Here is a 57671-nt window from a genome sequence, read left to right on the forward strand (position 1 = left end):
TATTTTTCATTTCTTTTTATAATTTTCACTTTTAGAATGGTATAAATTTTATTAATCAATCCATTCCATTGTAAGTTTAGTTCTTTTGAATGGTATAAAATCCCTTATTAAAATCTATTCTTTTTTTATTAATGTTAAATTGAATGGTATAAAATTTATTACTCAACCAATTCCATTGTAAGTTTAGTTCTTTTGAATGGCATAAAAACTCTTATTAAAATCCATTCTTTTTTTATTAGTGTTAAATTGAATGGTATAAATCTTATTTTCTTATCAATTCCTTTTTCTATTATTTAGTTTGGAATGGTACTTTTATATATTTTTAATCCATTTTTTTTACTATTAAATTGAATGGTATATCTAAAATTACAATGTAAAAAGACTATTACAAAATAACATTCTTAATTATTTGCAACAGCCCCTATTTTTTTTCTATAATCACACAGATTTTACTCTTGCATAACAGATTGGAACACCCATTCCTCGCCATTTTCTTTCGTATTCTGTAATAATATTATCTGACTTATCCTCTAATTTTAGATCAAATGAGTGTTCTAAAATTTCAAAACCAAATTCCTTAAAATATTCTAAACTATCTTCAAAAAATGGCCTATCATCTGTCTTAAACTCGATTTCTCCACCATTCTTAAGAATTTCTTTATAAATTTTCAGATGCCTTGGATGAGTAAGTCTTCTCTTATGTTGTTTTTTCTTTGGCCATGGATTTGAAAAATTAATGTAAATTTTTGAAATTTCATCTTCATTAAAATGATCTCCCAAATATTCTGCAAAACCTCTAATTGCTCTAATATTTCTAACTCCTTTTTCTAAAAATAATCTTCCTGCATAGACTAAAATATTTGCATCCATTTCTATTGCAACATAGTTAATGTCTGGATTTTGTTCTGCTAATGTTGCTGCAAATCCACCTCTTCCAGCACCAATTTCCAAATGAATAGGATTGTTATTTCCAAAAATTTCATTCCATCTTCCATTATTATTTTTAGGATCAAAATATACTAAATCATTTTCTTGCAATTCCGGTATTGCAAATTTCTTAAATCTTATTCTCATAATCCCTCTTTTGATGTTTTCTACTTATATCATTATATCAAAAATAGTAGATTTTATAAATTTGATAAATGATAATTTTAATAAAAATCGTTTCAATTTATATTATCGCAAATAAATCTAATAATAAATATAATATTATCATATAGATATAATTTTAAGGAGAAAACATGAATAGAGGAAATACACCTTCAGATTATTTAGTATTTTTAGACTCTGAAGAAGGTAGTGAATTACTTGCTAATCTAAAGTCAGCAATTGAAAAAGTAAAACCATTCAAAATTAGAGCTTACTTATCAATGGCAATTGGTATAGCCTTGACAATATTAATTTGGTTTATTTTTAAGACTTTATGGGGTGGGTTATTTATTTTACCTGGAGTATACTTCTTTTACATATTATCAAGAGAAAAACAAATAATTACTGAAGCACAAATGCTATTTAATGCAGGTCTAAATAGATTTATATTCGGAAATGACTATTTAGAGGTAAAATGTAACATTGACTTTATTCCTTCAGCATTTATTAGGGGATTACCTAATGTTACAGGTTTATGGAAAGAAAATATACAAAATTTAGGTAAATTTGGACAATCAAATAAAATTAGAATTACGAGAACATTTACTAGAATGGAAGATAGTAAAAAAAAGAGTATGATGAAACTACTTATGAACAAGGCAACCTATATGTTTTACCAAATAATTCATTAATAAAAAATATCAAGATAAGATAAAAAAAGATCAACAATAATCTGAGATATGCAATTTATAAACTTAGGTATATTCTGAAAAAATAAATTTTACAAATACAAAAAGGGCTTGTTGCAAAAAATTAGTTATTTGCAACAGCCTTTTTTCTTATTTTTTCAAAACCACTGCCTGATAAGGTCTTAAATTTTCAATATCAAAACTATCATAATTATTTATTAAAATTTCACCATCTATGTATTTTTCTATTATCTCTTTTAAGATATATAGATTTTCTGAAAAATATTTAAAATTCAATATTACTAAAATTTCTTCATTTTCTGATATTCTCTCAAAAACATAGCTTTGATAAATAGAATTAACTTTCTTGTATCTTCCTTCAGAAATTGCCCTAAAATTTTTTCTTAATTTAATTAATTTTTGATAATACTTAAATATTGATTTTTCAGCCTTTTTATCTTTATCATAAAAATTACTTACATTTCCAAAACTAATCCATGGTTTAACATTTGAAAATCCATAATTAACAGAATTTTCTTCCCATGCTATTGGAGTTCTACCATTATCCCTAGATCTTTCTGAAATAACATGAAGAGCTTCTTTTTCTGACATTCCTCCTTCCATAAGAATATTAAAATAGTTTTTGCTTTCAACATCCAGATATTCATCAATTGTTGAATATCTTGGATTTGTTGTCCCTATTTCTTCTCCTTGATAAATGTAAGGCGTTCCTCTCATCATATGAGTAAGTGTACCCAACAACGTTGCAGATTCATAATGATAATTTTCATCATCACAAAATCTTGAAATAGCTCTTGGTTGATCATGATTATTGAAAAACCATGCTGACCACCCACCTTTTTCTTGCATCTCTATTTGCCATCTATCAAATAATCCAAATAAGTCATTCCATCTAATTTTATCAAGAATCCACTTTTCTTTACCATTTTTATAGTCAACCTTTAAATGGTGGAAATTAAATACCATAGAAAGCTCTTTTTCATCAGGATTTGAATACAAAATACAATTTTTAAGACTTGTTGAACTCATCTCTCCGACTGTAATTAGATCAGCAAATCCACCTTTTTCAGATAATTCTTTTAAATATTTATGAATGTTTGGACCATCAGTATAAAATCTTCTACCATCTCCTTCAAAATCATCTTCAAATTTTTCAGGTTTAGAAATTAAATTAACTACATCAAGTCTAAAACCGGCTACGCCCTTATCTTTCCAAAATTTAATTACATCAAAAATCTCTTCTCTAACTTCAGGATTTTTCCAATTTAAGTCAGCTTGTTCAACATGAAATAAATGTAAATACCATTTATCTAATTTTTCAACATATTTCCATGCACTACCTCCAAATTTTGAAATCCAATTTGTAGGTTCTTTTCCATATTTAGAATCTTTGAATATATAGTAATCTTTATATTTTTCATCCCCAGAAAGAGCTTTTTGAAACCATTCATGCTGTGTAGAAGTATGATTGAATACCATATCAAGCATAATTTCAATATTTAATGACTTTGCTGTTTTCATCATATTATCAAAATCTTCAAAATTACCAAACATGGGATCTATCGATTTATAATCTGAAACATCATATCCATTATCATATTGTGGTGAATTAAAAAAAGGTGTAATCCAAACAATATCAATTCCCAATTCTGATAATTGAGGAAGTCTTTGAGTTATACCATTCAAATCTCCAATTCCATCTCCATTAGAATCTTGAAATGATTTTATATATATTTGATAAACTACTTTATCCTTAAAATTCATTATATCTCCTTTATCAAATAAAGGGAGTTAAACACTCCCTTAAATTTACTTATTCTTTACTCTTTTTGAAAATATTACAGTTAAAACAACTGGAATTATTGTTGCTATAAGCATTGCAATAAAGAATGTTGGCCATTTTGTTACTGGGAATGATAATATTCCTGGTATGCCACCAACCCCTATTGCCAACGCTCCCGTATTAGTTAATACTGAGAATAATCCCGCAATTGATGATCCGATCATAGCTGCTAAGAATGAGTATCTTAACTTAATATTTACCCCAAACATAGCTGGTTCTGTAACTCCTAACCATGCAGAAATCCAAGCTGGAATAGCAACTTCCTTAAATTTTTCATTTTTTCTGTTTAAGAATACTGTTGCTGCTACAGCTGCACCTTGTGCAATATTTGATAAAGCAATCATTGGCCACAATAATGTTGTGCCAGCTTGTGTAGCTGTTGCAGTTTCACTTATTAGTGTCAAATCTATTGCATTTGTCATATGATGTAAACCTGTAATTACAAGTGGTGAATAGAAAAATCCAAATACTGCTGCAAATAACCAGTTTAATGATGATGTCAATCCTGCATAAACAACTGATGATATTGCTTTACCAATTTGCCAACCGATTGGTCCTAATACCAAGTGAGCTAGAACTATTGAAATAAGTAGTGAAAAGAATGGTACAAATATCATTTGGACAACATCTGGTATTATCTTCTTAAAGAATCTTTCTAAATAAGCTAATGCAAAACCTGCTAACATAGCTGGTATTACTTGTGCTTGATATCCAATCATATTTACTTGAGCAAATCCAAAATCCCAAAATGGTACTTTACCTTCAGCAAGAGCTCCTGCTGCGCCATATGCATTTAATAATTGAGGTGATACTAATGTAATCCCTAAAACTATACCTAAAATTTGTGTAGTTCCCATTTTTCTTGTAACAGACCATGTAATTCCTACTGGTAAGAAATGAAAAATAGCTTCCCCTGGTAACCATAAGAAATGATTTACACCATTCCAAAATACAGACATGTTTGTTATTGTCTTAGTACCATTTACCAAATCAAAGGCTCCTGTATCTGTAAACGTTTTTACGCCTTCAAGTATATTTCTAAAACCTAAAATCAAACCCCCAACAACAATCGCTGGAATAATTGGCGCAAAAATTTCTGCTAAATTAGTCATTAATCTTTGTAAAAATGATTGATTTGACTTAGCATCAGATTTAACTTGATCTTTAGATACTCCTTCAACTCCTGAAACTGCAGTAAAATCATTGTAAAATAAATCTACTTCATTACCGATTATTACCTGAAATTGTCCTGCTTGCGTAAAACTTCCTTTTACAGATTTTAATTCTTCAATTTTACTTACATCTGCTTTAGATTCGTCTTTCAAAACAAATCTCATTCTTGTTACACAATGGCTAACAGATTTAATATTATCTTTTCCACCTATATATTCTAATAATTTTTTAGAATCTTCACTATACTTTCCCATATTCTCCTCCTTAAACGTGTACGTACTAGTGTGTTAACTGAATGGTATCACAATAAGGAGATTTTATCAACATGAAATCCTTTGTATTTTATCTTTCTGCATAAGCTTCAAATCTAAATTTATCATATTTATGTTTAGATATAGTTGTTTGAAATATATCATTTCCCTTTGTAAATGTTGCAGATATCACATTTACAAGCAGATAATCCTCATCTATCCCTAACAATTTCATATCTTCACTTGTAGGTTTTTGTACAGTCACGATTTTTTTTGAGTAACCGATTTCAACACCTAAATTTGTTTCAATAAATTTATAAATACTATCTTCACAAATTTTTTTATTTAATCCCTTAATTAAATTATCATCAAAATAATCAATATCAATAACTACATCTTCTCCATCTATATTTCTAACTCTTTTAACTTCTACATTCTTACTAAAATATTTTGTAAATTCTTCCTTATCTTTTACGTCATAACTTATTGATATTAATTTTGTTTTAACTTTCAAATTATTTTTTTTACTCAATTCTTTTAGTGTTTCAATTTTTGATGTTGGGAATGTATATATATTTCTTTCTTTAACTCTTGCCTGTTTTCCTCTAGTTTTTTCAATATAATTATTATTTTCCAATAATGATGTAGCTTTTCTAACAGTATCTCTTGAACATTTATATTTAATTCTAAGCTGAGATTCTGACATTATCAAATCTCCTGTATTTAATATCCCATCATCTATTTGTTTCTTTATATTTTTATATATCGTCTTATAAAGTGGTGTCATATTTTCTCCTATACAAATAAAAAATTGAGCAACACTAAGCTGCTCAAAATTTCAATATTTATTTAATTATATTAGAATTTTTCAGCAATTTTTTCTAAAACTTTATCAACTGTAAATCCAAAATATTCAAAAGCTTCTTCAGCCGGAGCTGATTTACCAAATGTTGACATGCCAACAAATAATCCATCCATTCCAATATATTTGTACCATCCCATTTCTGATGATGCTTCGATAGCTACTCTCTTTGTGATGTGTTTTGGTAATACTGATTCTTTGTATTCTTCACTTTGTTCTTCAAATAATTCAAATGATGGCATTGAAACAACTCTTACAGATTTTCCATTTTCAAATAATTTTTCTGCAGTTTCATAAGCTAATTGAACTTCTGAACCAGTTGCCATTAAAATCATTTCTGGATTTTCTCCAAAATCTTTTAATACATACGCACCATTAAACACTCTATTTCCTGTACCTTCTATATTTGGTAAAGCTTGTCTAGATAATATTAATGAAATTGGTTTTGTATTATTCTTTATTGAATATGCCCATGCTGCGGCTGTTTCTCTTGCATCAGCAGGTCTAATATTTATCATGTTAGGTATAGCTCTTAACATTGGCAATTGATCTACTGCTTGATGTGTAGGTCCATCTTCTCCAAGTCCGATACTATCATGAGTAAATATATAAATTACTTTTTGTTTCATTAATGCTGAAAGTCTAATTGCTGGTTTCATGTAATCTGCAAATGACAAAAATGTACCCGTATATGATTGCAAACCACCATGTAATTGAATACCATTTGCAATAGCAGCCATTGCATGCTCTCTTATACCGAAATGTAAATTTGCCCCTTCAGGAGTTTCTTTTGAAAAATCTCCATATTCTTCCATTCTTGTATTATTTGAACCAGCTAAATCTGCCGAGCCACCAAATAAATTATTCACATGTTTTGCAATTCTATTTAATGCAACTCCTGATGAAGCTCTTGTAGCTAAAGCTTTATCAAATCCATAATATTCTTCACTTTCTAAGAATGAAAAATCATAATCATTATTGATTGCTTTCATTAAATCTTCATATTTTTCCGGATATTTAGTCTTATATTCTGATACCAATAAATTCCAATCTTCTTCATATTTTGAAAATTCTTCTTTTTTGTCATTCAAATATTCTCTTACATCATCATCAACAAAAAATTCCTCTTCACAATCGTATCCTAAAGTTTTCTTCATTTCTTGAATATCATCTTTATTCAATGGATTTCCGTGAACTGCTGGTGTTCCTTGTTTGCTTGATCCATAACCGATTGTAGTATGAATTTCAATTAACGTTGGTCTTTCTTCATCTTTTTTAGCTTCTTCTAAAGCTGATCTAATAGCTTCTAAATCTGTTCCATCTTCAACATCAATTACCTGCCATCCCAATGCTTCATATCTCTTTGCAACATTTTCTCTAAATGCTAAATCAGTTGTCCCTTCAATTGTAATTTTATTTGAATCATATAAAACAATCAATTTACCTAATCCAAGTGTACCGGCTAATGAACAAGCTTCATTTGAAATCCCCTCCATTAAACAACCATCTCCAGCAATTGTATATGTATAATGATTGATAACTTTTATATCTTCAACATTATATTTTGCTGCTAAATGTTTTTCTGCCATAGCAAATCCAACAGCCATTGAAATTCCTTGCCCCAATGGTCCAGTAGTAACTTCTACTCCATCAGTGTCCCCGAATTCCGGATGACCCGGCGTATTTGAATTTAATTGTCTAAATTCTTTTAAATCATCCATTGATAATTTATATCCATATAAATGTAATAAAGAATATTGCAATGCTGATCCGTGTCCAGCAGATAAGATAAATCTATCTCTATCAAACCAACCGGAATTTTCCGGATTATGTTTCATTACATCATTAAATAATGTAACAGCCATTGGAGCCGCCCCTATTGGCATCCCTTGGTGTCCTGAATTTGCTTTTAATACCATCTCAGCTGATAACGCTCTAACTGTATTTACAATTTTATTTTTCATTAAAATTCCTTTCAAAAATTACTTTCAAAAATTACTTTTCATCTTCATTATATAACAAAAAACATGGGTTGCAACATAAAAAAATTATTATTCTATAAATGAGTACTCTCTCTTACCATTTTCAATTCCTTTTAAATTAAATCCTTTTTCCATTAATTTTTCTTCAACATATATAAAACTTTCTTCAGTATATATCTTTTCAAAATAGTTAAGATCATATTCTGATACGTCTATCTCATCCCTGTTTTCTAACATTTTTTCTATGAATTTTATATCTATATTACTAGTGAAATCTTTTAATAATATCCCTGTAAATAACTCGCATACAGCCCCTGAACCATAGCTAAAAAATCCTATTTCTGAATTTTCTTTAAGATTTCCATAAATTAATTGAGATAAAAATGATAAATACAATGATCCTGTGTACAAATTTCCAATTTGTCTACATAATTTTGTACTTTGATCATACTTTGATAACCACTTTTGAGATAATAATGGTAAATCTTCTTCTAAAGATATTAGTCCTTTTTTACCCATCTTGGAAAAAGGAAGATGAAATAACATTGTTTCTATATTTTCTAACGTATTTTTATATCTATTTCTAAATTCATTTACAGACTCTTTAAACATATCAATATATAATTGAGTTGAAAATTTTCCATCAACAAAAGGATATTCACTATAACTTGGTCTCCAAAAATCATATTCATTTCTTGTTAATGAAACTGACTTCTCGGTAATTTTCAAAATTTTAGGATTTGAACTGATTAAAATTGCAATTGCTCCAGCTCCTTGAGTTACCTCTCCTCTAGTTTTTGGACCATATTTAGAAATATCAGAAGATAATATAAGTACTTTTTCATTAGGTCTTACTCTTACATAGTCACAAGCTATTTGTATTGCAGCAGTCGCTCCATAACAAGCTTGTTTAATTTCATAGCTTCTAGCAAATCTATTTATATTAAGTAAATCAAATAAATAAGTTGAAGCAGATTTTGAATAATCAAATCCTGATTCCGTAGCAAATATAACCTGACCAATATTTTTTTTATCTTCATCATTTAATATATTAATAGCTGCATTTGCCGCCATACTAACTATATCTTGATTTTTAGGAATAATAGACATCTTTTCTTGTCCAATTCCCTTCGTCCATTTTTCAGAATCAACATTTCTTTTTTTTGCTAATTTTTCAATATCAACATAATATTTTGGGATATATAATGAAATTTTTTCTATACCTACATATTTATTTTCCATATATTTCTCCTATTTATTTCTCAAATTATTAAGTGTTAATATAGCTTCATCTATATTTATTTTTCCCTTATATTTAAGTTGTTTAACCACTTCGTCTATTTCACTTTCACTAGCTCCGGCTTGTTTAGCTAAAGTCTTTGCATGAAGTGACATATGTCCTTTTTGAATCCCTTCTGTTACTATTGCTTTAACTGCACTAAAATTTTGTGCCAATCCCACAGCAGCTATTATGCCTGCTAATTTTTTAGAACTTGGATTTTTCATTAAATTTAATGACCAATTTGCAATCTCATGAATAGAAATTGTCCCTCCCAAAGTAGCAACAGGAACTGGTATCTCTATACTTCCTATTAATTCTTCTTTTTCTTCATCATAAAGCCAAGATGTTAAAGATTTATAATGTCCTGTAATTGAGGCATATGTATGTGCTGCAGCTTCAACTGCTCTCCAGTCATTACCTGTAGCTAATACAACAGCATCAATACCATTCATAATTCCTTTGTTATGAGTTGATGCTCTATATGGATCTAAATTTGCATAATTTGTAGCTAACTCAATTTTTTTTGCTATATTTTTAGCTCTTTCTACATCTTTATTTAATCTTAAAATAGGAATATTCGCTGTAGCTCTTACTATAGATTCTGTTGCGTTATTTGAAATTATTCTTAATATATAATCAGCATTGACAATTTCACAAACTCTTTCAGAAATATATTCTAATATTGTATTAATTGTATTAGCACCCATCGCATCACAAGTATCTACAGAAAGATATAAAGTGATAAATTTTTCATTTTCAAACCCCTTAAACCATATTTTTTTCGGTCCGCCACCTCTTTTAATCATATTTTGAGATTTTTCTTTTGCCATTTCTATAAATTCTTCTTCATGTTCTTTTAACTTAACTAAAGCAGAATTTACATCTTTTACATCATACAAAACTATTTGTCCGATAACAGCTTTTTCAACCATCTCAGTTTTTATATTTCCTAAAAACTTAGCTCCATTACTTGCAGCAGCAACTACAGAAGGCTCTTCTATAGCCATAGGAATTAATATTTTTTCATCATTAATTTCAAAATTCATAGCGATTCCTAAAGGAATTTGATAATTTTGTAAGTAATTTTCAATCATTAGGTTTGCTGTTTCTTCATTTAATTTTTTTATTTCTTCAAATAAATTTAATGATTTTAAAACATCTCTTCTTTCACTAATTGTCTTGTTATAAAATTTATAAAATAAATTATCCATTAAATCTCCTATTTATTATTTTTATTAAAATATCCATTTTCTAACAATATTGCTATTCCTTGTCCTCCACCTATACAAGCTGATACAATCGCATATCTTTTTAATGGGTTATTTTTGAACTCATGCAATACTGTATTAATTAACCTAGATCCTGACATTCCTAATGGATGCCCCAAAGCTAAAGCCCCACCATTAACGTTAAATCTATTTTTATAAAACTCTGAGGAAAGTGAAATTCCCAATTCTTTCAAACATCCTATAACCTGTGCTGAAAAAGCTTCATTTATTTCTAAATAATCAATATCTTTTTCTAAATCTAAATCATTATATTTACACAACTGTTTTATAGCTTCCACAGGACCCAATCCCATCATATCCGGTAAAACTCCTACAATCGAGTAATCAACAAAATATGCCATAATATCTAAATTATTTTCTATTGCGTATTTTTCAGTTGTCATTATCTCAAATGCTGCTCCATCATTAAAACTTGATGAATTACCAGCCGTAACTGTTCCATTTTCTAAAAATGCAGGTTTTAATTTTTGTAATTTTTCTATGGATATATCTTCTCTGATTTGCAAATCTTCTTCGATAATCTCTTTTTTCCCATTTTCACTCACTTCAATAGAAAACATCTCTTCTTTAAATCTTCCTACTGATGTTGCTTTTATCGCCTTTAAATGACTATTTAATGCATATTCATCTTGCAGAGTTCTTGATATATTATATTTTTTAGCAATATTTTCAGCTGTAATTCCCATATTACTTATTTCTGAATTTGTACCTGAAGCAGATTTTAACGATTCAATATTAGCGTCTAACATTTGTATATTGCCTAATTTTTTTGAATTAAATCTGCTATCCTCTTCTAATTGAAAAGGAGCTCTAGACATAGTCTCAATTCCCCCAACAGCTATAACTTTTTTCTTATCAAAAAATAACTCCTGATATCCGCTTATTGCAGATTGTAGTCCAGATCCACATATCCTATTCACAGTCATAGCAGTAAAATCTTCTTTCAATTCTAAATCTAATCCTATTACCGAAGCTAAATTACAAGCTGTAGGTGTAGAAATAACATTTCCTACTATGATTTCATCTATTTCATTTTTGTCTATTTTAGCTCTTTTTATAGCTTCTTTTAATGTGATTTTTCCCAATTTTTGAGGAGTAAAACTCCTAAGCTTTCCTAAAAATTTACCTATAGGTGTCCTAACACCAGATAAGAAAACTATTCTATTTTTTTTATTCATACTTTTTCCTTACAATTATCTAACAGTTATCGTAATACAATAAAATTATATTGTATATCAATATTAATTTTATTATCACATAATATCTAAATTTTATCAATATGTTTATATTTTCTTAATTTTAGGGTAATATAAAAATTATATTATAATATATTAACATTTACTATTTTACAATGTTTATTTAACATGGGTATTAACATTTAATGACATTTATTATCCAATATCGTAACATCAACCGTAACATTTTTTTTTGGAGTATATGCTATAAATAATAAAAGCCACAGACATTATCCGCGACTTTTACTATATAATAAATTAAATAAAAATAAGAGGGTTTAATATCAAATAGGATAATTAAATTATATATCTTTTCTATAAAAAATACAATATGTTGTATTACATATTGACATTAAATACAATATAGAGTATAATTACTATTACATTAATGATATTCTTAACATTAACCTTGTGAAGAGAGGTAACAACTTGCAAGGACAACAACTCATAAGGGGCGAATCTGTAAGGATACTTTCAGATATGCGACCACCTTTTTATGAATAGTAATATTTATAATGAAGAATACAAGTGTATTCAATAAGAGTGTTGGTGCGATATACAATATTAATATAAAGTAACACATGAAGCTATGACTGTGCAATATAAGGGAAGCTAACAACTTTTCTAATCTTTATGATTGATGGCTTGCTACCGTTAGAATCAAAAAGAAATGCTAAATAAACAGTAGATGTGGTTGTAATAAATAGATGATGTGTGTGCGAGTAGCAAAAATCCACGTGCGGTATTGACCTTTACCGTAACTTAAGGTCTCGAAATTGGATTAAAACGGACTCAACAATTTTTTCTGAATGTTTTGTGAAAGTTACAAGAAAAGTCTTGTTAGTGCTTAGGAGTTTACTCAAGATAAGAAGTGTATAGACGACGGTCTGTACATTCAGACTTATCTTCACTATGACTGAATAATAAGGTGTTGTATAAAGTAACTGGAAACAGTAATGTTAAGAATCTCATTAATGAATATTTTGTAAAAAAGAGCTAGACATCAATCTGAACTGACCCCAAAAAGTTGGAACTAAAATCCAACTTTAAGGAGGTCAGTTCAATTTCTCCACTCTCTAAATTACTTCTTAAGTTCAACAACTTCCTTTTCAATTTTATTTTTCAAAAATGTATTTATATCTCCAACAGCTTGCTTTAACAACATTTCTCCACCGTCACCTAAAGTTTTCATGATTTCATTTTTAGCCATTTTAAAAGCTTCGTTGTGTGCTTGCTTATTGAAGTTACCTTGCTTTTTGATTGTTTCTACATATTTTTGATTTGTTGAGTATACTGCATCTTTTGTAATCATACCTGCTAAGTCAATGATGTCGTTTAGTTTTTCGTTTTTACTTTTTGTTTTTAAATATTTTACTAATTCGGTTACCCCCCAAATTAAAAGAGGTACTAATACCCCGTTTAATATTAATGTTATTGTTTCTGTGTTCATAATTATTTGTTCTCCTTTATCACTTTTCTTAATTCTTGTATTAATTTCATTTCACTTTCTGTTAATTCGTCTTTTTTTTCTTCAAATACTTTATTATCTTGATTATATCCGTTTAATCCTGCCGATTTTATAATTGTTGGATAGTCTGTGTAAATATAATTCATATCTGTTGTATCTATACCACTTCCCATTTTTGGTCCACTTTCAGAATATTGATGAATACCTGCTTTATTTAACCAATATTCAGACGGTTCATCTCTCCAATCAGCAAGCCAAATATCAAAGTCCTTTAATTCATCATAATTAAATTTATTTTCTAAATAGTCTACATTGGCATAGTTCCCAGCATACCACCCACGCTTTTCTAAATTTTTAATGAATGTTTTTACAAGCTTAGTTCTTGTAGCAATGTCAAAGTATATATCGTTTTTATTTGCTTCTTCATCGCTAAAATATTCAAAATCTGCAAATAAAGGCAAATCAATCTTCCCTTTATATTGTTCCATAAAATCAGCAAAGGTCTCTGATTCAATAAATGATTGATGCTCATTAAATGGATACATTGCCCAGTATGCACCAATATGCAATCCGTTTTTTAACGCACCTTCAATATTTTGTTTTGCATAAGAATCAATTCTCGTTGAGCTTCCCGCTCTAACAATTACCGCCTTAACTCCATTTGCTTTTACTTTATCCCAGTCAATATTTTCATTCCAAACCGAAATATCTATCGCTAACATTTTTTCCATAAATTCTTCCTTTCTAAATATAAATAGGAACTAGAATGTTATTTCCAGTTCCTTTTATTAATTTTAAGCCATATATTTATATGCCTAACACTAAAAACTCCTCTTAAAACTCAAATAAACAATCATTGTGTATATTGCTTGATTTATTTAATATTTACATCTAGTTCTTTATTGTTGTTTATTTTGTTAAAAACTTCTTTGTTTTTTTTCTGATTGTGTGTAGTTATCATTACGTCAACATTAGGTATTTCAATATTTTGTTCTCTCAATTGTGAAAAAAACTTGCTTACCCATAAAGGCAGTGGGACATTTAGTTCATTTAAGTTTTCAATTAAACTAAATCCATATTGTGCAATATAGAAGATTCCAATTGATTTACTTATAAAAGTTAAGTTCGCCCCACCAACTGCCCTTACATATATAGCTATTAAGCCTTGCAATAACATAACAACTGTATGCTTTATTAAACCGTTTATTCCTATTGTAGAGTTTATTTTTTTATTTTTTATAGCTTTAGCTACACCAGTTAATATGTCTAGTGCTATTAAGGCTATAAGTCCTTGAAAAACAGGACTTGATGTAACTTCATTTCCGTATTTTATTATTAATTCTTTTGTCATTTCTTTTCTCCATTTTTATTTTTCAATTCTTCAATTTCTTTTTTTAAAGCTTTATTTTCAATTGCCAACAAAAGCTTTTCGCCTGCCAACTTTTGATATTCTTCAATTAAATCTATTAAACTATATTCCATTAAATTACCCCCTCATCTTCCCAAGTCTTTGGACTTGCGAATGGACTTTGCCCTTCTTGAACTATAAGGCTAGAGTATATCCTCCCGTTATATCTGCACTTTTCGTTTATCTTGTATTTTTTCTCGTGATTGTATATATCTGGTAGTTCCTTTTTTGACAATGCTAATCTCCAAGTAGATTTGTCATTTATAGGGATATTCTCGTATGATGATTTATGTTTTTTTTTAGCAATATATAGCTTGTCATTATAGACCCTTTCATCATTAACTTGTATATCTTCTCCCTCTTGCCACCTTTTAAGGAGTTCAACCATTTTAATTCTTTCATTTAGAGTTGTTTTTTGCTTGATAACCTTTAGTGCTTCTTTCTGCAGATTCTCTAATTCTTCAATTTTCTTTTCTTCCTCACTTTTAATATTTTCAGCAAATTTAACTATCTGCTCTATTGCGTCAGTTATTTCCTTAGTTTCCTCTGTGTGAACTTCCTTAAAATCTACATCCTTAACCACGGATAATAACCATCCCTCGCTTTGTTTTCGTAAATTTATTGACACGATTCCTGCCATTTTTCAAGCTCCTTTATTCTTTCGTTTTGTTCTTGAACAACTTTAATCAAATACGGTGTTAAATACTCATAGCTAGCACCGTATAATCCTGTTTTTTTGTCTTGATGTAAAAAACTTTCAGCAAATTCTTTTGGTAATATCTTCATTAGGTAATTAGCGTTTACCCCTGCTTTTTGCTTCTTTTCTTTATCTTCAATGTAATTGTATTTAATTAAAGGTAAATTATATATAAGTTCGTTATACTCGTACCCTAAATCTTCTATGTTCTCCTTAAGCCTTATATCAGAGTTAGATATATCCCAACCACCCATCTTAAGCGTCGCAGTAACGTATGCTTTGACGTGAGGATTCCACAAGCCTTTTATCATACCCGAATTGATAGATAGTTCACTGCAAGACAGTCCGTTATAAGCATATAGCCTACTTAAAGTTAAGCTGTCGTCCCTATTTTCAATTTTATGTCCTGCTATAGTGCTACTTGAGTTTAAATATCCATATCCATAAGTATCCCCCGAATAACTTCCACTCCTAAACGTGCCACTGTGATAAGTGCCACCACTTAAACTATTAGCATTAACAGTAGTACCACCTATTCGACCAGAGCGAGCCGTTAAATCTCCTGCATGAGTAACAAGAAAGTTGTATCTACCACTGCCATATCCTGCCCAAAACGCCGCACTGTCGGAGCTATAAGAAGCAGTTCCAATGCCTACTCTTTCATTGCTTGACATTAAGTATTTATCGGTTATCTTCCAATTGCCAATCCAACCACTAGAAGCTTCGATATATCCTTTTATTGTAGCGTTGTTAGCTGTTAAGTTACCCGAGTGAGTAACAAGGAAGTTGTATTTACCCCCACTGTATCCAGCCCAAAACGCTGCACTGTCAGAACTATAAGACCCTATACCAATGCCTACTCTGTCATTTTTTAGCCTTAAATATTTATCCGTTATTTCCCAGTCGCCAATACTGCCACCTCTAGCGTTAATATATCCCGTTAAAGTCAAGTCGCCATTTTTTCCATTGAATTTCAGTTTATCAATGCCGTTATATGTGAACTTTACTTCATCATTATTAAATACATAGTTAGCACTCTTAATATATTCACTGTCAGCAGGTGTCCATTTAGTCGCTTTATTGCCATCTTCTAACTTCCACGTGCTACCTTTGATAAATACTCTTGCTTGCTCTTTTCCACTTGCATAGTTATCATTGTAAACTTGTAAAAAGATAGAGTTGGATACTTTTCCGTTATCGCCAACTTTAAAAGTCATGTTAAACGGCTTGTAAGACCCTCTATCAACATTTACAGTATATGTCCTCCAGTCATTCTCAAGCCTAAAACTCAATTTTGTGTTGCTTGAAAAATCAGAATATATCTGCCCTGATATAGTAAGAGTTTGACCGTTCAATGTTATATTTTCGCCTAAGGGGTAAAATATCCCCTCGTCTTTACCATATTTATTGTCTTTATTCCATATTCTCAAATCGCCGTTTACTTCATCTATACCATATGTTACTCCTTTAGGTATAAATGATTCAGGTAAAGGTTTAAAGGATTCAGTGCCTACAATATAGTTCTTCTTTTTTTCATTAGAAAAACTTATCTTGATATCTTCTAAAGTTTGATTTATTGAACTTATCTTATTATCAACTTGTGAGCCTACTCGTTGAGTTATGCCCTTATCGTCTAGCTTAAGTTCTACTATCCTTTTTTCAAAATCATTTTTTACTTTAGCCACTATTTCGCTTTGAACCTTGTCAACATAAAGTACTGTATCCTTTATTTGCTCTTCAATGCCTTTAGCTTTGCTATAATCAGATTCGTTTTTTTCTAAAACTTTACTCTTAAAAATTGACCTCGTCATTGTGATTTCATGCTCTAACACTAAAACATCATTTCCATCAAACTGTACTATATCGCCAATTTCAATTAAAGGATTAGATTGCAACCTTAATTCAGCACCTATATATTCCCAAGTTTTAGCAATGTCAAGTAGAGGTTTTATAAAGTATTCTCGGTTTAAATCTAAAATCGGATTGTTTGCAAGCTTTAATTCAACCCTATTATTAGGTTGTGTGCCTTGTAACTCATACATTACGTTATCCTCTTGAGGTGTCCTTGCAATAACTACAGTAGTTATAGGCTCTTGCTTTCCAAATTTCTTAAAATTAAAGGCATTTTCTTTATTTATTTCATAGTCGACTTTAATCGGTCTTTTAAATACCAAATTTCCGTCATAATCAATTACTGCAAATGTTAAGTTTGCACCCGCAATTGCTTTTATTACATTTGATAAGCTTTTATTTTTACCAAAATAAATTTCTTTTTGAATTGAAAAGTCAGGAAATAAAAGGCTTTTATCATCTATTTCAACTTTTCCTATCTGTTGAACTTTGTTCAACAACTCTTTAATCGTTATAGGATAGTTGATGTTTCCTACATCCGCACTTTGGAACTCTTTTAGTTTGTCATAAGCTATAACGTTTATTATCCCCTTGTCTTCCTTAACTTCAATGCCTTCTTCATCAATGTAATATTTACCTAAACTAAACAAGCTATAGTCTTCTGATGAATCGGTTTTTCTAACTCCGACTATAGCTTCTACTTCTTGCCCTGATATTATTAAATTGTCATATGTTCTGTTTTCGTTTATCACACTAAATTTTAACTCTTTAGGGATTGCAGTCCCTGTCCATTGCCCTTTGTCATCATCAGCCTTTACAGATACTTTAAACTCTTTTAATTTATCCCTTGAGGTTATGACTACATTTCCGATTTTAATTTGAGCGATAACCTCTCTATTCGTTTGTGAAAACAACTCTTTTAACTTTTCATTTGTTATCATTAAATACCCCCATAACCTGTTAAAGTTATCTTAAAGCTATCATATTCAGGATATCCTTTACGAGTACTTTTAATCTTCGGTTGCTCTATTTTTGCGTAAACCATTGTAGTTTGAATAATTCCATTTTCAGGATTAAAAAAATTAACATTAAATCCTGCAGGAGTAAACAAGTTAATTATCCTTGTTATTTCATTTTGTTTAAGATATCCTAAAAACTCAACTGTTATCTTCGGCACTCTTGCTACTCTATCTCTCGTTAAATATCCTGCCATACTTCTTTCAGCTGACGCATCTAAATCTTCAATTCTGCAATCATATCCATTAGCTTTAATAAATGGAGTGATATCAACTCCATTTACTTCTAATAACTTCATATCAATCACTCCTTTCTATGCATAACCTAGACGTCTGTTTAACTGTCTAGCTTTTTTATCATTGTTATCGTGTAACTTATCTCCATCAAGGTATATATCTGTATCTTTATCAAGTAGTAAGCTTAATAGTCTGTTTTGTTCACGTAACAGGCTTAACTCCTCTTCGTTTGATACATTGCCTGCAAGTGCAGGATTGTATTTTTTCGGCACAACTGCCTCGCCCTCGTGAATGTAAGCTAACCCATCTCTTGCTACATAGTTTGTACCAACATCAAGATGTGGTATTTGTGGTACTGGTATAACATCACCACTCAAAAATGAGAAAGGATGATAACCTAATATATTAATATCTCCTATCTTATTTAGTATGCCGTTAATAAATCTAAACGGAGCACCTATGACCCAGTTAATACCGTCTATTAATCCATTTACTATTGCTACAAATACATTTCCTATGCCCTCGGCAATTCCACTAAATATTTTACCGCCTTTTGAGAATAGACCTAATATGCCGTGCCATACATCACTTATAAAATTGCCAATAAAGCTGAATCCACTTGTAAAGGCTTCGACTATCGGAGTTATTACTCGTGTATCAAACCAATTGGCGACACCTGAAAAGATATTAACTATAGAATCCCATAAACCTTTTACAATGGCTTTTAAAGTGTCAAATACACCTCCGAATATATCTTTTATCCCATTCCAAGCTTTACTCCAGTTAAGTGTGAATACTCCACTCACAAAATCTATAACACCTTTTAAAACTGTGCTGATTCCTTTTATAACTGACTTGATTCCATCTATTATAGGCTTGATTCCCGATAAAAGAACGTTCCACCAATACAACAAATTATCCAAAAAGAGTTTAATTAGTGGTGCGAACACCTTTAATATCCATGTTAAAAAAGGTGCTAATACATCATTCCATAACTTTAGTATAATTGTCGTTATCTCGCCTATTAAGGTTAAAGATAATTCTAACATAGGTTTTAAGATATTATCCCATAATGTTTGTAGTGCAACAGTAATTGTATCTATAATAGGTTTTAATACACTATTCCATAATGCTTCAACAAATCCAACCCAACTTTGCCAAGCTTGTTTTAAACTCTCCATTATAGGTTGACCGTAATTAGTCCAAAAGTCTTGAAAAACTTTCTTTATATCGTTAAAGATATTGGTAAATAGTGAACTGATTTTATTCCATGTATCTTGCAAAGCTTTGTTCTTTTTAGCAAACTCTGCAACTTTAGTAAGTACATTTACAATTGTATCAACATATTTATCTGCCCAAGATGTATCAAGTTCAGGACCTTTATTCATGCCTGCATATAAGTCAGGAACTTCAAAATTGCCCAAACCATTGGAGCTTGACACACTGCCACCCCCTACATTTGTCGGCTCTGCTATCTGTGAGCTTAAAACATTTAACTCATCAAATGAGGCTAATGCTCCTTTTGCTTCCTTGCCTGCTTTCTTTGCTGACTTTCCTAGGTTATCAAGTCCTTTGGCACCATCTATACCTATCCCTTGAGCCTCTGCGTTTATTTGTTCTAGATTCTTTTTAGGCTCTGCCGTTTGACTTCCTAATCCGAATATTTTTTTAAAGGCACTAGCAACCTTTTTTGTAATTAATATAAGTCCTGCGAGTATTGTATTAATCAATCTTAACACTGGTATTAATACCTGAATTAAACCTTGCCCTATAATTGATAAAAGTTGCTTGAATTGCTCCTTTAATAGTCGTACCTGATTAGACCATGAATTGCTTGTCCTTGCAAAATCGCCTTGTGCGTTTGACAGTGATTCCATTACATACTTATATCTAAGTAGCGTCTGTTCTTGTTGGCTCATATCTTGAATGTTCTTTTGAATACCTTGCCTATAAGCGAATTGTTGTAAGTTTACTTGTGTCATTACAACACCAAACCTTTTAAGCGTTTCAGTCTCGCCAGTCCATATAGATTTTAGGGCTGTATCTGCAACTGATTGCTCGATATCATAGAATGAAGCTAAATCCCCTGACATCTTCGCCACATTAATTGACATTTGTGCCGCTGCCTTTCCAGTTAAGCCCATACCTTTTGACATTGACATATATATTGAGGCTGTTCTCTTTGCGACTAACTCACTCATGCCAAACTGTTTTATTGAGTTTTCGGCGAACTCATCTACATAGTGCCTTAAATTTCCAAATGATACATCAACAACGTTTTCGACCTCTTGCAGTGAAGCGGCTGCATTTATTGCTTCTTTACCAACTTTTACAAGCATAGCAACTATAGCTAATTTTTTAAGTTTATTGCCCATTCCTGTGAAAGACTTCGATATATTACTTGTTTGTCTTTGGACATCTGTCGCGAGATTCTTAGTACTTCTTTTGACAGATTCCAACTCTTTTTTTAAACCTGCAGTCTGTGCCTCTATAATCACCTGCAATTCAGCGAGTGTTTCATTCATCCTTTACACCCCCTTTCTTTTTGCGTTTTGAATTATGTCTTTGAGCAAAAGCCAACATCTGTGCTTGATGTAGCCTTAGCTCGTTGTTTATTCTTTCTTTTTCTACTTCTTCATCTAAATTATTAAACAATTCAGGATAATACTCCATTACACCTCTGTATTGAATTTTCTTTCCTGAAAAGCTTATTGAAATTCTGTCATTTATTAAAATTGACAACAAATCAAGCTCTTGTAATCTCTCTATTTTATCTAATTTTCTTTTTTCCAAGAATAAATCAAGCTCATCTAAAGACATATACCAAAACTCCACAGGGTCAATGCCTAATAATACAGCTTGTTTGTATAGGTCATATATCGTCTGTGGAGTTTCAATTTTGTTATTTAATTTTTTATCTTTCTTCTTTTTGTTTTGGAAAAAATCCTGATACTTGGAATATGTCTGTAATTATCTTCATAGCTTCGGTTATGGAGTTACCCTCTTCAATCCAATCTCCGAACAATTTAGAAGCTTCATCTCTTGACATTCCATGATTAAACTTTTGCAATGCTCCGTGTAGTACATCAATGATATATACCGTTGATGGTAAAGAGCCGTTTTGTGTTTGCATTAATGGATTCAACAACGACCCATTGCTGTATAATCTTTCTAGTCTTTCAATCTCTCCAATTGTTAATTTAAGTTTGTATTCTGTACCTTTAACTTGAATTGTCGTAAATGCTTTCATTTCTGTCATTTAGTCCCCCTCCTCTTAATTAAACACCACTTGCTGGCGTAACTTCTAAATCACTATTAATAGCTATTGTTAACTTTAGTTCCAATGGGTCATTGATTGAGCCACCACTTATTGTATATGATGGAGTGCCAGAATATTTCACTTTCATGCCGTCTGGATAAGTTTGTTCCCAAAATACAGACTTTCCAGCGTCGCAAATCTCTATTAACTGTCTTGTATCTGACCCGCTTTTGTTTTCGTCCATAGCAAAAGCATACTCTAAAGAACCCGGATCGCCTGCCCCCATCTCATACCTTAAACTCTTAGCGTTTATTGGTGTATTTTCAACAGGATTTGGTGATACTCCTAAATCAGGCACTGTCTTTAATGTTGGTAATAATGTATATGATTGTCCTTTTGCAGTCTTGTTAAATCCTAATGTAATTCCATTTGCTAACATATTTTTTCTCCTTTATTTGTTTTTAAATATTTTTTTTGTAGTCAAATCAATAACTCCCTCGAATCTCATAATGCTATGCCTCCAATTTTCGTCATTATTGTCGATACTTTGAAGCCTTGTAAACCCTCTTTCTGTCAACTTGTCATTAATAGCTAATTTAAGGCTACTAGTTGATGATTTAGAATAAATGTCTATCCTATATCTTAAAAGTGTCAATACTTCACCTTTAGTTGCTAAAGTATAAGGCTCGTTCGCTTCCTCTTCATAAATGATAATTGGCGTCCTTGTCCATTCATCAGTCCATGATTCAGCTACATTGTTATTTACTTGTTTTAGTAATGTTACTAGTTCGGGCTTAAAATTAATCATTTAATCACCCCTTTTATTTCTTTCTTTAACTCCCTTGAAATGAATTTCTTTATCTTCTTTTCATTATCCTTTAATGCTGGATACATGAATGGTTGGGCTTTTTGCCCTTTCGTGTATATCCATTTTTCTTGCTTCTCATCAAAATACTTCCACCCTTTAGGCGAATATCTAGGCTTAACCTCTGGACTTATTCCCTGATGATTTGCTTGTCCTACTGGACCCGTCCCGAACTCAACATAAGAGGAGTATTCGTTGTTTGTGTAAACAATCCCCCTATAATTAGATTTGTTCTTTTTTTCAGACCTATACCGTATCGATTGTGCCAATGCTCCAGTATCTACAGGTGCATTCTTTCTTGCTTCATCTCTAACTCTAGCAGTGGCATCCTCAATAACCCTTTTTATTCCTAAATCTTTCAATTTATCAAGTTTTTTGTTGAGCTTATTTAAGCCTTTAATATTGACTTTTGTCATAACTTCTTAATCTCCAATAGGTAATGTGCTGGACTTGTTCGGTTGTACTCTTTTCTAGATATTACCTCATAATTAGCAGTTTTACTGTCAATAGCAATCCCAAATCTTTCAAGGATATCACCTTCATTAGTTAAGCAATTTAATATATCTTTTACTTCAACCCCATACATTTGAGATTGAGTCCCCGTATCAGCAGGATAGATATATAAATCAACATACCCTAAATCTTCATATTCAGTCCTTGTATTTGCTTCTTCATCTGATACAGTTGTCATTTGAAATACCTTATAAGGCTTTACTCCTTTAACTTTCATTATGCTTTACCACATGTAGAAGCCTAAATCTATTTAGTGATAATTCAATAAATTTAGGTATTCCACTTCCTTGATTATCAAGATTAATATAAGTTTCGGACATTGGCCCCTCACTTCTTGACGCTATGCCTTGTCTGTCCTTGGATAAAAGATGATAAGTTGCTAACTCTAAAACTAGCATTCTCATTTCTGGTATTAATTCCTTTCTGTTTGTGTAAGCTAGTACTTGTGTTTCAGCTTTTAACAATAAAAATTCAGCCTTTTGCCTTTCTATTTCTCCTAATTCGTTTAAAGATAAAAACAAATCCACTAACTCCTTATCTTTGTATTTCATTTATCCCCCTTTAGAAGCTAGCTTCTATTGCTTTTTTGTAGGCTTTTTAGTAGGCTTTTTAGCAGTTTTAACCTCTTTAACCTCTGTTTCTTCGATTTCTAATTCTTCAAAATAGCCAGAGTTTCTAAAGTCATCTGCTCTTTTGCCTTGTCTTTCTATAATTTCATCTTTCTTAATGATGATATTTTCTTTTTTGTCTTCAACAATTCTTAAAGCTTTAAATTTTGCCATATTTTAATCCTTTCTTAATTAAGAAAGGGACTAAATAATATTAGTCCCTTAAACTGTAGCCGTTAGTTTAGCTTTGTAAACTGCTTTTTTATTCTTTTCAGGTATATATTTACCGAATTTAGCTACAGATTGAATTGATACACCGTTAAAGTCTTCAGAGTCAATTATTCTGTATGTGTCTAATCCCACACCTGCTTGACCTGCATTGTCTACAGCAAAAAAGATGTTTTCTGAATTTTGGAAATATTCATCAGGTGTTTCAACAAGTACAAATCCTTTGAATTTCTTAACTTCGCCATTGTCAATATCTGCAGATGATTTTTTAGCTGATGTAGTTAAGCCTGATTCTAAAATTACGTTATACACCTCAGGAGTTACATATGCTCTCCATGTTAATCTCTTTGTTACTTTGTTATTCACAAAATGTTTTTTAGCTTCTGCAAAAGCCTTTTTTACTCCTGCCTCATCTAGTTTTCCTGATATTACAGTTGCGTTAGCATTGTCAGATAATGCTTTTGCTAATAAACTGTTTAATTTTTCAGTCCAAGCTTCAGCATGAATTCCTGTTCTTTCTTCAATAACTTGTTCAGCATTGTCATTAACTGTTACAGAGTCAACCCCTTCATGAATTGTTAATGGTGCTTCATATGCCACAGTTTCATCAATCGCTTTAATTTCTTTTCTATTTCCAAACCTTGTTGTCTTTCCTGTGCCAGTTCCAAATCCCACATTGTCATCTGTGGAGTATTCTTGTATTACTGCTTCGGAGTCAGTTACTTTAAGTGTTAAAAAGTTTTTGTCTGCCACTCCGTCTTTAACTTGTAATTTTCCACCAAATGTTTCTAAAAATAATGCGTTTTTTTCGTAAACATTTTCTAATAAACCTGCGTACTCTTTTGTAAATACTTTAATTGCCATAATTTTTTATCTTCCTTTCTGATATTTTTCATTTAGTTTAGCGAAGCCTTTTAAAACTCCACCATTATTTGTTGCATTCTTTGGAATGCTTGTTCCTTTCAGCCTTTCTTGAACTTTATTCTCAACAGCTTTTTGAATTGCTTTTTCAACTGCTTCTATACTGTTATTTACAGTTTCAGCCTTTTCATAATTTAATATTTCGTGAAGGTCTAAAGGTAGTCCTTTATCACTTAAAATATCCTTAGCTGTTGCTTTAAGCTCTTTTACTTCGACTGCTCTTTCTCTTTCAGCAAGTGCTTTTTCTACTTGCTTTCTTTCATACTCTGCCTTTTGGTCTGCATTCATCTTCGCCAACTTCTCGGCTTCTTCTTGCTTTTCTTGTGCTTCCTTTCTTGCTTTTGCTAAAGCTCTATCCACGTTAGACTTGATTATTTTATCCAATTCATCTTGTGTATATGCTTTAGCTTCCTTTGTAGTTTCCTTTTGTTCAACTTCTTGATTGTCGACATTATCCTCAATTTGAACTTCTTGATTTACTACTTGTGTGTTTTCTTCCATTTTTTTCTCCTTTTCTTGTTTAAAGTCGTGTCCGACTATATATTTGTCTTGTAGCTTTTAATGTCTTCAACATGTTTTGGACAATAAAAAAGCAAGGTAGCACGTCTGCCATCTTGCTTAATTTACTTATTCTTGAATCTAAAGAAAGATTCAAAGAAAAAAGTATAGGATTTATTCTTGGTGTTATGTCTTCTATTGCTGTATTTATAATAACAATATATTTAATACCACTGTGGTTAAAATAAAGCCTAGTATAAAATATATGTAGAAATTGTCATTAGATTTATTTTTCATTTATGCCCCCTTTTTATTTTTGTAAACTATATAAATTAAATATGCACAAATAAATAATATATATGCTATATTCATTACTGTTTTTAACTTAAAATACAGTTCCATATCCCCCTCATTTTATTGTATTAAAAAAGCACCTCTAACATTTTAGTTAGTGTGCTTTTAGTTTAATATTTCTATTTTTTCTATTTCATCAATAGTTACCATTGACTTGCCTATTTCTAGCATAGCTGGTTCATCTTCCCCTTCGTCTTGATGATAACAATTTATAAATATATCATTTTTTACCTCTCCATTTTTTAAATATAAATTTATTCTTTTTCCATGTGATTGATACATAAGTTCTCTTATTTTTTCTTTATTCATAATTCTCCTCTTTTCTTCTTGGCACAATATGAGACCCTTTCTTTTTACTATATGAAATTGAAAATCTTTTCGTTAATTGTTTTTCTCCTGTTGTTTTATCAACAACATATCCTATATATTCATTTGCGGTTATAAATTCTTTGTTAGTCCACTTTCCATAAACATTTACTCTTCTAAATTCGCCAGTTAAAGCATATTTATTAATAAGTTCTTGTGGGTCAATTTCTTCTAACAAATAACTTTTCCCTTCATAATTATTATGACCTAAAATATGTTTACCTTGTCTGCCTTCATGAATATTTAAGTTGTATGTTTCCCCTATTCTTTCCCTTAACTTCTCGTCTCTATAATCAACCTTCAACTTCTCATATTCTTCACTCTTATTATACTTTATTTTTTCAAATTCTTCAAATGAAATCTTGAATTTATCATCGCCGATTTTCTCTTTATACCTAGTATATTGTTCTATATCTGTACTTTTCTTAATCTTTGAGTCAAACTTGCCTTTCATCACATCATCGTTGTACTTTTTGGCTTGTTTTTCATTTTCAATATAACTATCATCTATCAATTCTTGTAGTTCTTCATCAGTTTCATAATCCCAACCTTCAAGTACATCAGATAAAAAAGACCTGCAGTATGGATGAAGAGGCGGAGCATTTACTCCTATCTTGATTTTATCAATAGGTATAATAATTTGATTATGCAACCTGCATAACCTTGATGTTCTACTGTCCAGATGTGCCTCAAACCTCTTGGCTTTTATGCCTCTTCTTTTACTGTCGTTTAAATCTGCTGTATTTACCATGTAGCTTGTTTCAGTTCTTATAAGCCTGTTTGCTACGTGTCTACTGTAGTCAGTATATTCAACAAGTATATCAGCCATTTGCTTTTCTGTTTTACCTGATATAAAGGCTTGCATTAATTCAGATTTAAGGCTTTTCGCCATTACTTTTTGATTGTTCCATATCCTAGACGAATAATTACCACCATTCCATTTGCTATTTAATACATTTTCTAACTCACTAATTGACACCCTGTTATTTGTGAAAAGTTGATAAGAATCTATATAAACACTTGATAAATGTTCTTTAGCATTTGTAAGTTGTGTATCGGTTAATCTTGCCCTTTCTCTGTTGATAGCTTGTATCATTGCTTCTTTTCTTTTTACCCTGTACTTTATAGACTCCATTTTTAATTGCTTTTCTATCTGCTTTTTAACATCAGGGTCTTTAACACTTTTATACAACTTTAACAGTCTGTCATATTCATCATTAGAAATAGTCTCACTTAATCGCTCTCTAACCTCTTGAGGTGTAAGCCCCTCAACCTTTCCAATAATTCTGTTGATTTCAATTTTTAAGTTGTCTATCGATTTATCAAACTCATTATTTAATATATGCATGTACTTATCAGCTTTTTTGTGTTGCTTATGCATGTTTTGAGCTTGTCTCTTTTGAAAATATTCAGGGCTTTTAATCTTCTTCATTTTCTATCCCTGTATCTTTGGAGTCATATCCACCGAATAGATTTTGATTTAATTCAATATTGTTTTCCCTTTGACCTCTAATTTTGTCTAGTTCATCTTGAACATCATTAACGAATGGTAATTGTAATAACAAGGTTTCATCCGATACAGTACCTTTTAAGTTATTTATTAATTGACTTATTTCAATTTCATTGGCTGGTAAACTTCTAGTAAATACAGGCTTTACTGCTCTAGGGTCAATATACAAGCCTTTTATATTAAGTATTGTTGAGTATAATTCTATTCTCTTTCTAATTCCCATCTTGAAATAATTTTCTTTGCCTTGTGCCAGTTGCTCTAATCCTAACAATTTATACTTCATAGCAACTCCTGATGAGTTGCCAGCAAAATGTTCATCCGTTAGATTAGGTACTTTGCTTATTTTGTGAATGTCATTTATTATTGATTTACGCAACATATCAACATCAGTCTCATTAAAAGATTTAACAATGAATTCTGCTCCAGTTCCTGTTGGCATTTCAAGCATTCCTAATTCCTTGATAGCTTTTGCAGTTTCGGACTTCTCTGTGTTATTATCCCCTGCCACTGTTCCATAAAGAACCAGTATAGCGTCTACAAATTGTTGTTTATCATTAATTCTGTCTGATTGCAACACATTATAAGCGTCAATTAAGGAGATTACATTCTCAAAATCACCTTTTTGATTCGGTTTGTTCCAATATTCGATTAAAGGAACTTTACCGAATAAAAGTTCTTTTGGCTCTTCTTTTTGACTTATCTTTCCATTTCTAAGCTCTAAAATGTATTCTAAATCTTTTGTATAAGCATGAACCTTACTGCCTACGATTTTACCCTTTTCTTTTAGGTCATAATAATATACTCCTAAAAGAGAGTTATATTCTATCGTGTCATCTACCACCAAAAAAGCTTTTTTCGGATTAACTGCAACGGACTTTGTGTTCCCTTCTTTATCTTGGTAAATGTATTCTAAAGCCAAACCATATATTGATAAATCTCTAGCCAAATCACTATCTACCATGTCTATATCTGTGAAGTCAAAAGCTTCTAATAATGATTCTTCTGTTTTGTCATTTGCCCCTTGTCCGTCAAACTGATAAGATATAGGATTGCCTATAAAGTAACTTGTTGCAAAATCTGTAATATATTCTGCATGATTTATCAAGACTTTGTTATTAGCAACATTCTTCCCCCTGTCTCTTTCAAGTATTTTATGATTTCCATTGTAATAATCTTCAAGATTTTTAAGTCTGTCAAGTCCTTGTTCGTGTTCCTTTATTAACTTTTCTACTTCTTCAAATATCAAGCCTTCTCCGTTGAAAAGACTGTCTACACTTCTTATTAATGCCATCTTAACCTCTTATATTCCTAATATACTTCTGCTTACTGCTCTTATGACCCTCTTGTTCATATCTCTTTCAAATGCATACCTAGTTGCGTCAATTGTATGATTGCCAGTGTCTTCAAGTCTCGGTTTGGTATTCCCGTCTTTATCCACCTGATAATCAATACTTTCAAACTCTCTCGCAATATTCGGTGTTCTTGATGGGTCGATTATGATTTTATCCAAATCATCAAGCCACCTTTCGCCATGCTCTACAGAGTCAGGACCTTTTTTTGCTGGACTAACTCTAAGTCCTAAACTTCTTAATTCATCAATTGACTTAGGTTCTGCACTGTCGCACATTGTTTCCGTTGACGAATAGCCTTTATCGTTTATCCTTTGAGCAAGCTCTCTATTGCTTATCTTAACCCCATATATCTCATCTATTGCGTATATTCTTCTTTTTTTCTTGTCATAATGCCATCTCACGAATGCATTAGGGTCATTAGCATAACCGAAGTCATTACCTTGTCTTATGTTATCGAGTATTGCCATTTCTTCGTCTGTTATTTTTCTAAATTCTAAATTCTCAAACGGTGCTACCCCACTTCCTATCGCTTCACCTAAATATTCCCATTTATACCTCCTTTCGTTTACCTCTTTAGTTGTCAATGCCTCATCAATAAACTGTTTAGCGATAAATGGGTTGTCTTTGTATGTTGAATGGTGGACGAATGTATTATCGGGTATTTTATGTGAGTTATACTTTTTATTCACCCAATTATGCTTTCTCCTTGGTGGATTGTACGAATAAAAAAACTTATAAAAAAGACCATCCGATAACTGCCCTCTTAAAAGGGAGTTAGTGATAGTCTTGACTTCGTCCTCTGTGTTAAATTCTGCTAATTCCTCAATCCAAGCGATAGCAAATGGAAACTTGCTATCTTTTAATGACTTAATTCTTTCAGGCTTTTGTGCCCCTCTAAACGCAATATAATTGCCTCTTGGGAGATATGTTATTTTTAACGGAGATTTATTAATCTTGAATAAATGACTGACTTTTTGTTCATTAATCGCCCATCTTAACTGTTCAAATACTGATAACTCAAGTGTATTATCAACCTTTCTAATTGCTACAGCATTCACTGGATGTCGCATGATTAATTGAATAATAATATGGGCTATATCACTACTCTTACCACTGCCACGCCCACCTTTGCATACCACGTGTAGGACATCAGGGTCAAGGGCTTTTTTCCACACTTGATGAAACTTTTCAGGTATTAACTCTGATAATTTCACAATCATTCAATATCGTCCACGAATTGAACAGACCCTTTATGTTCAACTTCTTGCCTTTCTAAAAATTGCCCTTTGATTTTGTAAAAGTGTTCAGTCGCTTTGTTCATATCATTGTAGCTTGGATATTCAATGTCCTGATATTCTTCCCCGTTCACGTCTTTTTTGATAATTGTCCTCGGCTCTCCTCTAGCAATTTTAGTTGTTATTTGCATAGCTTCCTCAATCGTTAAAATTTTAGCGTCGTTTATTTCTTTTAGCCTTTTTTCGATTTCTTCACGCAAATAAGGTTTTTTCAGGTTTTCCTCGCCTATTACTCCAGCCGTTTTTTTGCTATACCCAGCTTTTCTTGCAGCGTCTGAAGCATTGCCACTGATGATATACTCATCAATGAACTTTTGTTGTTTAAGTGTTATTTTTTTTGCCATACCATCAGCTCCTTTCATAAAAAATAGACACAAAAAAGACAACCTCACCCAGATATAATATCTGTTTGTTGTAGTAAAGTTGCCTGAAAAATTATTATAGTTAATTGCCTATATTTTTCTACACTATCATTATAGCATATTGTTTTGTCCCATTTGTCCCAAAATTCTACTTAACTCTACTAACCCCTTTTTATGAATTCTTTGAACACTGCTTTTGTTTGAAGCTATTATTGTTGCGATTTCTCTATATGTTAGAAAATCAAGATATATATAGCTTAATACTAATATCGTTTCATTATTATCTAACATATTTATAACTTCATCAATTTCCATTTTGATATTGTACCTTTCAACAATTCTATTGTTTAATTTTTTTCTTTGTTCATCCACTTTAAATATTTTTTTTTCAAAATTAGCACTTAAATTTTTTGATGTTTGCACTTTTTCAGAAATGGGGATACAAGGAACTACAGTTGCCAATTCTTCCAATTCTTCTAATCTTTTTTTATCAAGCTTAATTAATTCTTCAATTTTTTTTACTCTATTTAACCATTTTTTTACATCATCTACATTCAACCTTTAATCCCCCTCACAATTAATATTTTAGCTCCCAATCAATTTATTTAGTTTAGACGACTAATTATATGCCTGAAATATAAAAACCTCTTAAATCGCAAATAAATGCGTTTATTTTACCTCCAACAAATCTTTATTTTCATAAATGTTACCTATAACCTCTAAATCTATTGAAATATCCTTTAGGCTTTCTTTATCAAATCTTTTAACAAAATATTCTAAATAAAATTCTAATCCATCAAATTTTACTATTGCCCATTCAAAATCAAATTCTGAACTAGGCTCAATTTCTGGAATTGTTTCAACAATATCTCCCTCGTATACTTCTCTACCATTTATGTCTTTAAAAGTTGTATTTTGCATTAACTCAAATACTTTTGTTCTGATATTAGTTCCTGTATAATTTTCTAAGCATGCATATATTCCTCTTCCTGAATAAGTTAGTCCAGTGACTTTTCTCATCCCATAATTTTTACTATATGCTCTAAATTTTGGTATCATCTTTTAAACCTCCTAAAATTTGTCCTATTTTCTTCATTTTACCAACTCCTTAATATCAATTTGCAATTTCTCATCATCTTTTAACATTTTTTCTTTTGCTAAATTATAGAACTTCTTTTCCACTTCAAACCCATAACAATTTCTATTTAACTCTTTACAAGCTCTCAACGTTGTAGCACTGCCAGCTACGGGGTCAATGACAGTATCTCCCTCATCTGTGAATATTTCTATTAATCTTTTTAATAGCTTTATCGGCTTTTGTGTAGGGTGAATTTTCGGAACATCTTTACCGTCTCTTTCCCAGTTAAACCAGTTAAATACCATCTTTCCAGTTCCTTTTTCAATTTTTCCATCTTCATTTACAACCCCACCATTTCTGAATTTCGGTAATTTATCTCTATACAAAACCACAGCATGCTCAGTAGCTCCAACGATTTTCATATTTGCTTTTAAAACTTGTGAACTATAATTTTTTATAAAAAATAAAGGGTAACTATTCTTAAATCCGTATTTTTTGCCATACTCTATAATCATTGGCATTTGTTCAAAACTGCAAAATACTATCATAGCTGGAGCTTGATTTGTTTGTTTAGGCTCTTTTTTAAGTAATTTACTGCAAAAGTGCATGTATTCTGCAAGATTGAAATTTAAATCACTCTTAAAAAATGCCTTACCTGCTTTTTTGCTCTCTCCTTGTTTGTTATCTCCGTTCACATACCACTCTGTAGAGCTAGCATAAGCATTAACTCCTAAATTATAAGGGATATCAGCTATAACCAGTTGTGCCTTACCAATGCCATATCTTTTAAAGTTTTGAAAATTGTCATTATATAATTCTATTTTTGTCATATTTTTTTAGAGATAGATTATATATACTTACGGTCGCGACACCTATCTATCTCCTTTCATTTTTTTATTATTTTAATTCCTCAATTCTCACATAAGGGTCAGCGTACATAAAGCATTCTTTAACTCCGTCAATGTCAAATATCATGTAATATTTTTTATGTTCTATTAGCTTTGCAAAAAATTGCAATGTTTGGTTAGATTCTCTACTACTAACCTTGAATTCATTTGTTAATCTTGATATTTTGTATTTTTTGTTTAATTCTAATTTTTTGCGTTGATATATTAAGCTGTTCATATTCCATTATCTCCACTTCAACTCTATCGTATTTTTTATATTTCATCTATCACCTCTAAATTTACATATATACCAACCACATCATTATAAAATTTTTCGGTAATCTCACTAGCGACTTGAGCATCATCTTCCCAAAAGTTTAATTTTGTCATTTGGTCTTTGAATGCTTTAATCAAATTATCTGTATCAGGCTTTGTATATTTGTACTTTCCGACTTTCTTTTTATCAGAAGTTCCAAAACACCATTTTGTAATTAATCTTAAAGCTCCCTTTAATGGCTTTTCAGGCTTATGCTTAAGCAAATTATTCGTAAATAAAACTTTTGCATTTTTAAGTTCTGGCGGATCATAAAATATCGGGGTGTTAGTCTTATGATTCCATGTAACTTTTTTTTGTTGATTTGTAACTGTTGGAATTTTTTCAAGGGGGATAAAAAACTCAATCATTTTGCTCCCCATCAAAAAAATCTGAAAATTTTTCGATAACCCATTCCACCCCCTCGTTAAAACCATTTAATTTTAAAATTTTACAGCCTGCTATACTCGTTGTTTTAAAATCTGATTTTTCATCAGACATTTGTTCAAAATACATTTCCATGCTTTTTTTATTTTCTAAAATTTTTTTTGCAACAGCTTCATAAAATAAATCTTTATTGTTAAAATTTTCACTTATCATTTTTTTATTTCCTTTCTTTTTTCGCCTTCAGGTGTTTGGATGTTGCATGAATAAAAGGGGCGGAGCTTAAGCCCCTTTTTTCATTCACAACAACACCTGTGCATCCAACTTCACCTGTGAAGCAAAATATATATATATATATATGTTTTTTTCTTCCTAGGAAAATAACATGTTTTTTTCACACTTCACAGGTAAATTTTCTGTGAAGAAAAAAACGTAAATTTATGTTTTTTTCACACTTAATTTTGTTATTTTCGTAAAAATGCAAGTGTGAAGTGAACATGTTTTTTTCACACTTCACACTTTAGGTTAAATTTTTAATTATAGATTTTATATACAATTAAATTAATATTATTCACTTTTTAAAGTTACTATTGTTTCTTTTTGTCCATCAACTTTTTCAGTTTTAAATCCTCCATGCTCTTTTAACCGAGTCCAAACTGAACGTGAAGTAATGCCTATATAACTTGCTAAATCTTTAATGGTTACCCCTTGTCCGTCCATGTTTGAAGCTTCATAAGCTTGTTCAAGTTCTTTTTTTCTCTCTTCCCTTTTTTCCTCTGGGTCTTTTCTTGAATCCATAGCTTTTTGCCATGCAGGTTTTTCACCCTCTGGAATTGCTTTATCTAAACTACCATCATCTATTGAGTGAATAGGATAATTAAACCATGCATTTATTGGGTCAAAACTTTGAAATTCTCTAAGTGTTCCCTCTATTCTCCATGCTGTTTTTGAATTTACAGCCTTTTCTATTTGCTTGATTTCATCTTGCATTTTTTCAAGTTCAATTTTAGAAAAAATCTTATTTACATGATTTGTCATCTTAAAGCTATAATCACAATCACTAGGATTTACATTAGTTTCAAAATATTCCATGTCTTTTTCTTTAATTTTTTGAGTGAAAAATCTACCTAATATTTTTGATTCTTCTATTTGTTTCATTTTTTGGTCATAATCTAGCTGGATAATATCAAGCAACGCATCAGGATCTCTTGCGAAAACTCCAGAGCCAGAAGCTCTATCCATCGATTTTTTACTACCTTGACTACCTTTTGAGTGGTGATGAGCATAAATAACAGCACAGCCCAATTCATGAGCTATTTTATCAAATTGATTAGTAAAGTGAGCCATTTGGTCGGCAGAGTTTTCATCCCCTGTAATTACTTTATAAATAGGGTCGATAACTACAGCTATATAATTTCTTTTTTGAGCTCTTCTAATTAATTTGGGAGCCAACTTATCCATTGGTACAGCTTTACCTCTTAAATTCCAAATTTCAATATTTTTTAAGTTTTCAGGCTTATAGTTTAGTGAATTATAAACATCCTTAAATCTATGCAGGGCTGATGGCTTATCAAGCTCTAAATTTACATATAGCACTTTTCCTTTAGCACAATCAAAATTAAGCCATTTTTTCCCCTCAGCTAAAGCTATTACTAACTGAATCATTAAAAACGATTTACCCGCTTTAGATGGACCAGCTAAAAGCATTTTATGACCTTGTCTTAACACACCATTAATTAAGGGTGGAGCAAGTTCAGGTAAATTATCAAAAACATCATTTAGACTTTCTGGGTCAGGTAAATCATCATTAACCCCTTCAATCCATTCTTCCCATTCTTCCCAGGAACTTTTTCCAATATTTTTATCTATAATAAATTGTTTTTTTCCATTTCTTGTAACTCCTGGAAGTCTTGAAAGCCTTGATGGATTTCTGTTTTGTTTATCAATACTAAACCCATTTTTTTCACATACTTTATAAAGATAATCTACTCTTTTTCTGTACTCTTCATAAGAACTAGCTTCAATTTTCACGATAGCGTGGATAGACTTCCCTCCACTATAAACCAACACAGCTATAGGTAGTTCAAGTTCTCTTAAAATCGCATTTTGCTTTTCTAAATCCATAGTGTCTGATTCAACTAAAGCATATCTATAATCGGTTACATTTTCGTTTTTTATACCTTTACCATCTAAAGGATTAAATCTTATCCATGCCCCTGCCTTTTCGTTGTGAGTGCCTATTGCATCATCTAGCCTGCCTTTAGCAAGTATTTGAAGTAATTCCCCAGCTGTACGCTTAAAAATCCCTTTTGTGGGTTTTTCAACTCCGTCATACTCATAAACTTCTGTTACATACCCTACATATTCAGTAGAATCAAACAAAGTCTCTAAATAGGTTTTAAGTTCATTACAAGGGTCAAAATTTATAGGTTCAGGGATTTCCTTTCCTTCGAGATAATTATGATCTATTACAATTAGTTCATCTTGGATTTTACTGTTCCAATCAAGTGAGTAATCTTCTTTTTTATTAAATTGCAAAACACCTAATCTTTTTGCAAATTCAACAATAGTCGCACCAGTTATAGGCTTAGGCGAACCCTCGAATGATTCCCATTTTCTGTAGGTTTCTCCCTCTTTATATCTTTGAGAATCTTTTTGACTCCATTTATCCCAATCATAGGCTGTATACCCTTCATGTTTAAGAGCCATCCCTACATTTAACCATTCTGTGTAGTCAAGATAAGCGGGGTCTATTTTATTTAATATTTCTAAAAAATTTGTTTTATTATCCATTTCGCCCCCTCTCTACATTGGTTTATAATCGCTTGGGGTAACATCTCTAGGAATCATCCAATGATTAGCACTAATTCTAGCTATCATTTTTTGAGCATTTTCAAAACTCCAAGTCCCTACATGGTTAAAACCTTTTCGCTCTAAAAATCTTATTTGCTTAGGTGTAGCAAGCCCTTGCTCTTTTCTTTTAATCAACTTATTAAGTATAAGAGTAGCCTTACCAGTATTATCAATTGTAGCTGAATCTATTCCAAATTTTTCTAAAGCGCTTAATTGTTTTTTAGAAGCTGGAGCCATTTCCCAACCAAAATTAGGAACGTAACTGCTTAAATCTTCATCTTGTATAGATAATTCAAATTGAATAGGGTCTACAAATTGTCTTTTACGTTTTTTCAGTTCTTTTAATTTTTCAGCGAGAGAATTTTCTCTATCTTGTAAAACTTCTTCTGTAGCTAATTTCTCTAAATCTTCAATATCTATTATTTCATTAGGATTTTGCTCTATTTTTACATCCATCTTTTTTTGGACTTCTTCATTAGTAGTAATCAAATGACTTGGTCTACATAATGAATGTTTTTCCGTATGCCATAAAAAATCAAGGATCAATAAATACTCTTTTCCTGGGAAAAGTCTAGTTCCTCTACCCACCATTTGAGTGTATAAGCTTCTTACTTTAGTAGGTCTTAAAACCACAACACAATCCACAGATGGACAATCCCACCCCTCAGTAAGAAGCATAGAATTGCATAAAACGTTGTATTTTCCGTCTTCAAAATCTTTTAATATTTCTTCTCTATTTTCAGAATCTCCATTAACTTCAACAGCGTTAAAACCAACATTATTTAAGAAATTTACCATCTTTTTTGACGTCTCAATTAAAGGAAGAAAAACAACTATTTTTTTATCTTTCGCAACACTCCACATTTCCTTTGAAATTTGTTCTAAAAAAGGATCTAGAGTAGAGCCTATATCTGATAATTTATAATCTCCCGATTGTTGAGAGACATTGGATAAATCTATGTTAATTGGTATAGTTAAAGCTTTTAATTTTGTTAAATATCCCTCTTTAATAGCTTTAGGAAGAGTGTATTCATAAGCCAAACTTTCGAAAAACTCTCCTAAATTTTTCATATCCCCTCTATCAGGAGTAGCTGTAACACCTAATATTTTCGATTCATTAAAATAGTTAAGCACTTTTTGATAACTATCACTTAAAACATGATGAGCTTCATCAACTATAATTGTTCCAAAATGATTTTTGCTAAATTTTTTTAATCTTTTATCCCTCATCAAAGTTTGAATTGATCCAACTGTGACACGAAAAAAATTATCAAGTGAAGTTTCATTAGCTTTTTCGGTAGATGTTTTTAAACCCGTAACTTTTTCTAATTTATCGCTTGCTTGCTCTAAAAGCTCTCCTCTATGTGCCAAAATTAAAACCTTATCGCCCTTTTTAACTCTTTCTTCTACAATTTTCGAAAAAACTACAGTCTTCCCGCACCCTGTAGGAAGTACAAGAAGAGTTTTATCTCTTCCTGAATCCCATTCATTTAATACAGCTTTTTTAGCTTCTTCTTGATACGGTCTTAATTGCATTTTCATTAAAACGCTCCGTTTTCCCACTTCTTATTAGGTTTAAGGAATTTTTTTACTTCATTATAAACATTACCGTTTGTTCCTGCTCTATGCCCTAATGTTACTCTACCAGTTTTTCCGACTATAGCATCCCAATTCATTTTTAATTCTTTTCCTTCTTCTTTCATTCCTATTGATGTAAAGAATTCTGATAGCTTCCATTCTACTTTTCTGTTTAATAATAAGTACGTTCTTAATGTTGTTACACCCTCTATGCTTAAGTAGACTATTGCTTGATTACAAGGTTGCATTTTATCACTTCCTTGGAAAAAGCCTTTTTCAAATTTTGTTATAACAAAATCATAATCTCCCTCATCAAGTAACACAAAATCACTATCTTTTTTAATCTCATCATCCCAACCAATTGCTATATCTAAATTTTCTGACATTTTTTATTCTCCTTTTTATATATTATTTTCTTCTATATATTTTTTTATTTGTGCAAAAGCTGCAATTAAAACCTGTTCAACAAAATCATTAGGTAAATCATTAATATCTATATTTTCTGGGAAATACCCTTTTTTAGATATTGCCCTTTTGATTTGAAATACAGTTATATTATTAGCTTTTAATAATTGTTTTAGTTTTTCATTTTTTAAATTTTCTAATTCGTTTAAGCTTTCTTTTTCCTTTACCTCTTCAAATGGTATCCTCTCTCTTTCATCATCATTTAACATTTTAAACTCTTCTTCTGAAATTTCTTTCGCTCCTACCCCTGGTGGAAATTGTTTTTCTGTGTCTTCAATAATTTTATTTATTTCATCATCTTTTTTTACCTTAAAAGTTTCGTTATCTTCATTTCTGTAAAATACTTCTTCTTTTTTATCGTCGAAAATATGCGAGATAAAATCATAATTTAATTCATATTCATCTTTTAAGTCATTTCTATTTTTGGCATCATATGAAGCATGATGTGTAGTATACATCATTCTTTTTTGTCCTTGACCTTTTCTTTTTGTAGACATTCCATCTTTGATGGTGATTACATCTGTTTTGAAATTTAAGAATAAAAGCAAGTCCGCCCATTCTTTAGTTAAAGAAGATGTTTTCTTTTCAAGTTTTAACTCGTATCTGTCGTATGAGTTCATTTCATCTGGTAAATCTACTTTTCTTTGTGTTGCGTGCGCTAAAATTACAACATTTAATCCGGCATTTACAAGGTCACTTGCCCTGTTTAAGAAATCTTTGCCCCATATATCAGCTAAATGCTTATATCCTGCACCATATCCATAATCTTCAATATTTTTTACAAAACCATTTTTTCCATTTGGAATTGTAGACACTACATGAGGTTTACAAAGATATTCTTCTAAAAAGTCCGCAGTATCAATTACAACTGTTTTACACGGCTTTTCTTTTTTTAACCATTCTAATTGTTGTAAAAATATACTCCAGGAGCTAGGAGCTTCAATTCTTCTAACATTCATATTATTTGTTGAGCCTTCTAAATCTATGAATAAAGCATCTGGAAATTTACTAGCTAAAGATGATTTTCCGATTCCTTCAACTCCATATATTACAACTTTTTGAGCTTTTGCAATTTTACCGCTATTTATTTCAAACATTAAAACTCTCCTTCTTTCCATGCTTTTACGTCTTGTTTATCATTATTTACGATTTTTCCGTCTTCTATAATAATTTGACACTCATCCCCTTTAGAAACTCTTGTAGCAATTACTTGTAAATCTTGGTCTTCCAGCCATTCCCCAAACTCTTTCAATGTAGTTAAATCTAATTGTTCAAGCTTATCCATTAGTACAAAACCACAATCAGGATTTAAGGCTTTAACAATTGATGTAGCAACTATTAATTGTTCGCTAGCACTCATGCCATCCCATTTTTGATTTAAGTAAGTCAATTCTCCATCTTCTATAGACAATCCAGTTAGTGGTAATTTGGCTGTAGTTAGAAGTTTTATTTTTTCTTCTCTTACATTTTTTATTTGTTCAGTCAAATCATCATATTCAGCTTTATACTCTTGATACTCATCTAAAGCACGTTTTTTATTTGCGTTTTCTTCAATCTTTTTATTGATGGATTCTATGTTGTTAATTGAAGCGATTATTTCTTCGTCTGATTCATCAATTAACTGTTCAGTTGTTTTTCTTGCATTCTGTATTTGGTCAGCTCTATCTTCTAATCTATTTAATACTTCCGCTTTTTTATTTTGTAATTCTTTTATCTTTTCTTCTAAATTACTGTAAATTGATTGGTCGGCTTCTTGCTCTCTAACTAAATCTTTTAACTTATTTCTTAATCTTTGATTTTCTCCATTTTTCACAAGTATTTCTTGTTGTTCTTTAATTAAATCAGCAACGGAAATTTTTTCAGCTGGAACATCTTCGTGTTCAATAAGTTCACTTGCATATTTTTCTTTTTTATCTTTTATTCTTCCTATTTCATATCTATCGCTATATAACTTACCTTCTTTTAATTCCAGTTCGTTTAATTCTGATTCTAAACCGATGATTTTTAATAATGTTTTTCCTTTTTCGGTATTTGTTTGATTCATGAATTTTGGTAAATCTAGAGCAAATGTTGAGATAAAACTATCTAATAAATTTTGTCCTGATTTTTCTCCATTAGGGTCTGTTACCTTTAAATCTGAATTTTTGCCTTTCCTTTCAACAATCAATCCATTGGATAATTCAACTTTAAGATATGGGTCAGTCACTAAATCATCATTTTTTGGATTGCTAGGTTTATATTTATTACCGCCTACAGCCCATGAAATTGCATCTAGAACACTTGTTTTACCTTGTCTATTATCCCCGCCAATTATTGTTAATCCATTTTTTGTAGGTTCAAATTGAACCGCTTTTATTTTTTTTACACTTTCTAATTCTAAACTATTAATTTTTACAGCCATTTTTACCCCTTTTATTGTATTACAACCCTTTTTATTGCCCATTCCATGATGATTTCAGAAATATCTCCAATATTCATATTTGCTTCATTGGATAATCTAACCACTTCATCATAAGTTTCTTGTGATACTCTAACTTGTCTACCGTCTCTTACTTTATTATTTTTTAATTTTTTAATTATTAATTTATTTTCTTTTTCCATTTCATCTCCTAATTATATTTTTCATTTTTTCTACCTTTGTGTTATAATTAGGCTACGAGCTGCAATTCGTAACCTATGGACTGTTTATTCAGTCCTTTTATTTTGTATAAAAATTGTCCACATATCTACATCTATCACGCTCCCTTCTTCTTTTTTCAAGTCTTCTAAACTTCCTATTTTCAAAGTAATCAATTAAGATAATTCCATTAATCATAAGAAGTAGCATAAAAGCTGTAGATACAATAATTTTTAATAAAATCATCTATCCTCCTTGATTAACTTGTAAATTCGAATGCTTGTGTTCACCACTTGACACGCTCCCACAATTAGTAAGAATAGTGTTATCTTGTCTACTATGCTCATTTACTCCCCCTTTGAATTATTACTAAAAATAGGATTACTATTAATCCTATGATTACATCTTGAATTATCATAATGTAAGTCCATACCCGATATACATCGCAACACCAATCCCAATCATTGTAAGTGGTGCAAGCATTACAATTGCTAGACCTTCAAGTCCTGCTTTTAATTCTCTTTTTTCTTTTCTTCGTCTAATGTGACATAAGACTTTTTTGTTTGTTATTTCCATTATTCCTCCTCGTAAATTTCCCACCAGTTCAAGTTAAATGCTTTCGATAACTTTACAGCCATATCAGGCGGGATAGTATTTAACTGCCTTTCATAATTTGATATTGTTAATATTTTAACTCCTGTTTTTTCAAAAAGTTCTCTTTGTGTAATCCCATGTTGGATCCTTAATTTTTTTATTTTATTTTTCATCAGGTCATCTCCTTGCTTTATAGTTTTAAATACTATATAATGTATTTAAAGATAAGATTTCACATGTTTTATACTATATTTAGAAAGGAGGTATATCTTGAATATTAAATTCGATAATTCAGGTTTTAAGAAAGCTTTGAAAAAACTTGAACAAAAAGCAAACTCTATATCCGGATCGTATGATCTTGATGAACTTTTAGATTCTTCATTTATGACTAAATATACTAATTTAGAATCAATAGATGAATTTTTCCAACTAATTAACGTAACATCTATCGAAGAATATAAAGCGTTATCTGAAGGTCAATTAGATAATGCAGTACGTGAAATAAGTTCATTCAGTTCTTATCAAGAAATGCTTAACACAGCAGCTCAAGAATTAATTATCAAAAATTGGTAATGTTATTCGACCTTTTGATTGATTTCTTCCAATAATTCAGTTAATTGGTCGATTTTCTTTTTAAATTCTTCAACTGTATATCCGTTGATTAATACATCTGCTTTTACTTCAACATCTATCTTTATTTCCTTTTCCATTCTCTCTTCCTTTCCAACGCAATTTTTTACGTTTGTTATTTTGTTTGATTCATTGCTACTCTTCTTATAGTTTCTTCAAATTCCGAAATGCTATAAAATACAGTTTTTGGTCCTATTTGATAACGTTCAAGTTTATTTTCTTCTAAAAACTCTAAAGTGTTAGGACTGATTTTATACATTTTAAGCAATACGTTTTGTTTAACCATGTCTTGCTTGAGTGTTATATCTTGCATATTTGTTCCTTTCTGTTGTCAACCTCTTTATTTAATTGTTACAATTTTGTTCCTTTCGTGCAACTAATAGGTTAAAAAAAATTCATCACTACTTATATTATAAGTTCTGCAAATAACTCTAATCTCATCTGCGTTAAAATCTGCGTTATTTCTATTTATCTTCTTACTAAAAGTAGTTTGTGAAATACCAAGAATTTTAGCGACTTTTGAATGTTTTATACCCTGTTCCGCCAAAAAACCTTTTAACTTATAATACGACATTTTTCCATTCATTCGTTTTCTCCTTTCTTGTTCCTTTGTTACAACTATCTTAACATGTTTTTTGTTCCTTGTCAACAACTTTTTTTTATTTTTGATAAAAAGTTGCAATTATGATACAAAAGTATTATAATATCGATATAATAATAATCAAGGAGAAAAATATGGGATTAGGAGACAAATTAAAAAGATTGAGATTAGACCATGGATTAACAATGGAAGAAATGGCGAATAGACTTAATCAATACGATTTAAACGTTGGTAAGTCAATGATATCAAGGTGGGAATCAGAAAAAACAGTGCCGTTAAATACTTATTTGACAGGGTATGCTAAATATTTCAAGGTTACAATGGATTATCTTTTAGATTTAAATATTGAAAATCCTGAAAACCCTGAATTTCCAACGCAGTTCACAACTCCCGAAGAAGCTATGAATTTTTTATTAAATCAACAAGTAGTTATGGGGTTTAATGGACTTGATATTACTAAATTACCAAAAAATGATCAAGTTGAATATGCTAATGAAGTATTAAATATGATGAAGTTAGTTTCTTTAAAATATAAGGATAAAAAATGAAATGGATAGATGAAACATTAAATGGACTTATTGAAATTGTAGGGAGCAACAACGTTTATGATATTCTAAGTTATTTAAAAATATACACATTCCCAGTAGATAAAGAAAACATTTTGTTGTACGGAAATCAAGCAGTTTATAACAGAATCGGAGACTTTGAATGTATATATTACAGCAATGAAATTATCAATAAAGAATACATGTTTGCACATGAAATAGGTCACGCTATATTACATACCGAAGAGCAACAGATGTTCTACAACCCATTGTTGAATAAAGGGAGACTCGAAAAAGAAGCTGATTATTTCGCTTGCAGATTGCTTTTTTCAGATTTAACTATAGAAGATGGAATTGAAACAACAGAACAGTTAGCCAACGCTTTAGGGATCAAGGAAGATAACGTAGAGTATTTAATTAATAAGGAGTAAAAATGGGAATTTTAGACTTTTTAAATGCTAAAAAATATAAAGATAAAATTTTTGAATTGGAGAATAATTTAAATTTATTGACAGTAGAATTAGAAGATGTGAATAAAAAAACAGCTCTGGAATTAAAAGCTGATATCATAAATAAAGAAAAGATTGTATCAGAATTGAAATCTAAAGTAACAGAATGCGATAGATTAATACTTGAAAAAACACATAAATTAAATGTACTAAAAAAAGAACTAATTGTGATTGAAGAAGATATCGAAATGGAATCTTTTAGCCTATATCGCCCAAGATACGATTTTGTAAATTCAATCAAATATAAAGAAAAATTAGACATTGTTAGAGCTAATCAAAAGACAATGATAAAAGATAAAACTGCAGTTTCCTATTTTGACAATTGGACTGTTGACGGTTCTAAACAAAAAGGTAGAAAAATGACTAACGATAACATAAAACAGATTTTAAGGTCATTTAATAATGAATGTGAAGCAGCTATAAATAAGGTTAAATTTAATAATATCTCAACAATTGAAAATAGGATTTATAAATCGTATGAACAGTTAAATAAATTGAACGAAACAAATAAAGTATCTATTTCTTACTCTTATCTTGAAGAAAAAATAAAAGAATTACATTTGGCTTATGAATACGAGAAGAAGAAGCAAGAAGAAAAAGAAGAATTAAGAGAACAACGTGAACGTGAACGTGAAGAAAAGAAATTACAAGAAGAAATTAATAGAAAGAAAAAAAATATAGACAAAGATATTACTCATTTTAAGAATGTTTTAGATGAACTCTATAAAAAACTAAAAAATTTAAAAAATGTTGAAGAACGTAAAGCGATTGAAGATGAAATTTTAGATATAAACAATAAAATTCAAGAAAAGGAAGAGGAAAAACAAGAACTTGATTATAGAAGTGCAAACGCTACAGCGGGGTACGTATATATAATCAGTAATATAGGAGCTTTTGGAGAAAATATTTTTAAAATAGGAGTGACTAGACGTTTAGATCCTTACGAAAGAATTGCAGAGTTAAGTAGTGCGTCAGTACCATTCAAGTTTGATATACACGCGTTAATATTTAGTTATGAAGCATATCAATTGGAAACTGCTCTACATACAAAATTTGAAAAAAATAGAGTTAATGCTATTAACAATCGTAAAGAATTTTATAACATTACCTTAGAAGATATTAAAAAAACTCTTGAAGAGTATAAGAATCTTACATTTGATTTTAACGAAATAGCAGAAGCAGAAGAATATCGCCAAACACTAAAGTTAAAAGAAAAACAGTTAATACAATAGTGGTCGGATTTTTTTCAGACTTTTTCCGACTTTTTCCAACCACATTATCAAAAAAAAAACACCCTTACCACTCTCACCTGGTAAGGGATTGAACAAGAGTATATTGCTATACATCTCTTAACAACTATATTATAGCATATACTCCACTTGTAATACAAGAAAGGAGTATTTTTTTATGAACATAAAAAAGTATAAAGACAAAAACGGCAATACAAGATATAAATTCAATATTTATCTTGGCATTGACCATTTAACTGGAAAAGAAAAAAGAACTAATCGAAGTGGGTTTAAAACGGAAAAACAAGCAAAACTTGAATATAGTAGGCTCATGACTGGACTATCAGACACGAAAAATAACAGACATAAATTCATAGACGTATACCAAGAGTGGTTTGAGGTTTACAAATTAACAGTTAAAGAATCAACGTTATATGATGTAGAAGGTAAAATAAAAAAGCATATATTACCTGCTTTTAAAGACGTTTATCTTGATACTATATCGTTAAAAGTAACACAAAAGTGGTTAAATGAATTGAGCGATGAATTACATTCGTTTAGTCAATATTTCGGATATTTTAATGCTATATTGCAATTTGCAGTAAGTAGAGAATATATTTCTGAAAATCCTTGCTTAAAAGTATTTAAGCCTAAAAAAGAAAAGTCGAAAAAAACTAAAATATGGACTATTGATGAGTTAAAAATTTTTCTTGAAAATATGAAAGAATATGATTATAAATGGTACGCATATTTTAGACTTTTAGCCTTTAGTGGGATGAGAAAAAGTGAAGGATTGGCACTTAGTTGGAGTGATATTGATTTTAAGAACAATGAAATCACAATATCAAAATCATTAAAAACATATGATAGAAAATTAATCTGTGGAGATACAAAAACTGGAAACATAAGGACGATCCCAATGGATAATGAAACAATAGAAATTCTAAAAAAATGGAGAAAATTACAATTCCAATTTTTCGGTAGATTAGATATTATTTTTAATAACGGACAAGGTGGATATACTCAAACAACAACACCTGCATACTCTTTTAAAACGGTAAGTAAAAAGTCCAATCTCCCAATAGTTAAAATACATTCATTAAGACATCTTCACGCTTCTATGTTGATTCACTCAAACAAATCTGAAAACTCTATTCCTGCAATGGCACATAGACTGGGTCATAATATAGATACTATGCTTAAAATATACACTCACTTAATTGAAAAAGATAAAAAAACTATCCTTGATAACTTAATAGAAAGTATCTCGTAACTTGATCGTAACATTGACTTTTTGAACATGACTAAAACACTTAAATTTCTAAGGTTATTGCTTTGTTTCTTAATTTTAGGGTAATATATATTAAGATGAGTGTAAACAAAATTTAAACACTTTTATGTTATATAATATTAAAAACAAAATAAAATAGGAGAATTTAATGCCATTTAAAAATAATAACGATAAAAAAATTGATGATAAAAAACCTATATGGTATTGGTATGCTGTTGGTGCAGTTATAATTATTTTAATTCAGTTCATAGTTGCCCCAATGATTAAAAATGCTTCTGTTAAAGAAGTAAGTTATGACCAATTCCTAACTATGCTTAATAAGGGTGAAATCCAAAAGATAAAAGCCGAAAGCAATCAAATAAGTTTTAATGTAAAAAAAGGTAATCAAGATCTAAATTACAAAGTTGGTAGATGGCCAGATAAAGATCTGACAGATAGAATTTTAAAAACAAAAACTCAATTTGGAAGTGAAATTATAGAACCAGCAAATCCTTTAATTGTATTTTTATTACAATGGGTTGTTCCTTTCGCAATAATGTTTTTCATTATTAGATATCTAACTAAAGGAATGATGGGAGGTTCAAATGCTTTAAGCTTTGGTAAATCAAATGCAAAAAGATATATAAAAGCTTCTAATTCAGCTACATTTAAGGATGTGGCTGGTCAAGATGAGGCAAAAGAAAGTTTAGAGGAAATTGTTGACTTCCTTCATGATCCAAAAAAATACGCTGCAATTGGTGCTGTTGCTCCTAAGGGAATACTTTTAGTTGGACCTCCAGGAACAGGTAAAACTCTTCTTGCAAAAGCTGTAGCCGGTGAAGCAAATGTTCCATTCTTCTCAATTTCAGGTTCTGAATTTGTTGAAATGTTTGTTGGTTTAGGAGCATCTAAAGTAAGAGATTTATTTAAGCAGGCAAATGAAAAATCACCATGCATCGTATTTATTGATGAAATTGACGCAATAGGTAAACGTAGAGATACATCAGGATATAGTGGAAATGATGAAAGAGAACAAACTCTTAACCAATTATTGAATGAAATGGATGGTTTTGATGCTACAAGTGGTGTAATTATTTTAGCTGCTACAAATAGACCGGAAATTTTAGATCCTGCCTTAACAAGACCAGGAAGATTTGATAGACAAGTAAGAGTAGAATTACCGGATATTAAAGGTAGAGAAGAAATTTTAAGAGTTCATTCTAAAAAAATTAAAATGAGAGAAGATGTTAACCTTAATAACATAGCTAAAATGACAGCTGGTGCTTCTGGTGCAGATCTTGCAAACATGATAAATGAAGGTGCCTTAAGAGCTGTTAGAGAAGGTAGAGACAAAGTTACTGAAGAAGATTTAGCAGAATCTGTAGAAGTTGTAATTGCAGGTCATAAGAAGAAAAATGCTGTAATAACTTCAAAAGAAAAAGAAATCATTGCATATCATGAAGTTGGTCATGCTATTACAGCAGCAGCTCAAACTCAAACTGCTCCAGTAACAAAAATTACAATTATCCCTAGAACTTCTGGAGCATTGGGTTACACAATGCAAGTTGAAGAAGAAGAAAAATTCTTAAGATCTAGAGAAGATTTATTCCAAGAAATTGTAATATTAACTGGTGGTAGATCCGCTGAAGAAATTATATTCAACACAAAAACAACAGGTGCTTCAAATGACATTGAAAGAGCTACAAAAATTGCAAGAGCAATGGTCTCAACATTTGGTATGGAAGAAGAATTTGACTTTGTATTATTAGAACAAAATTCTTCAAGATACTTAAAGGGATCTGGTACTAATTCATTTGCAGCAGCTGAAACCGAAAATAGAGTAGATCAAAAAGTAATGGAAATAATTTCTGAAGCTCACAAAAAAGCTCATACATTATTGCGTGAAAATATAGATAAACTTCATGAAATTTCAAAATATCTTTTAGAAAAGGAAACTATAACAGGTGCAGAATTTATGGACATTTTCAATAGTGATTATATATTGACTGAAAAACCTGATTATATTAAAAATTTAGAAGAAAATTAAAAGTATTAAAATCCTAAAAATAAAAAGGACTGTTATAAAATAACCAAAAAGTTTATTTTGCAACAGTCCTATATATTTTAATAATTTTAAATAGTGAAAATAATACTATTAAAAATATAAATTTATTCAATTATTTATCTAATTTTAATCAATGATAAATGTTTATCCCAACATTTACCCCCTTTATCGAATGTTATCCTCAAATAATTTGTTCCCTCTTTTAATTCTTTTTTAGGTCTTACATTTATTTTTTCCCAATACCCTCCGGTTAACATAGGCAAATCATACATATAATCTAATTTTTCCCAATTTTGTCCATCAGATGATATTTCAAAATCTAATCCTTGTAAAGAAATATGATAATATATAACTGCATCAAAATCTTTCATATTTTCTAATTTATAAACTATATTTTCTCTCGAAAGTCCAGTTCTTCTTGCTCTTGAAAAATCGTTATCAAATGCGTTATATGGATTATATGCTTCTAACATCCAATTATCTGATTTAGAATGAATCTTATCCCAATTATCTAAATTATCATAGATTCTATAGCTTTTATTTTGTTGTTTTTCATCATTAATATTGCCTGTATATGTTATAGTGGTATATCCACTAACTGAAATTCTTGCAATATTATCATCTATATATTGTGATGGGAATTTTTCTAAATTGTAATTATCATTTGTTATATAAGGGGTAAGTTTATTTAATTTTACACCTTCAAAAGTTAAATCTATAGTTTCATTATTTTGACCATCATTAAGAGCAACTACAACAAAATCTCCCGTTTTATCATTTTTGTATGCTGATAAATGTAAATTTCCCGTTGGATTTTCTGTAATTTCTACTCTCTTATATCCAGGTTTTATAAATTTACTGAAATTACCAAATGAATACAATCTCTTTGCATCTATGTAATTATCTTTGTCAACTAATCTTATCAAACTTTCATTATTATTTTTATAAGCAGCTCCTAACCAAAAAATAAAGGCATTTATATCCGCTTTAGTTAAAAAATCATGAATGTATCTTGACCATTTTACGCCATCCTTAAAACCTGTACCTTTAAGAATAGTTTCTGAAGTTTCTGTAAGCCAAATTTTTTTATTATTTTTCTTTGCACCTTCAAATATATAAGGTCTTCCTCTATAATAATGTGATGCAATTATATCAACACTATCTATCGCACCTTTATCTTCATAAATTGATGATAGTCTTTTATCTGTCCAAGTTCCTTCTTCACCTACAATAATTTTTGCATCAACTTTTTCTTTTACAAAAGTAGGTTTTAAATATTCTTTTACAAATTTTCTAAATTCTTCTTTTGACCATAAATTAGATTGCCAAAAAGCAGCATATTCAGGCTCATTAGCAATAGAAATTGCATCTATTTTGATATTATGATGTTTTTTATATCCTTTAACATATTCTGCAAGATATTTAGCATATTCTTGATAATACTCTTCTTTTAATCTCCCACCTCTTACAATTCTATTATTTGTTTTCATCCATGCAGGTGGCGACCAAACCGTACTCATAAATGTTTGAACTCCCCTTTTTCTAGCTTCATTCATAACCCATTGTTCCGGTTCATATGGTTTAAAATCCCATGTATCCTTATCAGGATGAATAGTTGGCATATTTAATCCATTACCAACTTCACTTCTTAAAATACTTAATCCTATACCTTTTTCATTAGAAAAAAGTAAATCCATTAGTTCATCTCTTTTATTATGTTCATAAATTTGATTTCCATAAACATCCGCAGATTGAGATACCCCAAAACCATCTATTTCTTGAAAAACTTTATTTGCATTTAATTTAGCTATAGGTGTTTGTACATCTGCTTTTGCATTTTTTACAGGTAAACTTACAACAAATATAACTGATGCTAAAAAAATCGATAATAATTTATTTAATTTCATATTTTACCTCAATTCAAAATTTGTGTTTCTGCTAAATTTTTATACCAGTAAGCACTTTGTTTTGGAAATCTTTCCTGGGTTTCAAAATTAACATAAAACAGTCCATATCTTTTTTCATATCCATTAGACCACGAAAACACGTCCATCAATGACCATAAAAAATATCCTTTTACGATAGCTCCATCTTCTATTGCATCAGCTACAACATTCAAATGTTGTTTTATATAATCTATTCTATCGTAATCATAAACTGTATTATCTTCAAATTTATCTTTGTTGCCTAAACCATTTTCAGTAATATATATTTTTTTATAATTTGGATATTCTCTTTTAACTCTCATTATTTGATCATATAGTCCTCTAGGATATATCATCCAATCCCAATCAGTACGGGGTATGTCAACACTATATTCTCTTTTTCCAACACCTTTAATTTGATATTTTGAACCTCCTTTAGCACCTTTAGAATTATGAGTTATTTCTGTTTCACCTTCAAAATGACGCATCCAATCACTCATATAATAGTTTATTCCTAAAAAGTCATTCAAATCTTTTGCAATATCAAGTATTTCTAAATCTTCTTTTCTTATATCCAAGTATCCTCCATGGATTTCTAAGATATGATTCACCCCTTCCATTGTTTCAGGTGAATAATGTCCCAAATAAGTTGCATCCAATATAAATTTATTATGAATTATATCTTCTAATTTTGAAGATCTTATATCTCTTTCATCTTTCGGATTATATGGATATTTTGTTGGAAGTGCATGAACTATTCCAATTTCCCCATCGTAGCCTCTATTTTTATATTCAATAACTGCTTTAGCATGAGCTAACATCATATTATGATGTGAATTAAAAACTTTTTCAAAATCATATTTTAATCCAGGTGGAAATTTCCCAACTAAGTACTGTCCTTCTCCTATAGGTCCAATTTCATTAAATGTTGTCCAATATTTGATTTCCTTAAATTCTTCAAAACAGAACTTTGCATAATTTACAAAATGTTCCACATTTTCCCTATTTAAGAAATCACCTTTAGAATGTAAAAATTCTGGAGTATCAAAATGATGTAATGTTACAAATGGTTCAACACCTCTTTTCTTACATTCCGCAAATAATTTATGATAAAATTCTACTCCTTTATCATTTACTTTCCCGTAACCCTTAGGAAAAATTCTGGACCACGCAATTGAAATTCTTATACCATTTATAGAGAAATCTTCACAAAGTTTTAAGTCAATTGGATATCTATTGTAAAAATCACTTGCCGGTTCTGCTGTATACCAATAATTTTCTTTTAAATATTGATCCCAAGCAACTTCTCCTTTTCCGTCTTTATCTATACTTCCTTCAGCTTGATAAGCTGCCGTTGCTCCCCCAAATATAAAGTCTTTTGGCAATTTTTTCATTTATTTAAACTTTCCTTTACAAATTTTAATGATGCTAATCCATCTCTACTTAATGAAATATATTCAGCACCTTCTGTCTTAACAAGTTTTATGCCTAAAGCATCTGTTTCTTTCTTTATATCTTCATAATTAGAAGCAACTTGAGGAGCAAGTACAACTAAATCAAAGTTTTTCAATATATCTCTGTGTGCTCCATAGCTATCAGCTACAGCATTAACTGATACTCCATGTTCCTTAGCTGCTTTATTAAGTGCATTACTTAAAAGTCCACTCGTACCGCCACCTGCACATAAAACTAAAACTTCAACATGTTCATTAATTAAAGAATCACCCATAACTTCTTTTTTATTTGAAATAACATCTTTAGCTTTTTTTGTATCAAAATTTGCGTTAACTTTCTTTTCTAAATTTGAGCTTTCTTCACTTTTTCCTTTTATTTCTTCTTCTAAAATTTGTTGATCATATATTCTAAAGAATGGATAATAAATTAATACGTCTACTACAATCAATACAAATATTAATATTATTGCTAAAAATTGGAAGTTTAGACCTAATAACATTCCAATAGGTGCTGGAGTAATCCAAGCTAAGTTTGCTGTAAAACTGTTCATTTTTAGTGTATCTACAAAAAACTTAAATATCCAAACGTTTACAATTGGTGCTAAAATAAATGGTACAAAAAATATTGGATTTAATACAAGAGGTCCACCAAATAATATTGGTTCATTTACACCAAAAAATGTTGGAACTACAGATGCTCTACCTACAACTTTATTTCTTTTTGATTTTGCAAGCCACATAAATATGAATGGAACAACCAGTGTAGCTCCCGTACCACCCATTGTAACTATAAACATTTGAGTTCCGGCTGTAATTACTTTATCTGCATGTTGTCCTGCTTGCATTAAACCTAAGTTTACTTCTGCATTAGTATACAATACAGCTGCTATAGCTGGTTCTACAATAGATGGACCGTGGATACCTATAAACCAGAAGAATGCATATGCCCCAAATATTATTGTCAATCCTAAATATCCATCAGCTGCCTTAAATAATGGTGCTAATAAAATACTTATTGATTCAGCAACGTTTTTACCTGCATAATTGCGAACTAATATATCTAATCCATATAAAATTACAATAGAAATTGCAAATGGAATTAAATCCTTAAATACTTTTGAAATATTAGGTGGTACTTCTCCCGGCATTTTTATTGTTACATTGTTCTTAAAACAAATTTTATATACATTTACTGTTAAAAATGCTGCTAAGAATGCTGCTATCAATCCCTTTGTTCCCATATAAGAACTTAAAAATCCACCATCTTTAGATGGATCTGCAGATAATAGTAAAAATCCTACCATTGCAGCTAACATTGTTGACATAAAATTCATTTGATTATTTGATCCCATGTTTCTATTCATAGAATCTGTTAATGCTTTTGCTGTTGTTCCTGCTACTAATATACCTAAGATACCCATAGAATAATTATAAGGCTTCATTAATAATTCAACTGTTTTATCACTCCATTTAAATCCAAATGCATTTGGAACAAATGCTATAAGTAAAAATATACTTGAAAACAATACTACAGGCATACCTGCTATAAAACCGTCTTTTATAGATCTTAAATATATATTTCTTGATAACTTTTCAAAAAATGGTTTAACTTTTTCTATTCTTTTTATTAATCCTTTCATTTTCTTCTCCTCATTTTTCTTTATAAAGTTCAATAATTGTTTCTATTAAATCTCTTAATAACATTGTAGTCATCAAATGATCTTGTCCATGAATAAAAGTCACGCTAAATGGTAAATCTTCGCCTCTAGCTTCTTTTACCAATAATTCAGTTTGAGTTTTATGAGCATTAATTATGCACTTTTCACCTAAATCAATTTCTTCTTTTGCTTTTTCAAAATCCTTAGATTTTGCATATTTTAATGCGTTCATATAATGAGATCTTGCATCTCCCGCATATGCAACTATCTCAAATCCTATCATTGTGATATCATCTTTATTCATTTTACCTCCTTCTATAAATTTTAACTTATAATCAATTGCCGTATTCTCCTTTATCCCACTTTTCAATGAATTCATCAAAAAATCCTTCATCCTCTTGATTTAGTGCTTCAGTTTCCACACAAGCAATTTTTTCTAAAATTAATTTATTTTCTGGTGTATCTTTATACTTTGTGTTTATAAATGCATCTATAATATCATTCATCAGAAATTCACCAGTTATTTTTCCTCCAAACCCAATAACATTTGCATTAAGTTTTTCTTTGGCATATATTGCACTTGTCATATCCCTTACAAGCGCTGCTCTAATACCTTTAACTTTATTAACGGCATTATTAATTCCAACACCTGTACCACAAATACAAATACCTAAATCAGCTTTTCCATTTCTTACTGCATATCCTACTTTTTTACCATATATTGGATAATGCGTCCTATCATAGTCATATGTCCCAACATCAAACACTTCATGTCCATTATCTATTAAATGTTTAATTACCTTATTTTTTTCATCTGTGACGATATGATCACAACCAATTGCTATTTTCATATATCACCTCCTAACACATTTTATTTAACATATCTACTCTGATTTGATGTCTTCCAGCATCATATTTTCCATAAATAAATGAATTAACTATATTAATTGCTAATTTTTCACCTACTATAAGTGACCCCAAGGTTAAAACCCTTGCATTATTATGACTTCTCGTCATATATGCACTTCTTTCTTCTGATACATTTGCTGCAATAATTCCTTTAACTTTTGTAGCAACAATAAAACTTCCGACACCATATTCATCAATAATAATAGCTAAATCATCTGGATTTTTTCTTATTTCTTTAACAATATCAAGTGTCAATGAAACAAAATCATCATCTTCTCTACTTAAATCTATTACCTCCTTCTTTTCAGCTTTTATAAAATCTAAAATTTTATTTTTCAATACTTTAGAGCTTTGAATTGAACCTACAATAACCCTCATACAACCTCCTATTTTATGATAACGTTTTTCGGTTATCTTAATTATAAAATAAATAAAACAAAAAATCAACATTAATGTTCAATTGTTAAACATCAATGTTGATTTTTTGTTTTATTATAACTAATTAATCACTTCTGTAAATAAAGATAAACTTTTTATTTTATCATTATCTTTTTCGTTTGTAATAACCGCAGTAGTATCACTCAATTTAAAAAAAGTTACAAAATCTTCCCTATCAATTTTAGACGAATCTATTAATAAATATTTTTCAACCGAATTATTTAATGCTAGCGTTTGAGTAAAAGCTTCTTCATAATTTGATGCCATTACATCATTTTCTTTTACAGCATTAGCTCCGAAAAATGATTTTGTAAATCTCATAGTATTTAATATCGTATAAGTTATTTCTCCTACAAAAGCCTCTGTTAAACGTCTTTTTTCTCCTCCTAATAGAAAAACTTGAAATAACTCAGTCTTCTTTTCAAGTAATATATTAAAAACCGGAAGACAATTTGTAATTATTCTTATTTTTTTATTTTTGATTTCTTTAGCTAAAAGTTCAACAGTTGTCCCAGGGCCTAAATATATTGTGTCTCCATCTTGTATAAGATTAGAGGCTTTTTTTGCTATATATAGTTTTTCAGCCATATTATACATATGCTTTTCGTCATGAGATATTTCTAAATATTTATAAGAATTATTAGTCCTTGCGCCCCCATGTATTTTTGTTAAAACACCTTGCTTTTCCAATTCAGCAAGATCCCTTCTTACAGTCATATCTGTTACACCTAACAATTCAACAATATCCGAAACTCTTACGCTTCCCTTTTTATTAACAAGAGTCGTGATTGCTTCTTGTCTTTTAGATTTGTTCATTTTAACTCCTTAAAATTACATAATGTTAAACTAAATTAATAATATATTTCATTATATAATAAAATGTTTTATTTATAAACATTTTATTAAAACGTTTATATTTGATAACATTTACATTGTTATAAATGTGATGATATTTATTTCAAAAATTCTTCAAGCATATCAGCAGATCTCTTACTTGTAATTTCAACATTTTTCATAAAATCAATATTACTATTATTATGATAAACTATATCAGAAAGTGATCTAATTATTATAAATGGAATATTAAACCTATCACAAGTATACCCTATTGCAGCAGCTTCCATTTCGCATGCAATCGCAGTTGGAAATTTTTCTTTTAATTCCAAAACCTTAACTTCTTCTCCTACAAAAACATCTCCACTTATTATATCTCCAAAATATATATTAAAATCAACTTTATTTTTTAAAAATGATTCTTTTACTTTATTTCTAAGTAATTCATCAGATTTTGTTGTAATTCCAATTCCGGCTTTTCCATCAATATATGAAGTATCAAAATCATGCTGTATTACATTTTCGGAAATTACAATATCCAAGGTATTTTGTTCTTTTAACATTCCTCCTGCCGTTCCAATATTTACTATGTAATCAGGATGATATGTCATTATCATTAAAGTTGTAATAATACTTGCATTTACTTTACCAACTCCACTTTTAGTAAGAATAACATCATGATTATTAATTTTACCAAAATAAAAATCAACCCCTTGAATATTTTCTTCTTTTATATTTAACATCTTATCTTTAATTGCTTCTACTTCTTTTGGCATTGCTCCAATTATTCCACACAACATAAATTTCTCCTTATAAAAAAGCCTGATCTTTAGACCAGGCATAATAATTATTGTAATGATTGAGCAGCTGTAACGATTGATGTTAAGTAAACATCTTCTGAATTACATCCTCTAGATAAGTCATTAACCGGCTTTTTCAATCCTTGTAAAATTGGTCCTACCGCTGTATACCCCCCAAGTCTTTGAGCGATTTTATATCCAATATTTCCTGCTTCTAATGTTGGAAATATAAATGTATTTGCATACCCTGCTACATTTGATGAAGGGAATTTTAAGTCTGCTACTGTTGATGAAACAGCTGCATCAAATTGCATTTCTCCATCTATCGGTACATTTAAACCTTGCTCTTCAACTATTTGTTTTGCAATTTTAGCTGCTTCAGCTACCTTTTGTGATTCAGGTGTTATGGCTGAACCATTTGTTGAAAATGATAATAATGCAACTTTTGGATTAATACCAAAAACTTTAGCTGTTTGTGATGATATAACTGCTATTTCTCCTAGTTGTTGTGCATCTAATGTTGTATTAATAGCTATATCAGCAAATAAATATTTTTCTCCTTGTTTTCCAAGCATTACCATTGCCCCCGATGTTCTTGAAACCCCTGGTTTAGTTTTGATTATTTGTAATGCCGGTCTTACAGTATCTCCAGTTGTATGAATAGCACCCGAAACCATACCATCAGCTTCACCTAATTGAACCATCATAGTCCCAAAATAATTTACATCTTTTAACATTTGAGCTGCTTGTTCTTTTGTATTTTTTCCCTTTCTTAATTCAACAAAAGCCTCTACATATTCATCAAATTTAGGATCATTTTCTGGATCTCTAATTTCAACTTTTTCAATTTCTGCTCCTAAAGATAACTTATTAGCTTCTTTTAATATTTCATCTTTATTTCCCAATAGAATAGGAGTTAAAACATTTTCTCTCTTTAGTTTAACAGCTGCTTTTAAAATTCTATTGTCTTCCCCTTCTGGTAAAACAATTTTTATATTCTTTCCTTCAATTGATTTTTTTAAACTTTCAATAAGTGATAAACTCATAATTTCTCCTTTTTTATTTTCCTAACAACATATTTAGCGCATCATATTCATCTGTAGAGCATTCTGCATCAGGATTTCCATTTTTAATATATTTAGAATAGGTATACGAACTATCTCTACCATTAATAGACGTAATCATTATACCATTATTAAATTGGTCAAGTAAAATAAATGTAAATGACAATTTGCCTGTTTGATTTTCAAAAGCATCATATTTATGCAAAATATGTTTTTGCATTGCAAATGATAATTTTTCATTTATATACTTCATTTTCTTATCATAGTCATCATTTAATGTATTTTTAAAATCAGCATATTCATTTTGAAGTTGTTCTATCTCTCTATTTTGTTTTGTTACTAAGTCATCAGTTAATTTATTAATATCAGAATACATCGAGTTAGTATTTTCTTCAAAATCGTTTTTTATGTTAGCATAAAAACTTTCTATTCTATCATTTTTATTTG

66 protein-coding genes (1 of these 66 running past the window's edge) are annotated in these 57671 nt (G+C 30.2%); 7 read left to right on the top strand and 59 right to left on the bottom strand.

Going from position 1 to position 57671, the window contains the following annotated elements:
- Positions 1–438: 438 nt before the first annotated feature.
- The gene (trmB, locus tag ABGF48_RS03180; RefSeq protein WP_408104899.1) at positions 439–1074 is read right to left on the bottom strand and encodes a tRNA (guanosine(46)-N7)-methyltransferase TrmB; all 636 of its coding nucleotides are present in this window, start codon (positions 1072–1074) and stop codon (positions 439–441) included.
- Positions 1075–1241: 167 nt separating this feature from the next.
- On the opposite strand from trmB, the gene ABGF48_RS03185 reads away from it, so the two are divergent.
- Positions 1242–1781 (top strand): hypothetical protein, encoded by a 540-nt coding sequence (locus ABGF48_RS03185; protein ID WP_408104900.1) that lies wholly within the window; start codon positions 1242–1244, stop codon positions 1779–1781.
- Positions 1782–1928: 147 nt separating this feature from the next.
- Here the strand turns inward: ABGF48_RS03185 and ABGF48_RS03190 are convergent, their stop codons facing one another.
- The 45 genes from ABGF48_RS03190 to ABGF48_RS03410 all read right to left on the bottom strand — a co-directional run bounded on the left by ABGF48_RS03190 (position 1929) and on the right by ABGF48_RS03410 (position 41466).
- A complete protein-coding gene (locus tag ABGF48_RS03190) occupies positions 1929–3563 on the bottom strand; it encodes an alpha,alpha-phosphotrehalase (RefSeq protein ID WP_408104901.1) in 1635 nt (544 codons plus the stop codon).
- Between the two features lie 45 nt (positions 3564–3608).
- On the bottom strand, positions 3609–5069 hold the full coding sequence (gene treP, locus ABGF48_RS03195) for a PTS system trehalose-specific EIIBC component (RefSeq protein ID WP_408104902.1): 1461 nt from the start codon (positions 5067–5069) through the stop codon (positions 3609–3611).
- An 88-nt stretch (positions 5070–5157) separates the two neighbouring features.
- A complete protein-coding gene (locus ABGF48_RS03200; RefSeq protein ID WP_408104903.1) occupies positions 5158–5853 on the bottom strand; it encodes a UTRA domain-containing protein in 696 nt (231 codons plus the stop codon).
- A 71-nt stretch (positions 5854–5924) separates the two neighbouring features.
- Positions 5925–7892: a transketolase gene (tkt, locus tag ABGF48_RS03205; RefSeq protein WP_408104904.1), complete on the bottom strand. Its 1968-nt coding sequence runs from the start codon at positions 7890–7892 to the stop codon at positions 5925–5927.
- A gap of 87 nt (positions 7893–7979) precedes the next feature.
- Positions 7980–9152, bottom strand: a complete 1173-nt coding sequence (locus tag ABGF48_RS03210; protein WP_408104905.1) for a hydroxymethylglutaryl-CoA synthase — start codon at positions 9150–9152, stop codon at positions 7980–7982.
- Positions 9153–9161: 9 nt separating this feature from the next.
- A complete protein-coding gene (locus tag ABGF48_RS03215; RefSeq protein ID WP_408104906.1) occupies positions 9162–10403 on the bottom strand; it encodes a hydroxymethylglutaryl-CoA reductase, degradative in 1242 nt (413 codons plus the stop codon).
- A gap of 8 nt (positions 10404–10411) precedes the next feature.
- On the bottom strand, positions 10412–11659 hold the full coding sequence (locus ABGF48_RS03220) for a thiolase family protein (RefSeq protein WP_408104907.1): 1248 nt from the start codon (positions 11657–11659) through the stop codon (positions 10412–10414).
- A gap of 1138 nt (positions 11660–12797) precedes the next feature.
- Positions 12798–13166, bottom strand: coding sequence for a hypothetical protein (locus ABGF48_RS03225; protein ID WP_408104908.1), 369 nt, complete (start codon positions 13164–13166; stop codon positions 12798–12800).
- Between the two features lie 2 nt (positions 13167–13168).
- The gene (locus ABGF48_RS03230; RefSeq protein WP_408104909.1) at positions 13169–13915 is read right to left on the bottom strand and encodes a GH25 family lysozyme; all 747 of its coding nucleotides are present in this window, start codon (positions 13913–13915) and stop codon (positions 13169–13171) included.
- A gap of 143 nt (positions 13916–14058) precedes the next feature.
- On the bottom strand, positions 14059–14535 hold the full coding sequence (locus ABGF48_RS03235; RefSeq protein ID WP_408104910.1) for a phage holin family protein: 477 nt from the start codon (positions 14533–14535) through the stop codon (positions 14059–14061).
- On the bottom strand, positions 14532–14666 hold the full coding sequence (locus tag ABGF48_RS03240; RefSeq protein ID WP_408104911.1) for a hypothetical protein: 135 nt from the start codon (positions 14664–14666) through the stop codon (positions 14532–14534). Before ABGF48_RS03240 ends, ABGF48_RS03235 begins: the two co-directional genes overlap by 4 nt.
- A complete protein-coding gene (locus ABGF48_RS03245; RefSeq protein WP_408104912.1) occupies positions 14666–15232 on the bottom strand; it encodes a hypothetical protein in 567 nt (188 codons plus the stop codon). The genes ABGF48_RS03240 and ABGF48_RS03245 overlap by 1 nt, the downstream gene beginning before the upstream one ends.
- Positions 15211–18081: a tail fiber domain-containing protein gene (locus tag ABGF48_RS03250; RefSeq protein WP_408104913.1), complete on the bottom strand. Its 2871-nt coding sequence runs from the start codon at positions 18079–18081 to the stop codon at positions 15211–15213. The genes ABGF48_RS03245 and ABGF48_RS03250 overlap by 22 nt, the downstream gene beginning before the upstream one ends.
- Positions 18081–18455 (bottom strand): DUF6711 family protein, encoded by a 375-nt coding sequence (locus ABGF48_RS03255; protein WP_408104914.1) that lies wholly within the window; start codon positions 18453–18455, stop codon positions 18081–18083. Before ABGF48_RS03255 ends, ABGF48_RS03250 begins: the two co-directional genes overlap by 1 nt.
- 15 nt (positions 18456–18470) lie before the next feature.
- Complete coding sequence (locus ABGF48_RS03260; protein ID WP_408104915.1) at positions 18471–20918, bottom strand: phage tail protein; 2448 nt, start codon at positions 20916–20918, stop codon at positions 18471–18473.
- Positions 20911–21213 carry a hypothetical protein gene (locus ABGF48_RS03265; protein WP_408104916.1) on the bottom strand — a complete coding sequence of 101 codons (303 nt, stop codon included), beginning with the start codon at positions 21211–21213 and terminating at the stop codon, positions 20911–20913. The genes ABGF48_RS03260 and ABGF48_RS03265 overlap by 8 nt, the downstream gene beginning before the upstream one ends.
- A gap of 94 nt (positions 21214–21307) precedes the next feature.
- Positions 21308–21652 carry a DUF6096 family protein gene (locus ABGF48_RS03270; RefSeq protein WP_408104917.1) on the bottom strand — a complete coding sequence of 115 codons (345 nt, stop codon included), beginning with the start codon at positions 21650–21652 and terminating at the stop codon, positions 21308–21310.
- A 19-nt stretch (positions 21653–21671) separates the two neighbouring features.
- The gene (locus ABGF48_RS03275; RefSeq protein WP_408104918.1) at positions 21672–22091 is read right to left on the bottom strand and encodes a hypothetical protein; all 420 of its coding nucleotides are present in this window, start codon (positions 22089–22091) and stop codon (positions 21672–21674) included.
- 12 nt (positions 22092–22103) lie between these two features.
- The gene (locus tag ABGF48_RS03280; RefSeq protein ID WP_408104919.1) at positions 22104–22460 is read right to left on the bottom strand and encodes a hypothetical protein; all 357 of its coding nucleotides are present in this window, start codon (positions 22458–22460) and stop codon (positions 22104–22106) included.
- A complete protein-coding gene (locus ABGF48_RS03285; RefSeq protein ID WP_408104920.1) occupies positions 22457–22933 on the bottom strand; it encodes an HK97-gp10 family putative phage morphogenesis protein in 477 nt (158 codons plus the stop codon). Before ABGF48_RS03285 ends, ABGF48_RS03280 begins: the two co-directional genes overlap by 4 nt.
- On the bottom strand, positions 22930–23247 hold the full coding sequence (locus tag ABGF48_RS03290) for a hypothetical protein (RefSeq protein ID WP_408104921.1): 318 nt from the start codon (positions 23245–23247) through the stop codon (positions 22930–22932). The genes ABGF48_RS03285 and ABGF48_RS03290 overlap by 4 nt, the downstream gene beginning before the upstream one ends.
- A complete protein-coding gene (locus tag ABGF48_RS03295; protein ID WP_408104922.1) occupies positions 23237–23581 on the bottom strand; it encodes a head-tail connector protein in 345 nt (114 codons plus the stop codon). Before ABGF48_RS03295 ends, ABGF48_RS03290 begins: the two co-directional genes overlap by 11 nt.
- A 24-nt stretch (positions 23582–23605) precedes the next feature.
- Complete coding sequence (locus ABGF48_RS03300) at positions 23606–23812, bottom strand: hypothetical protein (protein ID WP_408104923.1); 207 nt, start codon at positions 23810–23812, stop codon at positions 23606–23608.
- A gap of 48 nt (positions 23813–23860) precedes the next feature.
- On the bottom strand, positions 23861–24730 hold the full coding sequence (locus ABGF48_RS03305) for a capsid protein (protein ID WP_408104924.1): 870 nt from the start codon (positions 24728–24730) through the stop codon (positions 23861–23863).
- A gap of 6 nt (positions 24731–24736) precedes the next feature.
- The gene (locus ABGF48_RS03310; RefSeq protein ID WP_408104925.1) at positions 24737–25288 is read right to left on the bottom strand and encodes a DUF4355 domain-containing protein; all 552 of its coding nucleotides are present in this window, start codon (positions 25286–25288) and stop codon (positions 24737–24739) included.
- Between the two features lie 456 nt (positions 25289–25744).
- Positions 25745–25948 (bottom strand): hypothetical protein, encoded by a 204-nt coding sequence (locus ABGF48_RS03315; RefSeq protein ID WP_408104926.1) that lies wholly within the window; start codon positions 25946–25948, stop codon positions 25745–25747.
- Positions 25941–27437, bottom strand: a complete 1497-nt coding sequence (locus tag ABGF48_RS03320; protein WP_408104927.1) for a polymorphic toxin type 50 domain-containing protein — start codon at positions 27435–27437, stop codon at positions 25941–25943. Before ABGF48_RS03320 ends, ABGF48_RS03315 begins: the two co-directional genes overlap by 8 nt.
- Complete coding sequence (locus ABGF48_RS03325; RefSeq protein ID WP_408104928.1) at positions 27424–28806, bottom strand: phage portal protein; 1383 nt, start codon at positions 28804–28806, stop codon at positions 27424–27426. Before ABGF48_RS03325 ends, ABGF48_RS03320 begins: the two co-directional genes overlap by 14 nt.
- A gap of 9 nt (positions 28807–28815) precedes the next feature.
- A complete protein-coding gene (locus ABGF48_RS03330) occupies positions 28816–30087 on the bottom strand; it encodes a PBSX family phage terminase large subunit (protein ID WP_408104929.1) in 1272 nt (423 codons plus the stop codon).
- On the bottom strand, positions 30084–30506 hold the full coding sequence (locus ABGF48_RS03335) for a terminase small subunit (RefSeq protein WP_408104930.1): 423 nt from the start codon (positions 30504–30506) through the stop codon (positions 30084–30086). The genes ABGF48_RS03330 and ABGF48_RS03335 overlap by 4 nt, the downstream gene beginning before the upstream one ends.
- Positions 30507–30635: 129 nt before the next feature.
- Positions 30636–31082 carry a hypothetical protein gene (locus ABGF48_RS03340; RefSeq protein ID WP_408104931.1) on the bottom strand — a complete coding sequence of 149 codons (447 nt, stop codon included), beginning with the start codon at positions 31080–31082 and terminating at the stop codon, positions 30636–30638.
- 111 nt (positions 31083–31193) lie between these two features.
- Complete coding sequence (locus ABGF48_RS03345) at positions 31194–31583, bottom strand: YopX family protein (protein ID WP_408104932.1); 390 nt, start codon at positions 31581–31583, stop codon at positions 31194–31196.
- A gap of 33 nt (positions 31584–31616) precedes the next feature.
- A complete protein-coding gene (locus ABGF48_RS03350; RefSeq protein ID WP_408104933.1) occupies positions 31617–32432 on the bottom strand; it encodes a DNA-methyltransferase in 816 nt (271 codons plus the stop codon).
- Between the two features lie 67 nt (positions 32433–32499).
- The gene (locus ABGF48_RS03355; protein WP_408104934.1) at positions 32500–32727 is read right to left on the bottom strand and encodes a hypothetical protein; all 228 of its coding nucleotides are present in this window, start codon (positions 32725–32727) and stop codon (positions 32500–32502) included.
- Between the two features lie 35 nt (positions 32728–32762).
- Positions 32763–33173 carry a RusA family crossover junction endodeoxyribonuclease gene (locus tag ABGF48_RS03360; protein WP_408104935.1) on the bottom strand — a complete coding sequence of 137 codons (411 nt, stop codon included), beginning with the start codon at positions 33171–33173 and terminating at the stop codon, positions 32763–32765.
- Positions 33166–33402: a hypothetical protein gene (locus tag ABGF48_RS03365; RefSeq protein WP_408104936.1), complete on the bottom strand. Its 237-nt coding sequence runs from the start codon at positions 33400–33402 to the stop codon at positions 33166–33168. The genes ABGF48_RS03360 and ABGF48_RS03365 overlap by 8 nt, the downstream gene beginning before the upstream one ends.
- Before the next feature lie 351 nt (positions 33403–33753).
- The gene (locus ABGF48_RS03370) at positions 33754–35979 is read right to left on the bottom strand and encodes an AAA family ATPase (protein WP_408104937.1); all 2226 of its coding nucleotides are present in this window, start codon (positions 35977–35979) and stop codon (positions 33754–33756) included.
- Positions 35980–35991: 12 nt separating this feature from the next.
- A complete protein-coding gene (locus tag ABGF48_RS03375) occupies positions 35992–37581 on the bottom strand; it encodes a DEAD/DEAH box helicase (RefSeq protein WP_408104938.1) in 1590 nt (529 codons plus the stop codon).
- Positions 37581–38003 (bottom strand): hypothetical protein, encoded by a 423-nt coding sequence (locus tag ABGF48_RS03380; RefSeq protein ID WP_408104939.1) that lies wholly within the window; start codon positions 38001–38003, stop codon positions 37581–37583. The genes ABGF48_RS03375 and ABGF48_RS03380 overlap by 1 nt, the downstream gene beginning before the upstream one ends.
- 15 nt (positions 38004–38018) lie before the next feature.
- Entirely contained in the window at positions 38019–39179 is a 1161-nt protein-coding gene (locus tag ABGF48_RS03385; protein WP_408104940.1) for an ATP-binding protein, read from the bottom strand.
- Positions 39179–40483, bottom strand: a complete 1305-nt coding sequence (locus ABGF48_RS03390) for an AAA family ATPase (protein WP_408104941.1) — start codon at positions 40481–40483, stop codon at positions 39179–39181. Before ABGF48_RS03390 ends, ABGF48_RS03385 begins: the two co-directional genes overlap by 1 nt.
- 11 nt (positions 40484–40494) lie before the next feature.
- Positions 40495–40683 (bottom strand): hypothetical protein, encoded by a 189-nt coding sequence (locus ABGF48_RS03395; protein WP_408104942.1) that lies wholly within the window; start codon positions 40681–40683, stop codon positions 40495–40497.
- 97 nt (positions 40684–40780) lie between these two features.
- A complete protein-coding gene (locus tag ABGF48_RS03400; RefSeq protein ID WP_408104943.1) occupies positions 40781–40945 on the bottom strand; it encodes a hypothetical protein in 165 nt (54 codons plus the stop codon).
- Positions 40946–41113: 168 nt separating this feature from the next.
- Positions 41114–41275, bottom strand: coding sequence for a hypothetical protein (locus ABGF48_RS03405; protein WP_408104944.1), 162 nt, complete (start codon positions 41273–41275; stop codon positions 41114–41116).
- A complete protein-coding gene (locus ABGF48_RS03410; protein ID WP_408104945.1) occupies positions 41275–41466 on the bottom strand; it encodes a helix-turn-helix domain-containing protein in 192 nt (63 codons plus the stop codon). Before ABGF48_RS03410 ends, ABGF48_RS03405 begins: the two co-directional genes overlap by 1 nt.
- Before the next feature lie 97 nt (positions 41467–41563).
- Between ABGF48_RS03410 and ABGF48_RS03415 the strand changes: the two genes are divergently transcribed.
- Entirely contained in the window at positions 41564–41866 is a 303-nt protein-coding gene (locus ABGF48_RS03415) for a hypothetical protein (RefSeq protein WP_408104946.1), read from the top strand.
- Positions 41867–41868: 2 nt separating this feature from the next.
- On the opposite strand, the gene ABGF48_RS03420 is transcribed toward ABGF48_RS03415, so the two are convergent.
- The 3 genes from ABGF48_RS03420 to ABGF48_RS03430 form a co-directional block, all read right to left on the bottom strand.
- Complete coding sequence (locus ABGF48_RS03420) at positions 41869–42003, bottom strand: hypothetical protein (protein ID WP_408104947.1); 135 nt, start codon at positions 42001–42003, stop codon at positions 41869–41871.
- Positions 42004–42038: 35 nt separating this feature from the next.
- Entirely contained in the window at positions 42039–42182 is a 144-nt protein-coding gene (locus tag ABGF48_RS03425; protein WP_408104948.1) for a hypothetical protein, read from the bottom strand.
- Between the two features lie 117 nt (positions 42183–42299).
- A complete protein-coding gene (locus ABGF48_RS03430; protein WP_408104949.1) occupies positions 42300–42509 on the bottom strand; it encodes a helix-turn-helix domain-containing protein in 210 nt (69 codons plus the stop codon).
- A gap of 149 nt (positions 42510–42658) precedes the next feature.
- On the opposite strand from ABGF48_RS03430, the gene ABGF48_RS03435 reads away from it, so the two are divergent.
- The 5 genes from ABGF48_RS03435 to ftsH all read left to right on the top strand — a co-directional run bounded on the left by ABGF48_RS03435 (position 42659) and on the right by ftsH (position 48124).
- Positions 42659–43072, top strand: a complete 414-nt coding sequence (locus tag ABGF48_RS03435; RefSeq protein WP_408104950.1) for a helix-turn-helix domain-containing protein — start codon at positions 42659–42661, stop codon at positions 43070–43072.
- Entirely contained in the window at positions 43069–43500 is a 432-nt protein-coding gene (locus ABGF48_RS03440; RefSeq protein WP_408104951.1) for an ImmA/IrrE family metallo-endopeptidase, read from the top strand. Before ABGF48_RS03435 ends, ABGF48_RS03440 begins: the two co-directional genes overlap by 4 nt.
- 2 nt (positions 43501–43502) lie before the next feature.
- The gene (locus tag ABGF48_RS03445) at positions 43503–44810 is read left to right on the top strand and encodes a DUF4041 domain-containing protein (RefSeq protein ID WP_408104952.1); all 1308 of its coding nucleotides are present in this window, start codon (positions 43503–43505) and stop codon (positions 44808–44810) included.
- 175 nt (positions 44811–44985) lie between these two features.
- On the top strand, positions 44986–46080 hold the full coding sequence (locus tag ABGF48_RS03450) for a tyrosine-type recombinase/integrase (RefSeq protein WP_408104953.1): 1095 nt from the start codon (positions 44986–44988) through the stop codon (positions 46078–46080).
- 166 nt (positions 46081–46246) lie between these two features.
- A complete protein-coding gene (ftsH, locus tag ABGF48_RS03455; protein ID WP_408104954.1) occupies positions 46247–48124 on the top strand; it encodes an ATP-dependent zinc metalloprotease FtsH in 1878 nt (625 codons plus the stop codon).
- Positions 48125–48258: 134 nt separating this feature from the next.
- Here ftsH and ABGF48_RS03460 read toward each other — a convergent pair whose 3' ends face one another.
- The 10 genes from ABGF48_RS03460 to ABGF48_RS03505 all read right to left on the bottom strand — a co-directional run.
- Positions 48259–50049 carry a glycoside hydrolase family 30 protein gene (locus tag ABGF48_RS03460; RefSeq protein WP_408104955.1) on the bottom strand — a complete coding sequence of 597 codons (1791 nt, stop codon included), beginning with the start codon at positions 50047–50049 and terminating at the stop codon, positions 48259–48261.
- Between the two features lie 8 nt (positions 50050–50057).
- Entirely contained in the window at positions 50058–51461 is a 1404-nt protein-coding gene (gene lacG, locus ABGF48_RS03465; protein ID WP_408104956.1) for a 6-phospho-beta-galactosidase, read from the bottom strand.
- On the bottom strand, positions 51458–53161 hold the full coding sequence (locus ABGF48_RS03470; RefSeq protein ID WP_408104957.1) for a lactose-specific PTS transporter subunit EIIC: 1704 nt from the start codon (positions 53159–53161) through the stop codon (positions 51458–51460). Before ABGF48_RS03470 ends, lacG begins: the two co-directional genes overlap by 4 nt.
- A gap of 10 nt (positions 53162–53171) precedes the next feature.
- Positions 53172–53483 carry a PTS lactose/cellobiose transporter subunit IIA gene (locus tag ABGF48_RS03475; protein WP_134710846.1) on the bottom strand — a complete coding sequence of 104 codons (312 nt, stop codon included), beginning with the start codon at positions 53481–53483 and terminating at the stop codon, positions 53172–53174.
- Positions 53484–53514: 31 nt separating this feature from the next.
- Complete coding sequence (lacB, locus tag ABGF48_RS03480; RefSeq protein WP_408104958.1) at positions 53515–54030, bottom strand: galactose-6-phosphate isomerase subunit LacB; 516 nt, start codon at positions 54028–54030, stop codon at positions 53515–53517.
- 10 nt (positions 54031–54040) lie between these two features.
- Positions 54041–54466 carry a galactose-6-phosphate isomerase subunit LacA gene (gene lacA, locus ABGF48_RS03485; protein WP_408104959.1) on the bottom strand — a complete coding sequence of 142 codons (426 nt, stop codon included), beginning with the start codon at positions 54464–54466 and terminating at the stop codon, positions 54041–54043.
- A 120-nt stretch (positions 54467–54586) separates the two neighbouring features.
- Positions 54587–55342 (bottom strand): DeoR/GlpR family DNA-binding transcription regulator, encoded by a 756-nt coding sequence (locus tag ABGF48_RS03490; RefSeq protein WP_134710843.1) that lies wholly within the window; start codon positions 55340–55342, stop codon positions 54587–54589.
- A 137-nt stretch (positions 55343–55479) separates the two neighbouring features.
- Positions 55480–56160: a 5'-methylthioadenosine/adenosylhomocysteine nucleosidase gene (locus tag ABGF48_RS03495; RefSeq protein WP_408104960.1), complete on the bottom strand. Its 681-nt coding sequence runs from the start codon at positions 56158–56160 to the stop codon at positions 55480–55482.
- Between the two features lie 47 nt (positions 56161–56207).
- On the bottom strand, positions 56208–57206 hold the full coding sequence (gene pta, locus ABGF48_RS03500) for a phosphate acetyltransferase (protein ID WP_408104961.1): 999 nt from the start codon (positions 57204–57206) through the stop codon (positions 56208–56210).
- Positions 57207–57219: 13 nt separating this feature from the next.
- On the bottom strand, positions 57220–57671 hold the 3' portion of the coding sequence (locus tag ABGF48_RS03505) for a DUF4446 family protein (RefSeq protein ID WP_408104962.1). The gene runs 190 nt beyond the window's last position; the window shows 452 of its 642 coding nt (coding positions 191–642); the start codon falls outside the window, past its right edge; it ends in the stop codon at positions 57220–57222.

This window comes from Helcococcus bovis (assembly GCF_046035835.1).
Classification (GTDB): domain Bacteria; phylum Bacillota; class Clostridia; order Tissierellales; family Peptoniphilaceae; genus Helcococcus; species Helcococcus bovis.

Bases quoted from the DNA above. Each gene is read 5' to 3' on its own strand.
- ABGF48_RS03440 (WP_408104951.1), top strand. From the start codon at position 43,069: ATGAAATGGATAGATGAAACATTAAATGGACTTATTGAAATTGTAGGG.
- ABGF48_RS03460 (WP_408104955.1), bottom strand. From the start codon at position 50,049: ATGAAATTAAATAAATTATTATCGATTTTTTTAGCATCAGTTATATTT.
- ABGF48_RS03220 (WP_408104907.1), bottom strand. From the start codon at position 11,659: ATGAATAAAAAAAATAGAATAGTTTTCTTATCTGGTGTTAGGACACCT.
- ABGF48_RS03380 (WP_408104939.1), bottom strand. From the start codon at position 38,003: ATGTCAGAAAATTTAGATATAGCAATTGGTTGGGATGATGAGATTAAA.
- ABGF48_RS03385 (WP_408104940.1), bottom strand. From the start codon at position 39,179: ATGTTTGAAATAAATAGCGGTAAAATTGCAAAAGCTCAAAAAGTTGTA.
- ABGF48_RS03375 (WP_408104938.1), bottom strand. From the start codon at position 37,581: ATGAAAATGCAATTAAGACCGTATCAAGAAGAAGCTAAAAAAGCTGTA.
- ABGF48_RS03185 (WP_408104900.1), top strand. From the start codon at position 1,242: ATGAATAGAGGAAATACACCTTCAGATTATTTAGTATTTTTAGACTCT.
- ABGF48_RS03210 (WP_408104905.1), bottom strand. From the start codon at position 9,152: ATGGAAAATAAATATGTAGGTATAGAAAAAATTTCATTATATATCCCA.
- ABGF48_RS03230 (WP_408104909.1), bottom strand. From the start codon at position 13,915: ATGGAAAAAATGTTAGCGATAGATATTTCGGTTTGGAATGAAAATATT.
- ABGF48_RS03240 (WP_408104911.1), bottom strand. From the start codon at position 14,666: ATGGAATATAGTTTAATAGATTTAATTGAAGAATATCAAAAGTTGGCA.
- ABGF48_RS03310 (WP_408104925.1), bottom strand. From the start codon at position 25,288: ATGGAAGAAAACACACAAGTAGTAAATCAAGAAGTTCAAATTGAGGAT.
- ABGF48_RS03390 (WP_408104941.1), bottom strand. From the start codon at position 40,483: ATGGCTGTAAAAATTAATAGTTTAGAATTAGAAAGTGTAAAAAAAATA.
- ABGF48_RS03245 (WP_408104912.1), bottom strand. From the start codon at position 15,232: ATGGCAGGAATCGTGTCAATAAATTTACGAAAACAAAGCGAGGGATGG.
- trmB (WP_408104899.1), bottom strand. From the start codon at position 1,074: ATGAGAATAAGATTTAAGAAATTTGCAATACCGGAATTGCAAGAAAAT.
- ABGF48_RS03265 (WP_408104916.1), bottom strand. From the start codon at position 21,213: ATGTCTTTAGATGAGCTTGATTTATTCTTGGAAAAAAGAAAATTAGAT.
- ABGF48_RS03305 (WP_408104924.1), bottom strand. From the start codon at position 24,730: ATGGCAATTAAAGTATTTACAAAAGAGTACGCAGGTTTATTAGAAAAT.
- ABGF48_RS03315 (WP_408104926.1), bottom strand. From the start codon at position 25,948: ATGAATAAAGAAAAAATAAGAGAACTTATGTATCAATCACATGGAAAA.
- ABGF48_RS03420 (WP_408104947.1), bottom strand. From the start codon at position 42,003: ATGGAAAAGGAAATAAAGATAGATGTTGAAGTAAAAGCAGATGTATTA.
- ABGF48_RS03325 (WP_408104928.1), bottom strand. From the start codon at position 28,806: ATGGCATTAATAAGAAGTGTAGACAGTCTTTTCAACGGAGAAGGCTTG.
- ABGF48_RS03470 (WP_408104957.1), bottom strand. From the start codon at position 53,161: ATGAAAGGATTAATAAAAAGAATAGAAAAAGTTAAACCATTTTTTGAA.
- ftsH (WP_408104954.1), top strand. From the start codon at position 46,247: ATGCCATTTAAAAATAATAACGATAAAAAAATTGATGATAAAAAACCT.
- ABGF48_RS03490 (WP_134710843.1), bottom strand. From the start codon at position 55,342: ATGAACAAATCTAAAAGACAAGAAGCAATCACGACTCTTGTTAATAAA.
- ABGF48_RS03235 (WP_408104910.1), bottom strand. From the start codon at position 14,535: ATGACAAAAGAATTAATAATAAAATACGGAAATGAAGTTACATCAAGT.
- ABGF48_RS03410 (WP_408104945.1), bottom strand. From the start codon at position 41,466: ATGAAAAATAAAATAAAAAAATTAAGGATCCAACATGGGATTACACAA.
- lacA (WP_408104959.1), bottom strand. From the start codon at position 54,466: ATGAGGGTTATTGTAGGTTCAATTCAAAGCTCTAAAGTATTGAAAAAT.
- ABGF48_RS03260 (WP_408104915.1), bottom strand. From the start codon at position 20,918: ATGAATGAAACACTCGCTGAATTGCAGGTGATTATAGAGGCACAGACT.
- ABGF48_RS03445 (WP_408104952.1), top strand. From the start codon at position 43,503: ATGGGAATTTTAGACTTTTTAAATGCTAAAAAATATAAAGATAAAATT.
- ABGF48_RS03280 (WP_408104919.1), bottom strand. From the start codon at position 22,460: ATGATTAATTTTAAGCCCGAACTAGTAACATTACTAAAACAAGTAAAT.
- treP (WP_408104902.1), bottom strand. From the start codon at position 5,069: ATGGGAAAGTATAGTGAAGATTCTAAAAAATTATTAGAATATATAGGT.
- ABGF48_RS03475 (WP_134710846.1), bottom strand. From the start codon at position 53,483: ATGAATAAAGATGATATCACAATGATAGGATTTGAGATAGTTGCATAT.
- ABGF48_RS03405 (WP_408104944.1), bottom strand. From the start codon at position 41,275: ATGGAAATAACAAACAAAAAAGTCTTATGTCACATTAGACGAAGAAAA.
- ABGF48_RS03270 (WP_408104917.1), bottom strand. From the start codon at position 21,652: ATGACAGAAATGAAAGCATTTACGACAATTCAAGTTAAAGGTACAGAA.
- ABGF48_RS03215 (WP_408104906.1), bottom strand. From the start codon at position 10,403: ATGGATAATTTATTTTATAAATTTTATAACAAGACAATTAGTGAAAGA.
- ABGF48_RS03400 (WP_408104943.1), bottom strand. From the start codon at position 40,945: ATGATTTTATTAAAAATTATTGTATCTACAGCTTTTATGCTACTTCTT.
- ABGF48_RS03290 (WP_408104921.1), bottom strand. From the start codon at position 23,247: ATGAAAGTTAAAGGAGTAAAGCCTTATAAGGTATTTCAAATGACAACT.
- ABGF48_RS03335 (WP_408104930.1), bottom strand. From the start codon at position 30,506: ATGGCAAAAAAAATAACACTTAAACAACAAAAGTTCATTGATGAGTAT.
- ABGF48_RS03350 (WP_408104933.1), bottom strand. From the start codon at position 32,432: ATGACAAAAATAGAATTATATAATGACAATTTTCAAAACTTTAAAAGA.
- lacG (WP_408104956.1), bottom strand. From the start codon at position 51,461: ATGAAAAAATTGCCAAAAGACTTTATATTTGGGGGAGCAACGGCAGCT.
- ABGF48_RS03355 (WP_408104934.1), bottom strand. From the start codon at position 32,727: ATGAACAGCTTAATATATCAACGCAAAAAATTAGAATTAAACAAAAAA.
- ABGF48_RS03425 (WP_408104948.1), bottom strand. From the start codon at position 42,182: ATGTATAAAATCAGTCCTAACACTTTAGAGTTTTTAGAAGAAAATAAA.
- ABGF48_RS03435 (WP_408104950.1), top strand. From the start codon at position 42,659: ATGGGATTAGGAGACAAATTAAAAAGATTGAGATTAGACCATGGATTA.
- ABGF48_RS03300 (WP_408104923.1), bottom strand. From the start codon at position 23,812: ATGGCAAAATTTAAAGCTTTAAGAATTGTTGAAGACAAAAAAGAAAAT.
- ABGF48_RS03250 (WP_408104913.1), bottom strand. From the start codon at position 18,081: ATGATAACAAATGAAAAGTTAAAAGAGTTGTTTTCACAAACGAATAGA.
- ABGF48_RS03345 (WP_408104932.1), bottom strand. From the start codon at position 31,583: ATGATACCAAAATTTAGAGCATATAGTAAAAATTATGGGATGAGAAAA.
- ABGF48_RS03450 (WP_408104953.1), top strand. From the start codon at position 44,986: ATGAACATAAAAAAGTATAAAGACAAAAACGGCAATACAAGATATAAA.
- ABGF48_RS03225 (WP_408104908.1), bottom strand. From the start codon at position 13,166: ATGAACACAGAAACAATAACATTAATATTAAACGGGGTATTAGTACCT.
- ABGF48_RS03330 (WP_408104929.1), bottom strand. From the start codon at position 30,087: ATGATTGTGAAATTATCAGAGTTAATACCTGAAAAGTTTCATCAAGTG.
- ABGF48_RS03360 (WP_408104935.1), bottom strand. From the start codon at position 33,173: ATGATTGAGTTTTTTATCCCCCTTGAAAAAATTCCAACAGTTACAAAT.
- ABGF48_RS03395 (WP_408104942.1), bottom strand. From the start codon at position 40,683: ATGGAAAAAGAAAATAAATTAATAATTAAAAAATTAAAAAATAATAAA.
- ABGF48_RS03285 (WP_408104920.1), bottom strand. From the start codon at position 22,933: ATGACAAAAGTCAATATTAAAGGCTTAAATAAGCTCAACAAAAAACTT.
- ABGF48_RS03275 (WP_408104918.1), bottom strand. From the start codon at position 22,091: ATGTTAGCAAATGGAATTACATTAGGATTTAACAAGACTGCAAAAGGA.
- ABGF48_RS03320 (WP_408104927.1), bottom strand. From the start codon at position 27,437: ATGAAGAAGATTAAAAGCCCTGAATATTTTCAAAAGAGACAAGCTCAA.
- ABGF48_RS03495 (WP_408104960.1), bottom strand. From the start codon at position 56,160: ATGTTGTGTGGAATAATTGGAGCAATGCCAAAAGAAGTAGAAGCAATT.
- ABGF48_RS03370 (WP_408104937.1), bottom strand. From the start codon at position 35,979: ATGGATAATAAAACAAATTTTTTAGAAATATTAAATAAAATAGACCCC.
- pta (WP_408104961.1), bottom strand. From the start codon at position 57,206: ATGAGTTTATCACTTATTGAAAGTTTAAAAAAATCAATTGAAGGAAAG.
- lacB (WP_408104958.1), bottom strand. From the start codon at position 54,030: ATGAAAATAGCAATTGGTTGTGATCATATCGTCACAGATGAAAAAAAT.
- ABGF48_RS03295 (WP_408104922.1), bottom strand. From the start codon at position 23,581: ATGAAATACAAAGATAAGGAGTTAGTGGATTTGTTTTTATCTTTAAAC.
- ABGF48_RS03255 (WP_408104914.1), bottom strand. From the start codon at position 18,455: ATGAAGTTATTAGAAGTAAATGGAGTTGATATCACTCCATTTATTAAA.
- ABGF48_RS03200 (WP_408104903.1), bottom strand. From the start codon at position 5,853: ATGACACCACTTTATAAGACGATATATAAAAATATAAAGAAACAAATA.
- ABGF48_RS03365 (WP_408104936.1), bottom strand. From the start codon at position 33,402: ATGATAAGTGAAAATTTTAACAATAAAGATTTATTTTATGAAGCTGTT.
- tkt (WP_408104904.1), bottom strand. From the start codon at position 7,892: ATGAAAAATAAAATTGTAAATACAGTTAGAGCGTTATCAGCTGAGATG.
- ABGF48_RS03430 (WP_408104949.1), bottom strand. From the start codon at position 42,509: ATGAATGGAAAAATGTCGTATTATAAGTTAAAAGGTTTTTTGGCGGAA.
- ABGF48_RS03190 (WP_408104901.1), bottom strand. From the start codon at position 3,563: ATGAATTTTAAGGATAAAGTAGTTTATCAAATATATATAAAATCATTT.